We start from the raw sequence: 53,215 nt of genomic DNA on the forward strand, positions 1-53,215 counted from the left end.
CCACGGCCACCGCTACGGCGACTTCGACTCCGACACGGAGAAGTCCGTGCGGAAATTCCAGAGTTGGGCGGCGGTGGCGGACCAGGTCGCGGCCGACACTCCAGGAACGTACGGTCCAGCCACCAGGGAAGCGCTGGATCGCTGGACCTCTTGAAAGGCCGCGGACGAACGGCGAAGACATTCCAGCCTTCCACCCGCTCGGGCTCCGTGTAAGACAGAGAAAGTGGACCGCGAGCGACAGAAGTTGATGCGCCCGGGATTTGGAAGAATCCTTGGTCGAAATTTCGGCAAAGTCATCGGATCCATTTGACAGATCCGAAACGGAGTGACGATGATCCGACCAAGATCAGACGGTAACTACTCAGGTGCTTGATTGCGCGTGAGTGGGTGGCAGCCCAGGGGCGTTGCAAAGTCGCGCGATCTTGATAGGTGAGCTGGTCAGGCGATGCCCAGGAGGTCGAGTGGGCGGGTGAAGGGCTCGTAGGAGGCGTGGCGGCGTTGTCAACTTGGCTGAAGGCGGTCTGATTGGCATGATCGTCGGGTTGGTCGTCGCCGTCGGAAGGGCCGCTCATGGAGACCTCGTACAGGGGTTTCCGGTATCCGCCGGAGGTCATCGCGCACTGTGTGTGGCTGTACCACCGCTTCCCGCTCAGTTTCCGTGAGGTGGAGGAGATGATGCTGGAGCGTGGCATCGTCGTCACCTATGAGACGGTCCGTCAGTGGGCGCGGAAGTTCGGCCGCGCCTACGCGGCCACCCTGCGCCGACGTCGGCCGCGGCCGGGCGGCAAGTGGCATCTGGACGAGGTGTTCCTCAAGATCAACGGTGAGCTGAAGTACCTGTGGCGAGCTGTCGACGCCGACGGCAACGTCCTGGACATCCTCGTGACCCACCGCCGGGATACCGCTGCGGCCAGGCGTTTCTTCAGACAACTGATGAAGGGGACCGGGTCGATGCCCCGGGTGGTGGTCACCGGCAAGCTCCGCAGTTACAGGGCCGCGCTGCGGGAGGTGCTGCCGTCGGTCGAGCACCGCGCGTACAAGGGATTGAACAGCCGGGCGGAAAACTCGCACCAGCCCACCCGGCAACGCGAACGCGCCATGAAGGGCTTCCGCTCCGTCGGATCAGCCCAGCGTTTCCTGGCCGCCTTCAGCCGGATCTCCCCATACTTCAGACCCCATCGACATCTCCTCACCGCCCCCGACCACCGCCGTGAGATGACCACCCGCTTCACCACCTGGAGGCAGGCCACCACCAGCACCGGCCTGCCCGCGGTCGCCTGAATCAGGCCCCGACCCGGGGCAGACACGTCCCCATCCAGACCACACCACCGCAGGCTCCAACAAGTTGACAACGCCCTCGGCCGGGTCCGAACAACCACTCCAGAAGGGAAAGCCCACACATCATGCACACCCGCCCCCCTGTCTCCCGTCGTGCCGCACTCGCCACGCTGGCTGGGATCGCGGCCCTGCCGCTCTCCGGATGCACCGCCACCCCGGATGCCGCCTCCCCGACTACATCCGGTCCCACCCCAACCGCCTCCAAGACCTCCCCATCGGCGCCTGCCGATCCCCGCACGGAGCGGGCGTTCGGCGAACTGGAGCGGAAGTTCGACGCCAGGCTGGGGATCTACGCGCTCGACACCAGCAGCGGCCGGACCGTCACCCACCGGCCCGACGAACGCTTCGCCTACGCCTCCACCTGCAAGGCACTGCTCGCCGCCGCCGTGCTGGACAAGAACTCCCTCCGGCAGATCGACCGGCTCGTGCGCTACAGCCGCGACGATCTCATCAGCAACTCGCCTATCGCCGAGCGGCACGTCGCCACTGGACTGACCTTGCGTGAACTGTGCGACGCCGCCGTCCGCTACAGCGACAACGCCGCGGCCAACCTCCTTTTCCGCGAACTCGGCGGCCCCCGGGGCCTGCAGGACGCCCTGCGCGCGCTTGGTGACAACGTCACCCGCTGTGACCGCTACGAAGTCGCGCTCAGTGACGCGGTCCCCGGTGACCTCCGCGACACCAGCACACCCCGCGCCCTCGCCACCGATCTGCGCGCGTACGTGCTCGGCAGCACGCTCCCCGCGGACAAGCGCGCCGTGCTGACCGACTGGCTCAAGCGCAACACCACCGGCGACCACACCATCCGCGCCGGCGCCCCGGACGGCTGGCAGGTCGGAGACAAGACCGGCACGGGCGGCTATGGCACCCGCAACGACATCGCCATCGTCTGGCCACCCGGCGCCGCGCCCATTGCCCTCGCCATCCTCTCCCGCCGCGACACCAAGGACGCCGAACGCGACGACGCCCTCATCGCCCGCGCCGCCGAAATCACCCTCGACGCAGTTGCCTAGTACTGCAACCGTGTTTGGCGTGACGGTGGTTCAGGTCAGGGGTTGTGGCCTCGTCGTTTGTAGTGGCTGATGCGTGCCCGGTGTTGTCCTTGTTTGGTGGGAGGCTGAGATATGACTCCGTGTCTGTCAGGCCGCGCTGCCACCCGCGCTCTGCGAACTAAGTTCGATCAGATCCTGCCGCACTTCGATGAGCGTCGCCGCCGGTTGTACCTGGCCAGTGAGGCGACGGCCCTCGGCCATGGCGGGATCGTCCGGGTCGCAACCGCCTCTGGCACCAGCACTGCCACCATCGCGCGAGGTATTGCCGAAAGCCCGCGCTCGACCCCGACCAGGCCCGCGAGCTGTGTGAGCGGGCCGCCGCCGGCGAGCGCAAGTCCGCACTGGCCGCGGAGTTCGGCATCAGCCGCGAAACCGTGTACAGCTACCTGCGGGCCGCGGGCGCCGCGGGCTGAGCCGGCCGCTGTGGTGGCGCCAAGGAAAATGACCATGGGATCCAAGATCCCCGGCAGAGTCGCTCAGTCAGTGTCGGGTGTCGAGCTGGTCGATGGGCTGGCGTACGGCCCGGTCCGTCAGCAGCCGTCGGTAGGCGTCGACGACGGCCGAGTCCTCGGACCAGACCGGCCACATGCGCAGGTAGGTGCTCTGGTTCGTGCCGAGTTGCGTCTGTCGGCCGTCGATGTCGTGCAGGCAGTAGCTGTCCGACGCCGGGTCGCGGACCAGCAGGCCTCGCGGGCGCTGTTCGTACTCCACTTCCCAGACCAGGTTGCGGCACATCGGACCGGCGACCGGATCGTCGAACCAGCGCTCGCGCCACTGGGGCAACGTCATCGAAGCCCAATCCTTCCACAGGTACAGGAGCTCGGCGCGCTCTTCGTCGATCCAGGCACCGAGGTCCGCGCGATGACGGTGGAGCGCGGCGTAGCGCTCCGGTTGACGTGTGCGGACCGCCTGCTCGATCTCTGCCCGGTCCCGTGGGGCACAGCCGTCGGCGTCACGGAACTCCACTGCGGCCTGTCCGTGCGGCAGCACCGTGAATACGGCGGTGAACTCAGCGTCCGACACGGGGGCAAGGCCGCCGGACCGGCTGGCTCGGATCGCCGCGAGGGCACTGCGGGCGAAACCCAGGACCCGCTGCCGGTCCTGCTCCTGGCAGGGGGCAGGGGATCGGGGCGGGAGGGTGCCGTCGCCGGCGGCGAGGGCCGAGAGCGCGGCGTAGGCGGCCCGGACCAGATCGGGCTCGGCGGCGAGGGACCCGAGGTCCGACGTCCCGTTCGACGCGAGAGAGGGCAGGGCGCCGCCGAGTCGGCGGACGATGGCGCCCAGCAGCCGGATCGGCCGGGGCTCGCCCGCTATGCAGGCCATCCACGCCGCGCCCATCGCGATGCGGGCACCGGTGTCGTCCAGCGGGGCTGGTCCCGGGCACCAGTAGCCCCTGGTAGTGGCGTCCACAGGCGGGGCCAGCAGGGCGTTGAGCACCTTGTCCACGGCGTAGATCGGGCGGATCAGCTTGGCCGCGCGCCGTAACCACTGAGCCGACGGACGCACGTTCCCGACGGCCGCGCAGTGTTCGATCAGGTCCACCACGCCGTCGCCGAACATGCCCAGGGACAGCATGGCGCGGGCGTAGCGCGCGTAGGGCAGCAGCGGGGAGAGCAACCGGTCCGCCGTGGCCACCTGGCGCGGACCGTCCGCACCGGCCAGCAAGACCGCGGCCTGCCCGACGAGGGCCGCGTCGTACCCCGTTCGCTCGGTCGCCGCGCTCAGGGCCCAGCACAGCTTGCTGTGCAGGGACCGCACCCCGTCCGCGGTCAGCTCGCGGGCGGCTGCCAGGGGCAGACGAAGGGGGGCCCAGTGCTCCCCCGCATCGGGTACATCCGCGCACAGGGCACGGGAGAAGAGACGGTCGACGTCCTCGGGCTCCCACGCGCACGCGTGGATGAACAAGGGCTCCCACAGCAGTCGCTCAACGGGTCCGAGTCCTGGCGCGCAATGCAGGATGCGCGCGAGCGCGCGCCGCTCGGCCGGGGCGAGTTCCGCAACCAGCTGCGCGCACCGGCTGGCGTCCCGGTCGAACGGTTCCGCGCCCTCCTGGTCCTGGCGGAGCGCGGCGCGCACCCGGGCCTCGGTCTCAGGTGCGAGCGGGGGCGCAAAGTAGGTGTCTCCGTCGAGCCAGGACGGTCTTTCGCCGCTGTGCTGAGCGTCACTCGTCATGCGTCCCCCGGACCTCGTCGACGTCGATCCCCGCTGCTGCGCACCCACACCCTCAACCACGCACGCGCGGCCCCAGCGGTTCTCGGTTCTGCCGCCCGGTGGCGTCCTTGAACGCGGACCTGTTCGAAGGGCGGCGGGACTTCCTCACCACCGCGCGCGTCTTGGCCCCGGCCGCTTACCCGCAGGACGCACGCAGTCCACCGATTGGCCCGCTAGCCGATCTTGCCCATGTAACGACCGGTAGATGAGCAAGATCGGTGAAGGGGCGCGGCCCCGGTGCCCGGGACGGGTCCCGCCCCGCCAGACGCGTACGTGAGCGATGAACGGGCGGCCCCCTACCGAGCCTTTGTGACTGAGCGGCCGATCTGGCCCTTTAGCGCTTGAATTGGCCCGGCTGAGCGTGGTGGTTGGCCCGTGCGAGCTCAGTCCTGACTGGGGCGCGGCAGCGTCGCTGTCATCGAGGAGCGTGCTGCCGGAGCAACTGTAGGAATCGGTCGTCAATCGCAGGCTCAACGAGGCGGCTGCAACCGCTGGCTTCGGCAGCTTGTCCTCATAGTCATGACAGCCAACCGAAGGCCGCAGTCCGCCCCGAATGATCGCGAGTTACGGCTGTGGAAGGTCGGCCGGGTGCTGGCCCTGGCTTTCGCTGCCGCAGTCCTGGTCGCGGGCGGCATCTTCTACGGGCTGGTAGTGCTGCTGGACTTCGAGGAGGTCGACAGCACCGCCAAGCTCGACGCCGACACGCTCTTCGACCTGGTGAAGCTCTCCTTCGGGGTGGTCGCCGGGGCCGGTGCGCTCGTCGCCTTGGTCGTCGCCTTGGTCGTCGCCTACCGCCGCCAGCGCGTCGATGAGGCCGGCGCCCATCGCGAAGCCACCCGCCTGCACGCCGAGCGTTTCTCCCAAGCCGTCGACAAACTCGGATCCGACTCACCCGCAGTCCGGCTCGGTGGCGTCCACGCCCTGGCCGGCCTTGCAGACGACGCACCCACACAAGACCTGCGCCAGACTTGCATCGACGTCCTGTGCGCCTATCTCCGATTGCCCTTCGCTCCCGACCCCGGCGACATGCCCGACGGCACTTCACCCACCGACGAACGCCGCGAAGCCCACCAGGACAAGAAGGACCGGTACCGCGCACTGCGCGAGATCCAGCACACGATCTTGCGCCTTGTCGGAGACCACTACCGCATCGCCGAGGGCCTTCACCGCTCCTGGCAAGGCTGCAACCTCGATCTCACCGGGGTCATCATCGACGCTGATATGGACTTTTGCGGCGCGAGGTTCTCCGGCGGCACGGTGGACTTCCGCGGCGCGACGTTCACCGGCGGCGAGGTGGACTTCGGCGGCGCGAGCCTCTCCGGCGGCACGGTGGACTTCCGCGGCGCGACGTTCACCGGCGGCACGGTGTACTTCGGCGACGCGAGGTTTTCCGGCGGCACGGTGGACTTCCGCGACGCTTGGTTCACCGGCGGCACGGTGGACTTCCGCGACGCGACGTTCACCGGCGGCACGGTGGCCTTCGACCGCGCAAAGTTCTCCGGCGGCACGGTGGACTTCCGCGACGCTTGGTTCTCCGGCGGCACCGTGGACTTCGACCGCGCGAGGTTCTCCGGCGGCACGGTGTACTTCGGCGACGCGAGGTTCTCCGGCGGCACGATGTACTTCGGCGACGCGACGTTCACCGGCGGCACAGTGGACTTCCGCGCGACCGCGGGTCCACCCCCTCAGGGGCTTCTTGCCGCCATCGGCGCTCCCCCTGCCGCGACGGTCCTCCTTCCTGCAGCTTGGCTGACCTGGGACAGCCAAGTCTGACGCTTTGCCACTGACACCCTGCGGGCCAACCACCACGCTCAGCCGGGCCAACTCAAGCGCTAAAGGGCCAGATCGGCCGCTCAGTCACACCCCGCCGCCGCACCATCACGATGACGCCATCTATCGTCGAAGATTTCGCGCCATCAAGCCATGAAAGTCACACCCGCAAGGCCGCCGACGGCGACCTGGGCGAGCTGCCTGCCCTGACCCGGCCCGCACGGCCTTCCGACGGCCCGCAGGCGACGGTCACGCTCCTGTCCGACTGGAGACTGTCTCATCTTCCGCCCGACGACCGGCCACTGCCATCGGTGGCCCAATACGACCAGCTCCTGCACCGCAACAGCCGACCCGCCGAAAGTGAGAAAGAGGGATCATGAGCCCACGCAAGCGCGGACTGACCGAAGAAGCCGCCACCGCCTCGATCGACCAGGCATGCCGCATGCTCAGGCTGCCGTCCATCCGTCAGCAGTTTCCCGAACTCTCGGACGGCGCCGCCCGAGACCAGATGTCCTATCGGGCCTTCCTCGCCGAACTGCTGATGACCGAATGCGACGACCGGGCCCGTCGCCGCTCCGAACGTCGGATCAAGGCTGCCGCTTTCCCCCGGGAAAAGAGCCTTCGTGCTTTCGATTTCGAGGCCAATCCGAACGTTGACCCAGCCACCGTCAACACGCTCGCCACCTGCGACTGGGTCAAGAAGAGCGAGCCACTCTGCCTGATCGGCGACTCCGGCACCGGCAAATCGCATCTGCTGATCGCGCTGGGCACCGAGGCCGCGATGAACGGCTTCCGGGTCCGCTATGTGCTGGCCACCAAACTCGTGAACGAGCTGGTCGAAGCAGCGGACGAGAAGCAGCTGTCGAAGACGATCGCCCGCTACGGCCGTGTCGATCTTTTATGCATCGATGAGCTCGGCTACATGGAACTCGACCGGCGTGCAGCCGAGTTGCTCTTCCAGGTTCTGACCGAACGTGAGGAGAAGAACAGCGTGGCCATCGCCTCCAACGAGTCGTTTTCGGGCTGGACGAAGACGTTCACGGATCCACGGCTCTGCGCGGCCATCGTCGACCGGCTGACCTTCAACGGCGCGATTATCGAGACCGGCACCGAGTCTTACCGCCTCGCCCACACCAAAGCCCAGGCCGAACGAGCTGCCGCCGGCTGAACGCGGTTGGAACGGCCGCTTACGCGGTCGTTCCAACCGCCCATCCGTATCTCAGGCCCCGGCGACTCCGTCGATGCGCTCTCGGATCAGGTCGGCATGGCCATTGTGACGTGCGTACTCCTCGATCATGTGAACGATGATCCAGCGCAGCGAGACCCCTCCATCACCTACCTGGCTGGCTTCCTGCTCGGACAGATGACCGGAGTCGTGCAGTGATGCGGCTGCGATGAGCTCACGCCCCCGAGCGACCTCCGCCTGCCAGACCGCCATGGCCTCGTCGAGTCCTCGGTCCTCCTCAAGTGCAAAGCCGTCGACGTTGCTTTCCTCGAAGACTGCGGGCGTGTCCTGGCCTGCGAACACGCGCTGGAACCAGTTGCGCTCTACTACGGCCATGTGCTGGACGAGGCCCAGCAGCGTCATCGACGACGGCGCAGCCGAGGCCAGCCGTAATTGATCATCTTTGAGGCCCGAGCACTTCATGACGAGAGTGGCACGGTGAAAGTCGAGCCACGCTTCCAGCATGGCGCGCTCATCAGCATGCGCGGGTGGGATAGGGCGTCCATCCGGTGTCGTAGTCATGACCGCACCCTGGCACACACCGCCATGGCCTACGCGGGCCTTCGCTGGCGACGAACACGCGCGATCCCAAAGCGGCTCAGTGACATCAAAACTCACTGACATCGATCTTGCCGATCAACGCGAAGTGACTCCCGGAAGCGCATCGAAACGACATCCATAGAAAGTGACACAGCCAGCCCCAGGGGGCGTCGAGGGAGTTGTAGGTGCGGGCGAGCTGCAGGCTCTGTCCCACTCCGGCCACGTCGAAGTCGGTGCCGGCCAGCATCAGGTTGCCGGTGGAGTAGTCGACGCGGGCGACCAGGGAGTCGGTGATGCGGAAGTCGCCGATCTGGTGCCAGGGGACGTCGCCCTGGCCCTCGGGGACGTAGGCGGCCAGCGCCTGTGCGTCGGCGGCGATGCCGGCCGAACGGGCGGCGGTCGGTGTCGGCTCGGTGGCGCGCTTCTTCTGCGCGGCCCGCCACTTCGCCCGCTTCTCCGGCAGCTTCCCCTCGGCGACCGGTGCCGCGGGCTCGGTCTGACCGACCTTCACCTCCGGCATCTTCGCCGCACCGCCCTTGCCCCACGCGGAGACCGGCTTCGGCTCGGCAAGGTCGGCGATAGGAGCCGGATCGGCGAAGGCCGGCACCGCGGTCGCGGTCAGGGACAGCACCGCAAGAGCGGCCACCAGACCGTATCTCGCACGGAAACGGGCATGACTGTACGCACGCGAACGCGTCATTCCCCCCCCAGGGAAAAGTAGACCTGGTAGCCCTACTGGAGGCCGGAAGCACGCAGCCTTCACCACCAAAGAATCGAACGCACGGCCGTACCCCCAAAAAGATTAGATATGCCTAAGGAAAGTGCACGAAAATAAGCCGAGTTCACAGCCCTGCAGGAGCCCCAGAAGTACAGCGGCTCGGATGCGTTGCCGCAGCTAAGCCCGGCACAAGATCCCTCCCCCGCCCCTCCGGAACAACCTGAATCAAGCCAACACGTGTCCGTCTACCGCCCCTGCCCTGTGGTCGGCAGGTCAGTCCATGCGAAGCGCGAGAAGCGCGATTCCTGCGGCGGCGGCGCGGTGTTGGTAGGCGCGGAGGCCGGGGGCGCCGGGGGGTGCGGGCTGGCGGGCGTTGCGGTGCCAGTGTCCGGTGAGGGCGGCGAGGAACGCGGTGGAGGCCAGGGGGTCTGTCGCGGTGGCGGGGTGGTCGTCCAGCAGGCGCGTGATGTCCTTGGGGGTGTGTCCGGCGAGGACGAGCTGGGGGCGAGGGAGACGGCGTCGACGCAGGCGGGTCCAGTGGTGGCGTGGGCCCAGTCCACGAAGGTCACCCCGCGGTCCTGATCGCGGACCATGTTGTCGGCGCGCAGGTCGCCGTGGACGATCCGGTCACCGTGAGCGAGACCGGGCCATGCACAAGGAGATCCGCCGCCCGGAGAACCCCGCCCCCGGCAAGGGCGGGCACCTCGTACTCGTCACCGGCGCCAAGGCGACACGGTCCACTTCCGCAACCCGTCCGGCCACACCGAGCAGGCCCGTACGACGAGCCTGCCGGTGGCCGAGTTCGCCGAGTTCTTCGGCGGCCGCGGCGTGTCCCTGACCTGACACTGCCGGCCCCGCCGACCCAAGCCCTGGGCCGGGGACAGGATGTGACGGACCCGGCCCGGTTCCAGACCGCGCCCGGCAGGCCGGGGCCGGACCTGGTCACCGCGCCTTCGGCAACCTGCCGATCCCGTGACGGTGCTCGCCCACTCCCCTGCCGGCGATGCGCCACCCCGGCCCGGTCGCACCGTGCGTCATCAGCTGGGCGAGGGTCGTGGTCGCCACGGTGATCCGGTAGCCGACGCTTGCCGAGGACAGGCCGCGGGCCCTTTCGTGAAAGGCGGCCTCCCGGGTGGCCGGCGGCGCGGGGCCGGGGCGAAGCCCATCTCGCCCTCGATGCCGCCGTCGACACCGCCGTGGCCCGCATGGGCGGCGTCATCTCAGCACGCGGCACCAGCACCCTTGACGACCTGAGGCAGAAACTCGGACGCCGCCGCGGCGTACCCGTCGTCGCCGACTTCCTCAACTACACCGCCGACTAACGGCGCATGCAGCCGTTGGGCCGCCGGACTACGTGGCGGCGGGGATGGCTTCTGTGAGGCGGTCCAGCCGCGGGTAGAGGGCCCGTACGAGGCGGGCCCGGTTCTGGGCGCAGCGGGCCGTTCCCTCCAGCGGTGCAGCGAGGCGGCCGTCGGCTTCGCGGAGGACGACTTCGGCCAGGGCGCCGCGGCCGTCGTTCTTGGGCAGGGCTGCGGCGTGGCGCCGAACGTCGGCGGCGACCGCGCGGGCGTGCCCGGTCAGCTGGAGGGTGATCTGCTCAAAGTCATGGGTCGTCAGCGCGGGTTCAGGGCGCGCCTGGCCGCGTTGATGACGTTGTGGGCGTCGGCCCCGTACACGGCGGATTCCCGGAGTGTCTTCCAGGTCCGCAGGTAGAGGGCGAGGGGTGTCGGCGTCGTCGAGCCAGAGTTCCGCGTGCCAGGTCTCGGTGACGACCTGGCGGTCGTCGTAGATCCAGAAGCCCAGGCCGGGCGGGACCTTCAGGGACGCGGTGAGGGGCACGATGCCGAGTTCGACGGTGTCCATGCCGATGATGCCGGTCAGGCGGTCGAGCTGGGCGGCGAGCACCGAGGGCGGGCAGAGAAGGGACCGTAGGACTGGTTCCCACAAGATGACGTGGTAGCGCCTGCCCCCGCTGTACAGCAGTTCCTGGCGGCGTATGCGGGCTCGGACTGCTTCCTCGATGTCGCGTGGGGAGTTGTGGAGTTCGGCGGAGCGGGTGAGTACGGCGCGTGCGTAGTCGGGGGTCTGCAGGATGCCCACGACCCACGAGGACTCCCAGGCCCGCAGCACCTTGGAGTGGGCCTGTGCCTGGTTGTGGGCGTCCTGCACGGGCTTGTGGCCGCCGACGAGTTGTCTGCGCCAGGAGCGGATGTGCGGCTCAAAGCCCGCCAGGCGGGCCCGCAGTTCCTCGTAGGCATCGGGCCGGCCGCACGCCGCGGCCCACTGGTGCAGGTCCTCGGGGGTGGCCGTCTGCCTGCCGAGCTCCAGCTTCGAGACCTTGGAGTTGGGCCAGTCGAGCTGGCGGGACAGGGCGGTACCGGTGAGCCGGCCTTCCGGGGCGGAGAGCCGAAGTTCCCGCAGCCGCGCCCCGAGTGCTTCGCGGGCCTGCTGATAGTCCGTGCTCACCGGTACACCCCTGTTTTACGCCTCCTTCGCGGCCATGCCCGCCGCGAACTTCTGGTACGGGACGGCGTAGTGCCGGGCGACGTCCCGCAGTCGGTTGTACTGGTTGACGGCCGCCGGCCCCGTGATCAGTTCGGCGCCCGTGAGGTCGTCATCATCGTCGAAGAGGCACACGGCGACGATGTGCGAGTCGAAGATCCAGAAGTCTTCGCCCGGGAGGTTGACCCGCGCGGCGTCCGCGCGCCACATATTGCGGACGTCCTCGCCCAGGGCGGCGTTCTTCTCGCCGTGCGCGAGCAGGTACCGCTGTCCCTCGGTCGGCGGGTCGTCCACGACGCGGACCCGGGCCACGTAGGCGCCGCCCGTGGTCTTCTCGCGGATGCCCCTGCTCCAGAGAGTCTCCAGGTCCCAGAGCGGCTTCTCGCCACGGGCGAACTGGGCGTAGGTACCGCGCTCCAGGCCGACTCAACCGGCCGACCGCACCTGCCAACCCCTGGGAGGTCAGAGGATGATGGAAACGTCGTACGTGCGCAGCCAATCGTCGAGCTGAAGTGTCGTCTCGAGTGCTGCCCGGCTCATCCCCTTCTCCAATGCGCTGGGTCCATGGCGGCGGATTTCCGTAGTGAGAGTTGGAGACAGGTAGTCCGAGAGGGGGCTCGAACCGGTATTGATGACGGTTGTCAGGCGCTCGCGAAGCGTCTGGTTATACGCATCTGCGCGGATGGACGGGTAGGGAGTCTTGACCCGCTGGGCGATTGCCTCCGGCAGGAGGTCCTTCATGGCTGCACGGAGCAAGCTCTTCTCTCGTCCGTCGAAGCTCTTCATGGCCCACGGGATGTTGAAGGTGTACTCCACCAGGCGGTGGTCAGCAAAGGGCACTCTGACTTCGAGGCCGCAAGCCATGCTCATGCGGTCCTTGCGGTCGAAGAGGACCTGGGCGTGGCGGGTGAGTGCGAGGTAGGTGACTTCCCTGTAGCGGGCTTCGGCGGGGTCGTCAAGGTGCTTGTCGGCGGATATCTCGGCAACTGCGGCACTGTGACAGTCGCGTTCGTAGGCGTCGAGGTCGAGTTTGGCAAGGAGGTCCGGGGTGAAGACAACGTCATTGCCCTGGTAGTTGTGGCGCCCTTCGTGCACCCAGGGAAAGGTGGTGGAGAACACCGCGTCGGGGTCGCGCTGCCACCGGTACCCACCGAACACTTCGTCGCCGCATTCTCCCGAGAGGGCAACGGTGGAGTGTCCGCGGACGATGTCGAACAGCATGTGCAGGGAAGCGTGCTCGTCGCCCTTGGCAATGGGGAGATCGTAGGCACGGAGAACGGAAGCTCTCAGGTCCTGGGCGAGCAGGTCGGGTGCGCGGAGGGGCAGTTCGCTGTGGAGGGAGTCGACATGCTCGGCGAGCAGACGGGCGTAGATGTGGTCCTCGTTCGCCTCTGCTCCGGCCGAGCCGTCGATGTCCGGGTCACTGACTGAGCAGGAACGTATCTGCCCGAGTCCCCTGGTGCGCGTGATTTGGGCTGCGAGTGCTGTCAGGGAGCTGGAGTCGAGGCCGCCGGAGAGCAGCGTGCACAGTGGCACATCAGACACCATCTGCTGTTCGACGACTGATTCGAGCAGCTCGCGCACGGTGTGGATGGTCCGGTCGAGCGAGTCGGTGTGGTCAGCGACCTCCAACTGCCAGTAGCGCTCCTCGGTGAGACCCGTCCGATTCACGCGCACGGTGCAGCCGGCCGGAACCTCTCGCATGCCGCGGAAGATCGCGTGCCCGGGCACCTTGGCCACCGACAGGATGTCCCGCAGTCCGTCGGCATCCACCTCGGCCTTGAATTCGGGATGGGCCAGGATTGCTTTCGGCTCGGAACCGAAGAGCACTCCCGTCGGTGTTCGTGCGTAGTACAGGGGTTTTACGCCCATGCGGTCGCGGACGAGTATGAGTTCCTGCCGTCTTGTGTCCCAGATCGCGAAGGCGTATATGCCTTCAAGTCGGTTGGCGAGAGCGGGCCCCCATTGGAGGTAGGCACGAAGAACAACTTCCGTGTCGCTGCGCGTCTTGAAGTGGTGTCCGAGGGAGACCAGTTGGGTACGGAGTTCGCGAAAGTTGTAGGTCTCTCCGCTGTAGGTCAGTGCGGCCCGGGGGGCTGCGGTCTCGTCGGCCACCATGGGCTGGCAGCCGCCCTCCAGGTCGATGACGGAGAGGCGCCGGTGGCCGAGGGCGGCGTGGCCGTCGATCCACAGCCCTGCCGCGTCGGGACCGCGTCGGGACATCGTGTCCGTCATGGTCTGCGCGAGACCCCTGTCCACGGGGTGTGCGAAGTCGATCCACCCTGCTATACCGCACATGACATTGCTCCTGAGAATGAGAGGTGTGGTGCTTTGAGCCGAGAGGGAACGCGGCTTCGGGGTTACAGGCGGACGATGTGCGGCTGGGGGCGGGCGGTGCCTCGGGTGTCGAGGAGCAGGGGGGCGCGGTTCTCGATCTCGTCCATGTCGAATGCCTTGTGCCGTTGCAGGAGGATCGCCAGATCTGTGCTGTCCAGGGCGCTCGTCAAGTCCGGCACCGCGGGCACGGGGGCGCCGTCGACTTCCCAGGCGGGCACGTGCGGGTCGTGGTAGGAGACTTCGGCGCCCAGGGTACGGAGCCTCCTGGCGACGTCGCGTGCGGAGGTTTCGCGCTGGTCTGCGATGTCTGCCTTGTAGGTGACGCCGAGAAGCAGGACTCGCGCTCCGCTGAGGGTGGTGCCGCTGCTGTCGAGGAGGTTCTGTGCTCGCTCGACCACGTAGCGAGGCATTCGGGTGTTGATCTCTTGGGCCAGTTCGACCATCCGGAAGGGGTAGCCGAGCGTGCGGACCTTGTGCGCGAGGTAGTTGGGGTCGATCGGGATGCAGTGACCGCCCACACCGGGCCCTGGGCGGAATGCCTGGTAGCCGAAAGGCTTGGTCGCGGCGCAGGAGATGGAATCCCACAGATCGATGCCTAGTTCGTGGGAGAAGATCGCCATCTCGTTGACCAGGGCGATGTTCACGTGTCGATAGGTGTTCTCGATGAGCTTGGACATCTCGGCCTCACGGGTGCCGGCGGCTTGGACGACGTTGTCGACGATCTTTCCGTAGAAAGCCGCCGCGGCAGTGGTGCAGGTGGGCGAGTAACCGCCGATGACCTTAGGCGTGTTGCGGATCCCGTAATGCTTGTTGCCCGGGTCGACACGCTCCGGTGAGAACGCCAGATAGAAGTCCGTGCCGCAGGTGAGACCCGACTGCTCAAGGATGGGCAGGACCACCTCATCGGTGGTACCGGGGTAGGTGGTCGATTCGAGCACGACCAGTGTCCCGGGCTGCAGCTGCCTGCTGATCATGGCGCACGCGCTTTCGACCATGGTCAGGTCTGGTCCGCCATGAGGGGACAACGGCGTGGGAACGCAGATGACCACTGTGTCCGCTTCGGCGATGACGCGTTCGTCGGTGGTGGCGGTGAAGCCCTGAGAGCGCAGAGTGGCCACGGCGGCATCGTCGATATCGTCCACGTGCGAGATGCCGTCGTTGAGTCGCGCCACGGTTTCGGCGGCGCGATCAAGGCCGATGACGCTCAGGCCGGAACGGCCAGCTTCGACAGCGAGGGGCAGACCTACGTAACCGAGGCCTATGACAACCAGGTCGCTGCGCACAGCGTCCCCCTTCTGAGGGTGAGGTGTTGCAGTGGTGGAGGGGTAGCCCGGTCCGGTAGGAGGGCCGTGTCAGTTGCTGCGAGCGCGGACAGCTAGGAGGGCAACAAGAGCGGTCGGTACGAGAAGGAGAGTGAAGGCCGTCGCGTATCCGTCGAGGCCACTCGCTCCGATGGCGAGACAGGCGTTGAGGACTGCGGTGGCGAGCGCCAGGACCACGACCTGCCCGAGGTTCATGTTGGTCTGCATCGCGCTGGTGGTATGTCCTTGCCGGTGCCGGGCGCTGTGCTGGAGGGACAGGACGGTAACGCAGGGGTCGAGCAGTCCCATGCCGACAGCGGCGAGCGGCATGGCCACGGCCGCGGTGACCGGCGGCAGGCTGGAGAAGCTTCCCGCCACTGCGAAGGCGACGGACGCGGTCATGATCAGGGCGCCGACGGTAACGAGGCGGTGGCGGGCCACGTGCTGAAGCAGCTTGCCCTGCACCCAGGAGGCACCTGCCCAGAGCACCGCGGACGCGGTGAATGCCACGCCGACCACCACCGCGGCGACTTCCCGCTCAGTGATCAGCATCAATGGCACCAGTGCCTCGACGGTGAAGTAGGTGCCGGAGGTCAGACCTCGCAGCAGTACTGCGGTCGGCAGGCCCCGGGCGCTGCGCCAAGTCCCCCGGGGTAGCAGCCTAGGCGCGAAGACGACCAGGAGCGCGATGCCGACGGCGACGAACACCAGGTGGTAAAGATCCCATTTCGATACGCCGTACTGGCCGAGTGCCGCCCCCAGACTGAGGAGCGCGGCAACCAGCAGCGGCGGACGGGCGGCTCGTTCCTCCGCTGGCGGGACATCCGCCGGCATCGCGTCCCGATCCTTCGCAGTGCTGCCTCGCAGGACGACCACCAGGGCGAGCGCGGGCAGGACGGTCAGCGCTGCGAGGCCGTAGAAGACCACCCGCCAGGACCAGAGCTCCGCAACCACACCGGCCAGTGGTGGGCCGACCAGGGAGGGGATGACCCAGCTCGCGCTCATCATGGCGAGCATCCGGGGGCGCAGGTACTCCGGGTACGACTGACCGATCGCCGTGGTCACTGACACCGCGACCATTCCCGCTGCCAACCCGTCCACAAAGCGGCCGACTGCGAGTTGCCAGATGGACACGCTGGAGGCCGACACCAGCAGCGTGAACACCGCGAGGATCATGCCCAGCGCCAGCGGCCGTCGGGCTCCGGAGCGGTCCGCCCAATGCCCTCCCAGTACACCGCCGAGGAGGCTGGCTGCGACGAAGCAGCCGGCCACCATCGGGAACAATGACACTCCGCCCAGGTCCTGTGCGGCGGTCGGCAGGATGGGCACCACGGCCAACGCCGCGAACCCGGTGAGGAACATGACGACGGCGAAGGTCGTGGTCGCGGCGGCGTACTGCCGGGAGAAGATCCCCGGCTCGGTAGACATGCCTTCTTTGAGGTCCTGCTGCTGCTGGCCAGTTCGTTGTTCGTCAGGCATTGGCACTCCGGCGCGGTGCGTCCGGCCCGGGGTCGTGAATGTCGCAGGCGAGCCATTGGGCCTGTGCCCGTGCTCCGCTGTGCAGCGGAGCCGTCGCCTGCCAGCCGGTCTCGGCGGTGATCAGGGCGGTAGACATGGAGGGGGGGAACGGTGCTCCGTCGGCGGGCTCCTGTTCCCACGGGGTGCGTCGCGCCGTCTCTGCAGCGAGTTGGGCGAGTTCACTCTCTTCGTAGAGCGCGGAGGCAATGTTGTAGATGGGCGACCGTGCCGGGCCTTCGAGAATGGCGGCAAGCGCGCCCGCTATGTCTCTATGGTCAACCAGTTGGTGCCGACGCCCCTCGACCAGGACCATGGGACGGCGTGTCCAGGCTTGCAGCATCCAGGTGGCCAGCACGCCGTGCGAGGGAGCGTGCGGTCCCACCTGCTCGGCGAGCCGCACGATCTGCACGGGGGTATCTGTCTCGTTGCCCCAGAGCAGGCACACCTGCTCTGCGTCCCACCATGCGCGGGCTTCCACGTCGCGCGGCCCCGTCGTCGGCAGGGATGCCTCCGTGCACGCGTCGGCGTCCGCGCCCCGATAGACGTCCGCCGAGCTGAGGTGTATGACGCGTTCCACTGCAAGCTTCTCCGCGTGGGCGAGCACATCCGCTACTCCGGGGCCGCTGCCGTGTCGATCGCCGAGGTGTATCAGTGCGCGTACCTCTTGGCCCTGCAGCGAGTCGAGCCGCTCGGAAAAGTTCGCACCGCAGCCCGCGTCGGTCAGTAGCCGGGCCAGTTGCGCACCGAACTCGCCGCTGCCGCCGGTGACGACGACGGGCGCGGACGACGTACCGGTGACGCCTGTGAGTGACACGGCCCGATGTCCTGCGGCGCGGCGGGCCATGATGCCGGATTCGAGGGCTTCCAGGGCGAGTTCTCGGATCTTCGGAATCATGGGAAGGAGTTCCATACCGGTGTACTCCTCGCAGAGTCCCCCGGGCCCGAGGGAGTCCATCACGGCCCTGGCCACTGCAGGGTCCGGAGACTGCGACGTCAAATCGGCGACCGCCACGCCGGTCGCGAAGGCGGTGAGCCACGCCTGCCGGCACACCACGGTCGGCAGTCCCCTCTGACCGATCCCGGCGAAACCCGCGTCACAGGAATCGGAAAGACCGATGCGTCGCAGGTACCTGTCGGTGTCCAGGTACTCCCAACGGGCGCCGTAACGCACAGCGCACTTGGATTCGCCGTACTGATAGAACGGCACCACCGAGAAAGAGGAGCACTCAGACGTAGGGGCTTCGCCCGCACTGTCGGAGAAATACGTCGCCCGCCGCCATCCGTGCTTGCTGTTTCCCGCCAGGCTGGGTACGTCGTCGTGGTCCACGGTGCTCGGAACCGCGAGCCTGACGGGTACGCCCAGCGTCTTGAGACATCGCTGCACCACGACGTCGTAGGGCCAGCCGCCGCCGTGCTGAGCGGCGAACTGCGCGTAGCTCCGAGCAACTTCCGCGGGGAGCATCAAGGCGAGCGAGGGCACGTGTTCATCAATGGCATACGCCCAGTGCGCCCCGGTAAGTGCGCCCAGACGCACCACGCCGCTGTTCCGCCCCTCCCAACCTTCGTAGAAGGCGACAGCCTCACCGGGTGCGGCTGCGGCAATCTTCTCCGCGTAGGGAAAGAAGCCGTCTGCCAGGACCACGTCGTCTTGGAAGACGATGTGATGGGTCGCCGCGTCACCGACGCAGCTCCACGACGGATTGGCGGTACGCAGCGCGGTGGGGGGGCCGGAAGGATCCGGATCCGTGACGACACGTATGCGCCCTTGGACGTCCTTTGCTGCGATTTCTTCGGCTGCGGCAAGCCTTCTGGGATGGGTCATCACAGCGCCTGTCAGTGCGACTGTATTCACGGATCGCCTCTCCGGCCTTCCAGGGCCGGGCTGGCCAACGCGCCGGCCCGGCAGTGTGGGGAAAAATCTGCGTGTGGGGGCTCTAGGTTCCGCAGCCTGCGCGCTCAGTCCTTGGCGCCCGAGTTGCGGACCTGCCTCACGTTCTCGTTGAGACCGTGGTCCGCGCCCCGCTCCCGCTCAAGCTGGATCATGGCGGCAGGACGGTAGTTGAGAATGTATGCCCGACGTGTGCTGTCAGTGGTGTTGCCTCGCGAGTAGTGCAGCGTGGACCCGGAGTGCGCCACCGCCCCTCCTGCGGCCACTGGCACGGGGGTGGCACCCGGCTCTTCCTCGGAGCAGTCGCACTCGATGTTCTTGCCGTCGCTCGTCGGGCGGTGGGGCCGAATCGGTTGCTGGTGGGAGCCCTGGACGTACCACATGCAACCGTTGTCGAGACCGGCGTCGTCCAGCGCCACCCAGATGGACACAGCGCGACGATCGGGCATGTCGACCCAGTAGGCCGCATCCTGGTGCCACGGCGTAGCAACCGAGGCGTGCGGGGCTTTGTGGATCATCATGTCGAAGTCGAGCTCCGCGTCCGCCCCGATGAGCTCACGGGCGACTGACAGGGCCTTCTCATGGAGAGGGAGATCACGCAGCGGCGGATAGAGCGCCGACGGCCACATGATCTGAGTGATGTTTTCTTGAACACCCTCCTTCAACGGAACGTGCGACCCGAGATCAGACCGCTTGTCCCCGGCCTTGATGTCTCCGCTCAGGAGGCGATCATAGATCGATCGGTAGACCTCCAGATCGCCGGCAGAGACAACCTCTCCCACATTGGCGAATCCATCGTTCGCGAACCGCTGAGCCACTTCGGAAACCACTTGCGTGGTCAAACTAAACAACCCCTTCGTTGCCTATTAGTGTCGACGCAGCGCGGAGTGGAAATGCGCCGCATAGCATGAACGGAGCAGCCGACTGTGAGAATTCTTCGAAGCCACTACAGGCTGGTCTATACCTGCTGGCCGTTCGAACCCTAGGTGGATCTTCATCAGCAAGTCAAGGTCATTTGGGCAACGCGGCAAGCCAAGTCCTGTGGGAATGCAGGACAGTTGGGAGACCGTCATTTTGCATACCATGCCTGCTCAGCGAGCAGACCACCACACACGCCGAGGCCTCGCGCCACGTTGGGGCGTTGCCAAGATCGCAACATCCGGGCATGATCTTCCGGGGCGATCAAGCAGGTGACAACTGGTCCGCGAATTTGCAAGTTGCCCCGAGAATGCAGCGTTCGGCGTTATGGGGGCACCGTCGCGACGAGAAGTCCACGTCAATCGAGACCTGGTCCGCGACCAACACGGCCAGTAGCTCGCGGGCCGTCAAGGCGCTCCAGTAACTTTCCGCCTACATGGATTGGCTTCACAGCTGCCGGCGGTTGAGGGGGATAGCGCTTACCGTTGCCAGCCCGTCGACAGTTCCGCCCTGGAAGCTATAAACCGGACAAGCGGCCTATTATGCTGCACAAAGGTACGGCATCAGAGAGTGGAGAGCGATATGTCTGAAGTCCTTCAGGTACAGGCTGCGGTTCGACGAAATCCTTATGAATACATGCTGAACGACACCGAACTCACCGTGCTGCTGCGGGACCTGGGCCGTCGGCGCGCCCAGAACATTCTCCGGAATTTCACCGCTGCTCCGGGAGAGGCGCCGCGCGGCCCGTACCCCAGGCCCGCCATGGGCTTCGTCATCCTCGACCCGACGGTTGATGCTCGGGTTGGTCACGCCGACGCTGTCCTGGGCGCGATCACCATCGGGCGCCAGGCCCGTCAGTTCCTTCCAAAAGCAGCGGCCAAGGCGGCGGCCCATCGGCGCCTCGGTCACAACAACGGAGTGTCCGTTCACACCGATCCGCACCTGCTCGGCAGCGGCGCGTTCCGCTACGGCCATTCGGCCGAAGTCCGTGGACTTGTCGTCGCTGCCAGCTCCCAGGCCACCGACCAGGACCTGTTCGAGGCATCCAGACTGGCCACCGAACTGGTTGAGGAACTCACCACACAGCACATTGCTTATGAGTGGCAGCACGGCGAGAGGGACTGGCTCTCGCCCGACGACCGCCCACTCGCTCTGTACAACGAGATGATCACTTGGTTCCCGGACAGCGAGGGTGACTCACAGGGCGAGTCGTAGCCCCCCGAATACCGTATTCGTTGGCTCCACAACGAAAGCTTCCGGCCTCCGCCTTTCGGCTACCAGGCCTTGCTGTGGACCGGGCGTCGGCTGCCACAGCTTCCCCATCGACCCCAACTACCTGGACCACAAGGTCCGCACCCTCGGCTATCCGTTCCGGATGGTAGAGCTCGTCCAGGAGATCAACGCACGGATGCCCCGGTGTCGTCGAGCGAGCCCAACGCCTCCTCGACAGAACCGGGAAAACTATCAGCGGGGCGCACGTGCTGCTGCTCTTCGTCACCTACAAGGCCGAAATCGCCGACCGGCGCGAGACGTCCGCCCGTGACGTGGTGAAGCAGCTGCGCGCCCTCTGCGCCCACGTGTTGTTCCTCGACCCCCACGTGCCGGCCTTGGGGGGGCCGATGGCACCCCTGTGTCCGGGGCTGCGGCGGCTGAGCTGCCCCAGGCCCGGGAGCAGGCAAACCTGGCAATCCTGCTCCAGCATCACCGGGACTACGACATCGACGTGATCGAGCGGCACGCCCTGCGGCTCCTCGACACCCGAGGTTCCGCCCGCCCGCAGTCCCAAGTTGAGTGCCTGCAGAGCTGGCCACCGGACGGAGAGAAACGATATGACACCACCGGTAGTGCAGGCCGCCTCCTACGGGCTGGGGAGCATCTTCCCCGTCGTCGTGCTCGACACCCGCTCGCGTTGGCGCCGCCCGGCGGCCGGCGAGCTGCCGGAGACCGCCTCGAATCCCGAAGGACTGCTAGTGGTGCGCTGGACGGGCCACGACCCCGACATCGGGGCGGCTTCTAGTCTGCTGGAGTGCGCTGCCCGGCAGGCGCCGGACGACTTCACGCCCGACCGGCTCACCCGGTTCAGGGACGGCCTGCCCTCCTCCCTGACCATGACCACTCTGCCCGCCGCCGCGCTGCTCGGCCCATGGGGGCTCCCTCCGGCATTGTCAACTTGGCCAGCCGATGATGATTTTCACAGGAAAACACCCGTCGGGATGGGCTTTTCAAGCACTGTATCTCCGCATGAGGGCTGTTCCGAGGGGTGGGAAACCGATGATTTCCCTGCCATAACCACCCCATTTTCACCAAGTAACGTCAACCACACCCCTGCTGACCAGCCTGGAGACCTGCATGCCCACGCGCCCCGTCGTTTCCCTCGTCACCGCCACCCGTATGCAGCCCGAGCGACGCCGCTACCTGACCGAGCTTTACGCGAGCCTGTCCCGACAGACCCTGACCACCTGGCAGTGGATCCTTGTGATCGATTGCAGTAGCGAACCCGTGCCGACCGCGATCATTGCGGATCCCCGGGTCACCACCCTCCGCCTGTTCGAGCCGGTCGGGGCCGGCCTGGCCCGAAATCTAGGCCTCGCTCTGGCCGAAGCCGACCTGGTCACCGCCGTTGATGATGACGACATGCTTCCCCCGGACTCCCTCGAGGTGCGGGTTCGCGCGCTGCGCGCTCTCGGTGTTGAATGGGTCGCTGGCCGCTCCGCCGACCTGTTCGAAGACCGCGTCGTGACGTGGGAGTGCCCGACCCCGACCGGACACCACGCGGCCGGCGAGGTCATGCGCTTCTGGCCTGACCCGGCGGCTTCTATCCCCCTCAGCCATGTGACGGTGCTGACTACTCGTCAGCTCGCGATAGCGGCCGGTGGTTATGGCCCGCTCCCCAGTGGCGAGGACTTCATCTATGTTCACCGCATCACCACCGAGGCCGCCGGCTACATGCTCCCGAACGTCGTGTATCACTACCGTCAGCACCTCCAGCAGGGAACCGAAACCCCCGGGCACCACCAGATCCGCAACCTGGTACGCCAACTGACCTGGGAACAAGGTCACGCTCTCGCCAGTCGCCGCGCCACCCACTCGAACCTGGTCTGAACCGCCCCGGGTTCGGTAGAGATCTCAGATTGTGGTGGTGACCTGGGGTTTCGTGGATTCCTTGCAGTGGTTGGCCTCGTACTCGGCGGGTGGGATGTGCCCTATCTCACCGTGCAGGCGGCGGTGGACGTACCAGTCGGTCCACTCGGCGGTGGCGAGTTCGACCTGGGAGAGGTTCTTCCAGGGCCGCTGCGGTTTGATCAACTCGGTTTTGTACAAGCCGACCGTCGATTCCATCAGGGCGTTGAGCATTTCGTCTTGCCGTCGGCGGCGCGGCGGGTGACGTAGTCGATCGTCGGTTGGTGGAATCGCATGCGGACGATGACGGTCCGGTAGATCGCGGCGTTGAGCTGGCGGTGGCCGCCGTGGTTGATGCGGTGCCTGCCACTGGTCATGCCGGAGCCGGTGGGCACAGGAGCGATGCCCGCGAGCTTGGCGAGTGCGGCTTCGGACTTGATGCGTTGAGCTCCGGTGTGTCAGCGGCGGAGGAAGCCGAAGATGCCGTTCTCCTTGCGCCACGCCTCCGCTTCCGCCTTCGCCTGCGCCTCTTCAGCCGCCCGTTCCTCGGCCTTCTGGCGCTCGCGCTCCTTGGCGGAGGTGCACACGGTGCAGTCGCTGCCCGGCGGTACGGATTGCCAGCCGTCGCTCGGGTAGACGTCACGGCCGCAGGTCGGACACGCCCAAGCGGCGGCCTTCCGTCGCCGCTTGGTCTCTTCCCGCTCGCGCTGCTCGCGCTCCTCCTGGGCGCGGCGCTCGGTACGGCGTTCCTCTTCCCGGGTGTGGAAGGCGCGGTGGTCGTCCGGGTTGTCCAGAGCCGCTTCGAGGGTCTCCCACGAGGAATGCCCGTAGCGCCACCAGATGGGTCCGTGTGGGCCGTGCTGGTGCAGGCGGGCGAGGGTGGTGACGATCACGGGGACGGTGCCGTCGTAGTCGCGGTAGCCGTCGTTGACATCGGACCCGTAGCGGCTGCCGCTGTGCCAGTGGCCTTTCCAGCATTCCGTGGAAAGGACGCGAACGGCCTTCATGCGGTTCATCATCGCGTCCGGTCCGACCTGCTTGGTGAACACGAACGCCACCGGCGGGTAGCCGACGCGGTCGTGGTCACGTCCATGGTCGCTGTAGAGGGTGCGCCACATCGGGATGTCGCGGCCGTTGGTGTCCTTGACCGTACGGCGGAAGAACCTGCGGTACTTGTGAATCTTGCCCGCGACGATCTGCCGGTCTTCGGTGCCGTTGTCGACTTCCACGAAGAGCACCGGCACACCGGCCTCCGGAGCGGCCAGAACAGCGTCCGCGCGAGGGCTGCCCTTGACCGGTGTCGTGAACGTTCCGCTCACCGGCAGCACGACCTCGGTCTCCCAGCCGGCCAGCGTGCCCAGCCCCGCAGGCCGGGCCGGCTCCACGGCGGTCGTCTGTGCCGGGACAGGCCGGGGCGGTTGGTTCTTGCGGACGACCGGGCGGGTCGGCTCCGGGACCGGCTGGAGGAACGCGGTGATCGTGTCGGTGACCTTCCGCGCGTGCGGAGCACCCGAAGGCACGGATGCCTTCGCCGTGCCGCCCATCTCCTTCACCTCGCGGTCCAGGACCACGCTCGCGGCCTCAAGGCCGGCCGGGGTCAGGTTCCACAGCTTCTCGGACGCCCGGTTGCCCTTCGCGTTGATCCGGGTGGCCGCCCCGAGCGAGACGACCAGCCCCTCCGCCCCGAGGTCCTTCGCAGCGTTGCGGACCGTCTGCGCGTCGGCAGTGCCCGGACACGTCAACTGCTCCGCCGTGGCCCTGGACAGGCCGGTAGGACAGTGGTTGAGCAACCTGCGGCGCGCGGGTGCGCTGGCTGAACACCCGGAGTGGAAGACCGCGCTGGAGGCCGTGGACAAGTACTGGGACCCGGCGTGGCCGACGGAGTGGCAGAGGCACTACGCCGCGCTGCGCGAGCTGCTGACCGACGAAGAGGACCACTCCGACGTCCTGCCCGGGTTCACCGTCCACGGCATGGACGTCGGGAAGTGGCTGATGAGGCAGAGTCAGCACGCGGTCTGGGCCGGCCTGATGGACGGGCAGCGCGAGCTCCTGGAGGCGGTCCGCGTCGTGCTGCTGCCCCCGGAGCAGACGGAGCCCGCCAAGACTCCCAAGGCGGCTGGGAGCGCCTTCGAGCAGGGCGTGGCGGCCCTGCCGCGAGGGCTCTGTGACCGTCCCCAGGGCCCACGTAGAGCGCCTTGAGGACGGGAGCGAGGTGAAGCTCGGGGTATTCCTCAGCAACAGCAAGAGCCGCCGGGCCAAACTCACCACCGACAAACTCGCCACCCTCGCCAACCTCGGACTCAGCTGGGCGGCATGACTGTCGCGTTCGACGCTGCCGCACGGGGACGTGCGGTGGTCAGTCAATCTACGATCCAACTCTTATTGCTACGAGGGAGGTTCGTTGACGGCAGCACCCAGCGGGTCCGTGCTGCGGCCCGGGATCCGGCAAGGGGTTGGTGGCAGTCTTGTGTTCCTCCTGAGGGCCCGTGCTGATGGTGCAGGCGCGCATGCTTCCGGCGTTGGTGATCGCACTGTCGCCTGGGTGTCGTCGGTGCGTTCGGGATGAAGCCTCTGGTCGCCCCCGGCCGCAGGGCCGTTTCGGCTCCGGCCGTGGCGGGCGGCGGCGTGTACGTCAGTAGAGAGTCCGACGTCTACGCCCTGGACGCGGTCACCGGGCAGCAGCGGTGGAGGTTCTCCACTGGACGTGTGTGGGACGAGGAGTCGGCGACGGCGGTGGCCGACGGGAGCGTCTATGTCGGCAGCGGGAGCAGCCTGTATGCGGTGAACGCCCACAGCAGAGATGGGCTTTCCTCACCGGCCACCATGTGACCGCGTCCCCGGTGATCGTGAACGGCACTGTCTACTGCGGGCGGGACCTTCTTGACGGGCCGACCGACACGTCCCTCGGGCGTGGACTGCTGAACGTTGTCGCCGATCCCGCGTTTCACGAAGGCATGAGGCGTGAGGTCCTCAACGTCCTCCGCGCGGCCGAACCCGGCGGCTACACCGCGCTGCTGCGCACGTACGCCGAGGACACCGCACTCGGATGGGACACGCGGGCCATCGTGGTCCGGGAACTGGCGCGGGTGGGTGATCCGCGAGTCCCGGAACTTCTGTTGGCCCTCGCGAGTCCTGGCGGCGAAACTGCCGTAAGCCCGTCCGGGTCATCACAGCCCCCAGACGGCGAGGCCATCGCCGATGAACTTGCGTTCCGCCTGATCGGTTGCCCAGAAGATGACGCCCAGCGGCGACCAGGCGCCGGCGTGCTTCGGCTGCCTCGGTGGCCGCGCGGTGGCGGCCGGTGACGTCCACCACCGCCAGGGCGATACCGATCACCCGCCCGCCGGGATCCTCCAGCCGGTAGTACGAGCCCGACCATGCATGATCCCGGTACGGGTCGGCGGGGGTACGCCCGATGGCGAACTGGTCCAGCAGCGGTACGCCGGTCTCCAGAACCTGGCGCATGGAGGCTTCGATCACCTCGGTGTCCAGGAACGGCAGCGCCTCGCGGACGGTGTGGCCCAGGTGCTTCTCGGCCGGCAGGCCGTTGATCCGTTCCAGCGTCGGGTTGACCAGGACGTAGCGCAGATCGGTGTCCAGCACCGCCAGCCCGAGCGGGGACTGCGCCACCAGCCGCACCGACAGCGCCAGGTCCCGCTCCACACCGCGCAGAACGGCCTCGTCGCAGGCGATCCCCAGGGCGTACACGCCGCCGTGCTCGTCCAGCAGCCGCATGTTGCGAAACTCCACCAGCCTCGTGGAGCCGTCCTTGTGCCGCACGGGGAACACCCCGGCCCAGGCACCGCCCCCCGCCATGACCTTGGCGAACAGCTCAAGGACCAGGTCGACGTACTCGTCGGCGACCAGCAGCTTGGCCGCGTACCGGCCCAGCGCCTCCGGGGCGGAACAGCCGAACAGATCCTGGGCCTGAGGGCTCCACAACGTGATCCGTCCCTCGGCGTCCAGGACCACCGCGGCCACGCTCAGCACATCGAGCAGACCGCCGGGCTCGGAGGGAACCACTCCCACGGGGCCGGGCCCTGCCCGGAACCCCTCGGACGCGACCATGACCGGACCTCCTTCACCCACTGCGGCGGCCTCGGGTCCGACCATCCGGTCCTGCGCCCGCCCTTGCCGACCGTCCTCTCATCTTCCTCCGGCCCCGCCCGGGCGGCAGCCTCCGCCAGCGGCCGCCGGGCGGACAGGCCCCCGGGCGGAGACGCGCGGAGGCCGCCGCCCGGGGGAGGTGGCGCGTCAAGAGCGGCCCGGCCCACGAAGCCCGCCCGGTCTGCTCCGCCGCGAACCCGAATCTCCGCCTCAGCCTCCACGTCGGCAGCGGCGGGACACACCCCCTGTCCGAATGCCCGCGAACACGGCGTAGGGGTGTTCTCGTGGTGCGAGCAGGACGGTCCGTGTAGCGTCAGCGTCAGCTGTCATGGTTCCGAAGTACCGGTCGCCCGTGAGCGCAACATTCATGGGCGATTTCGCTGTTCACAGTCTCTGAGGACCAGGGCGATCACCTCCGGCTCCCGCACGGTGCGGGACCGATTTCGAGTCCCCTTGGAGGACACATGGCCACCGGAACCGTGAAGTGGTTCAACGCGGAAAAGGGCTTCGGTTTCATCGAGCAGGACGGCGGCGGTCCGGACGTGTTCGCCCACTACTCGAACATCGCCAGCTCCGGCTTCCGCGAGCTTCAGGAAGGCCAGAAGGTGAACTTCGACGTCACTCAGGGCCAGAAGGGCCCGCAGGCGGAGAACATCACCCCCGCCTGAGCCTTCGCCTCCTTCACGGAGGCCGCTGTATTTGCGGCGTTCGCCGTGTGAAAGCCCGGCCGGGTCGTAACTTCCGGCCGGGCTCTTTAAAGACCCCCGACGCGCCCCACCCCGCAGGAGCCCTCGCGTCGGCGGCGCCCGCGCCCGGGCTGCCGGAGCGGCATCCCGTGGTTGGGTCCGCGCCGTACGGGCAGCCGCGAAAGGCCGGTCAGTCCTCCCGGCCCTCCAGGAGCCGCTTGCGCAGGTACAACAGCGCCGCGGTGTCCGCGGCCTCGGCCAGCTCCGTCAGCAGGCCCGGATCCGGCGGTCATCACCCGCGTCGACCGCTTCAACGATCCGTTCGACCGTCTGCCTGGCCTGCGGAGCACCGCCCGCCGAATCGCCCCACTCGTGCGTCATCCGCTCCCCCTTTACCCCCGCCACAGGTCACCGCCCCAGCAGAGCACAACCCAGCATCCCGGGCCGAAACCGGCGCCTGCCGACATCAAGCCGTTCCCAGGCCGTCGGGCGGATACAAGACGGCCCCCTGACGCCGGGCGCGGAATCAGGGGGCCGCCCGCGCCGCCTGCCCGTGGGGTGTGGGCCGTCGGCGCGTGTTGTCGGGTTCAACGACACGGGCGGCGGCCGGTCACGCCGGTCGGGCTGATCAGGTGTGCAGGCGGCTGTTGGGGCCTTCCTGGTCACCGGCGCTCTCGTCGTTGAACCAGTAGTCGCCGGCGGCCAGATACCGGAAGGAGTGCGTGCTCTTGCTCGCCAGCGCGACCGTGACGGCCCGTCTGCCATCCTTGCGCGGAAGCAGGGTGTGGACGCCGGGCTGCCAGTCGTTGAAGTCGCCCACGACGCTGACCGGGCCGGGCGGGCGCTCCGCAGGGAGGATGAACGTGACCTCGGTGTGGTCCTTGTGCAGTTTGCGCTCCAGCATGGCGGTGCACTCCTGATGGCAGGCGGATAGGGATCACGCCCATCGTCGGCGCCCGGCAGCGGGCCCGCATTCCGACGCGGCCCCCCCCCGGCCGCCGACAGCACCCTTGCGCCGCATCCTGTAGTCGAAATGATGCGGACCGTGACTGTCTGTGTGAGCGTGCGGAGGAGGAATCCTTCCCCCGCATCACGAGGAGTCGCGTCATGGGCGGTACGCAGGACAAGCGCCAGGAGCCGGGCAAGGGCCGCGGGGAGCAGGAACACCCGCGGCGCCCCGGCCAGGACCCCGTCCACCCCGAGCCCGGCACCCCGCCCCGCGGGAAGAGCCCCGAGGAGCTCAAGCGTCGCCGCGAGGACGACCCGCTCCGCGAAAAGCGCGACCTGCGCGAGGGCGACGACGACTTCTGACCAGAGCGCCACTCCACGCACGCAGAGCCCGGCCGGGGCCCACCATCACCCGGCCGGGCTCTGTCGCATCCCGCCGTCAGCCAGTCGGCCAGGCGTCTGACAAGCACCTTCCACAGATCTTGAGCCGAGGGTTGTCAACTTTGCCACTGCGAGCTATATAGGGAGGTGTGTCCGACATGTACATCCCGCCTTCGGGAGAGGAGTGAGTGACGATGCTCATGCGAACCGACCCCTTCCGCGAAATGGACCGGCTCACCGAACAGGTACTTGGCACCGCCGCGAGGCCGGCGGCCATGCCGATGGACGCCTTCCGCGACGGTGACAGCTTCGTCGTCGAGCTGGACCTGCCGGGCGTGGACCCCGAGTCCATCGACCTGGACGTCGAACGCAACATGCTGACCGTCAGGGCCGAACGCCGCCCGAGCGCCGGGCAGGACAGCGAGGTCGTGATCGCGGAGCGGCCTGCCTGGTCCTTCAGCCGTCAGCTGTTCCTCGGCGAGACCCTGGACACCGACCGCATCGACGCCGCCTACGAGGCCGGTGTGCTGCGCCTTACGACCTCACCCACGATTGGCAGCGGCGTCGCGGCGCCTGGGACCTCCGCCTCCGGCGTTGTCGTCAGTCGCGATGGCTCCGCCATCACTCCCTCCTCCGCCTTGGATTCGAAGGCCCCAGACGCCGCTCCTTCTCCCACTGCCAATCGCGGGTGAGGTCGTTAGGATCCCGGTCGCCGAGCAGGCCAAGCCCCGCAAGATCGCCATCAGCGGCGGCGACTCGCGCAAGCAGATCAGCGGCTGAACCCGGCAGCGAGGGGCGGGAGCCCGGGCACGCGGGGCTCCCGCCCCCCTTCGCTGCTGCGGCCGACTCGGCAGGACATCATGCGTATGCCCTGGGACACCTTCCTGTCCACGGTCCAGGAACGCGGCGAATACCCCACGCGGGAAGAGGCGGAAAGAGCCTCCCGCGTCACCCTCGCCCTGCTGGGCGCGCATCTGGTGGGCCAGGTACGCAACGAGCTGGCCGCCCGGCTCCCCGAAACGCTGGCCCTGGTCCTGCTCAACCCCCTCCAGTCACACGAACCTCTCCCGCCCGAGCGGTTCATCCGGGCGACAGCGGCCTGGATCGAAGGCGCCACCGAGAAGACCGCGACCTGGGACGTCAGCGCCGCGCTCAGCGTCGTGGCCGACACCGCGGGCGAAGACCTGACGAGGCGGATCCTGCTCCAGCTCCCCGTGGGCTACGACCTGCTCTTCGGCCGCCCGCAGCCGCTGTGACCGACGAGCTTCTCCAACGAGAGAGTCAGCGCAGCGTGCGGTGATGCCGCCCGGAGCGCCGGATGTGCAGGACCAGGTACACCAGGGCGGCGACGAACACCACGATGCCGATGACCAGTAGATAGAACAGCCCTTCGGCGACAGCGCCGATGATGCCCAGCACCATCGCCACAATGACCAGGATCAGGAAGAGCGTCATGGCTCAAGGCACCTCCTTGACGGTCCGGTCAGCGGCGGGCGAGCTGCCGCTCACCGTTCGCGCCGGGTTGGTAGGGCAGGCCGTAGTGCGCGAAGACCGCGGCCTCGTCCTCGGCGGGCAGGACGTCGTCCGTGCCGATCGGCGGGGACTTCTTCACCAGCGACCGGTCGTAGTCGACCTTGAGGTAGCCGGGCCCGACGATCGCACCGTTCAGCGGGACAAAGACCAGGTGACGCCGGGTGGGCAGCCCAACCTGGACGGTGGCCATGGCCGGCTCATCGGTGCTGGTGTCCACGTAGACGGCCTCCAGCGTGCCGATCCTGTGGCCGCCGGCGTCGACGACGTCGTGGGTCCGCCACTCACGGATATCAGCGATCTGGATCATCCCGGTTCCCTTCGCACTGCGGTGTGACCGAGCCGGTGCACTTCTCAGCCTGCCCCGCAATGCCCGACCACACCAGCCTGGACGCCCCTCCTGCGGCACCTTCGGGCGGTCGGTCATGAGGATTCTCCCCGGGGTGGGTGACGCGCGACCGGCAAGCGACACCCTTCTCCAGAGCGAGCTTGATCTCATCATCAGGTAGCAGTTACAGGGCGTGACAATCGAAGAGAGAGAAGACCGAGAGGACCCGCGCCGTGGGTCGGTGCGGGTCCTCAAGTACAGGACCGCAGGGGGCGGGCGCAGTGCTTCAGGGTGGACAGCGGACAGGAATGAACGACTCACATAAGGGAGATCGGCCGGGCGGTCAAGCTCAAGAGCACCTCGTCCGTGGCACATCAGCTGATGGCTCTCCAGGCCAAGGGCGCGCTGTACCGCGGTGCACGCCGGCCCGGACGCATGGACCACCTCATCTACCTCGACGCCTCCACCATGCGGCTGGCCACAGCGTGGGAACTTCAGCGTCACCGGCGCTGGCCCGACAGCTCCAACCCCCACCTCTTCGTCTCCCGCAACACCGCGCTCGACGACTCCGGTCCCCCCCCCCATCAGCACCGGCGTGATCCAGCTGCTCTTCCGGCGAGTTGGCCTGCCGGCCGGAGTCCTGCGAGTAGACCGAATCGTCGACGAGGCCCGCCACAGTGCCGACCCCGTCCGGTTGATGGAGCTCTTCGGCCTCTCTAACCTCTCCGCCACCCGCTACGTCCTGTCGGCGCACCCGGACAGGAAGCCGGGGCCCATCGCCCCGTAGAGCTCCGGATGTGCGTTGTTGCGGTACAGGAAGCAGGCCCGAGATCGAGCACGGCCAATACCGCAGCGAGGGCCGCCCAGGGGCTGGAATCCCTGGGTGCTCCGGCCGCGGTCGACGTCGATGCCGACGGCCGACGCGGTCGCGGCGACCCACGTCTGGCGGGCTTGATCGGTCAGTGGCCGGTGTGTCCGTCGTTGTGGGGCGGGAGCGGGGAGGCGGGCTTGGGCTGGGTGGAGGTGTCCTGCGCTGGGGTGGCGGCTGCGGAGGGGGTGGCGGCGGGCGCGTGATCGTCCGGGGCGAGTTCTTCGGCGGCGCCGTGGCCGTGGCCGCCGCCGGGCGTGGTTGCCATGGAGGCCGCGACTTCGCGCAGGCCGAAGAAGGCGAGGGCCGCCACTGTCAGGACGGTCAGGCCCAGGAGACTGAAGATGCGACGGGTGGGGGTGTCGGCGTCCTTGATGACGTAGGCGATAAAGGAGACGACGATGCCCGCGGGGACCAGGACGGCGCCGCGTGCGGGGAAGTCGTCGAAGTGCTGGAGGCCGCCGCTGAGCATGCCGATGCCGAACGAGAGAAGCAGCGAGGAGCCGATCACGATGAGCATGCGCGGGAGGCCGGGCCGCTCGCGGGTGAGGAGGAACTCGTTGAGGACGGTCGCGGCGAGGAAGACAAGCGCGCCGTAGGCGGCGATGCGGGTGTAACGGTCGGGGTCGAGGGGGTGGTGGACGACGGCGCCGCTGATGAGTCCGGCGCCGACGAAGTATCCGACGTATCCGAGGTAGCGGGCGGCCAGTGACCGCTTGCGGGAGGACTGGGCCTTGCGCCGGGCGGCCCGCCCGGCAACGGGAGCCTGCGACTGGGTTTGCTGGGTTTGCGGGGTGTGGGTGCCGAGGAGCTGGGCGGAGGTCATGTGCGGGTTCCTTGGGTGCGTGCGTGGCTCATCACCCGGCCGGCGCGGTGGCGGCGGTACGGGTATGCGATGAGAGTCAGGGCAGATCGGGGCAAAGAGCCCGGGTCTACACCTGTTGCACCACGGAACCGAGGGAATGGTGCGACGGAGGAAGGCCGCAGGGCCGGATCTGGGTCCACTGCTGCGGCGTCATCGCGGCGAAGGCAGGGGTCCGCACGGCGACGGCGGCCAGGTGCGGGCCGGGCAGGTCACTGCCCTGCTGCGGGTGGCCGGATGCGCACGCCTCCGCGGGATGCGAGTGCCCGCCGCCGCCGTCACCGGCGTTGTCGTGGCGCTCGGGCCGCTGACCGTCGTGGTGGGGGACCTCGCCGGTGTCGGCGGGCGCCAGGTGGGGGACCTCGACGGCGCCGCCGGTGACGTGCGCGGTGGCGCTGTCGGCTCCGGCGGCGTGGGTGTAGAGGAACGCGAGCAGCAGCGCGGCCAGCCACAGCAGCCGCAGCGGGCCCGCCGGGTGGCGGGTCCGCGTGGTGCTGAAGACAGGGCGGGCCGTGATCACCCCGTGACCCTATCGGGCGGCCGCAAGGAGCCGCCCGGTGGCCCTGTTGTTGATCACACGAAGCGGTGGTCGGGGCGGGTTCAGGGAACCGGGCGCAGGCCGTCGAGGGTCACGGCGACCAGGCGGGCCACGGCGGGTTGGTCGGTGAGGGCGGCCGCGGCGGTCAGGGCGTGGAGGCAGTACCGGGCGAGCTCGGCCGGCGGGACATCGAGGCGCAGGTCACCGGCTTCGGCGGCTTCCGCCAGGAGGTGCTGGAGCATGCCGTGCAGGTGTCGCTCGGCGTGGGTGACGTGCTCGCTCTGGTGTAGGAGGGCGGCGAGTTCGCCGCCGTGCCGTTGCCGGGCGATGCCCGCGTACGCCTCCAGTACCGCTTTCAGGCGCTCGACGGCCGTGCCGTCCTGGTCGTGGATGCCCGCGAGTTGCTGGAGGTGGGCGGTGACCTGGCGCTCATGCCAGGCCAGCAGCACCGCTTCGACGTCGGAGAAGTACTTGTAGAGCGTCGCGCGGCCGATGCCGGTCTGCTCGGCGATCTGGGACATGGTCACCGACCGCAGGCCGCCTTGGGCCACCAGCTTCGCGGTGGTGTCCAGGATCGCTTTGCGTACGGCGGCGCGGTGCGCGTCGATCGTCTCGTTCCACAGCTTCGGCACCCATCCAGGATACGGACGTCCACAGGGCATACACTCGGTTTCACCTAGAGACAGTGTGTCTCGAAAAATGTGGAGGGCGTCATGGCAGGAACACCGGACCGTCACGATGACGACGGCGAGGGGGCGCCGCGCTGGGTGAAGGTCTCCGCCGCGGTCGCCGTCGTGCTGGTCGTGGTGTTCGTGATCGTGCACCTGGCCGGCGGCGGCATGGCCGGGCATACGCCGTGATCCCGTTCCCGCCCCGGCTGCGCAAGCTGACCCTCACCCTCCACGTGACCTCCTCGGTCGGCTGGCTGGGCGCGGTCGCGGCGTTCCTCGCCCTCGCCGTCGTCGGCCTGACCAGCGGCTCACCCCAGACGGTGCGGGGCGCCTACCTGGCCATGGACGTAGTGGGCTGGTACGTGATCGTCCCCTTCAGCGTGGCCTGCCTGCTGACCGGCCTGGTGCAGTCGTTCGGCACGGGGTGGGGGCTGCTGCGCCACTACTGGGTGATCGTGAAACTCCTGATCACCGTGGTCGCGACTGTGCTGCTGCTGGTCCACATGCAGCCCGTCGGACACCTCGCGGACGCGGCCGCCAGGGCTGCGCTCGCGGGCGGCGAGCTGGAGGGCGTGCGTATCCAGCTGATCGCGGACACGGCCGCCGCCCTGCTGGTACTGCTCACGGCGGCCGCTCTGTCGGTGTTCAAGCCGCGCGGGGTGACCCGCTACGGCCGCCGCCGCCAACGCGGGCAGGTCCCGCAGCCGCGCTGAGCCCGCCCCGCCCGTGGCCCCGTCAGCCGAGGGCTCCGAGGAGTTCGTTGCACGCGTGCTCGCAGGAGCGGCAGGCTTCGGCGCAGATGCGGCAGTGCTCGTGCATGTCCGCGTGCCGTCCGCATTCGTCGCCGCACGCCTTGCACACCATGGCGCACGTCTTCAGGATCGCGGCAGTGATGTTGGCGTCGTAGCCGGTGTGACGGGACAGAACCGCGGCGGTGGCGGTGCAGATGTCGGCGCAGTCCATGTCGGTGCGGATGCACTTGGCCAGGTCGCCGACCATGCCCTCGGACAGGCAGGCGTCCGCACACGCCGTACACGCCTGCGCGCAGGTGATGCACTCCTCGATGCAGGAGGTGAGCTTGGCCTGGTCGATGTCGCCGAGGTCGGCCGGGTAGGTGGCGAGCATGTCCTTGACGGTGCTGGACATCAGGGTGCCTCCGTTCCCCGCGAGGCCGGCGGATCCGGGGCGGCCGCCATCGAAGCCCCCGGTACCTCCAGCCAACACCCCCAGACGCGCACGCGCCCGGCCGCACCGTAGGGGTGCGGCCGGGCGCGGTGCCGTACGGGCCGGATCAGTGGTAGGCGTGGACGACTGCGTAGCCCATGCCGCGGCCGATCATCCACTTGTTGACCGGCGTGGTGATCACGAAGGCCACCGCGAAGCCGCCCAGCAGCGCCGTCCAGAACAGCGCGTCCGACAGGTGCGCGTCCATCGCCCCGGGCGTCAGGGCGATGATGCCGTTGTCGACGAGCTCCATTACCGCGATCGACACGGTGTCGGCGGCCAGCGCCACCTTAACCGCGCTCTTCCAGTCCAGGCCCGCCTTGCGGACCGCGAACAGCGTGAACGAGTAGCCGAAGACGAACGCCAGCGTGATTGCCAGGATCATCGTCTGGACGTTGCCCCACATCAGGGCCGTCCCGATGACCATGCCGAGGATCTCGCCGATCGCACATCCGGTCAGGCAGTGCAGCGTCGCCTTCGCGGCGGCCCCCCAGGTCACCCCGCCGCCCATCTGATGCCCGGCGTGACCCGCGCGCGTAGGGTGCGCGCTGTGGTCGTGCGCGGTGCTGGTGTGGTGTGCGCTGTGGTCCATGACCGTCATCCCCATTCCCGTCCAGGGTGACCCCGCTCCCGCGGACCCACATCACAAACATATACCCCTGGGGGGTATCTGCCGAGAGGGGTAAGCCCTGCAAAAAGCGGGGGGCGTGGCGGCCGTCAAGGCCCGCCCCCGCCGGGGTGGGTCAGCTCTTGCCGAGCAGGGCGTTCATCCGCGCGATCTCGGCGGTCTGCGAGGTGATGATGGCGTCCGCCATCGTCTTGGCCTCAGGGTCGCGCTGCGCGGGCACAGCGGCGGGCGGCTGGCCCTGCTTCCACGGGCGTCGTTGCGCCGGCCGAGAACCCAGACGACACCGGGGTACCGCAGGAGATCCCGTTCGTGATCCCGAACCACCGCGAACTGCCCCCTGCCGCCGCCGACGCCCGGGACCGGATCCTGTTCGCCCTCGCCACCGAACCTGGCTGGAGCACGACGGTGAACACCCCATCGTCGAGGGCACCTTGGTCCGCCTCAAGGTCGAGCACCTCTCCAAGGAGCGGGAGGCGCCGCCGGTGTGGTTGTGGTCCTCGAAGACCGGCGCAGCCCCGGCGGACGTGGACCGCTGGTGGCAGGGGTTTCTGAGACCAGCGGCCACACCTCCGCCTTCCACACCTCGACAGCCCCCTCGACCCGCTCCAGCGCCCGGCGGACGGGTACCTATGCGCTCCAGCCGTGACGGCGCATCAGCTTCCACACCCCCTGGACCGTGTACCCCACGTGGAACAGACGGCCGATCAGCAACTTGATCCGCTTCAGCGTCCAGCCCTGGCTCTCGTCCTTGAAGCCGTGCGCCGGCGGACCCCGCTTCAACTCCCGCTCCAGCCGCTCCCATTGAGCAGGGTTCAGTCTCTCCACGGCCATCGGACCCCTGGACCGCAAGGCCTCGGGCCCGCTCGTGCGCCACGCATGGCGCCAGCGCCGCACCGACCGTGCGGTGACCCGGTAGTCCCGCGCCATGTCCTCGGTACGGTCCCCGCGCGCGAACCGCTCGGCCACCTTCAGCCGCAGCAGTTCCCGCTTCGCCTGCTCGCCGGGCGTCAGCCCGCCCCCTTGCGCATACCTCATGATCCCGGCGTACCGCAGGGATCAAGGAACGTCACTCCCCTTCGGACACCGCCAGTTCAACCTGAGTAGCTCTGGCCCTTGAGCAGAGCGAAGTCATCCATGCCCAGCACCCGGGGCACGGCGGCCAGCGGATCGGGCAGTGCCATGACGCAGCGCAGCAGGGTGCTCCAGCTGAGCAATTGGTGAAGGTGTACCAGGAGACGGGCCCCGGCGCTGCCGGCCAGGGCGACCGCAATGGCCTCGACCACCCGCTGCAGGGCCGGGGTCCGCCGCTGGTACCGCACCGTCAGTCCATCGACCTGTTCGACGAACGTCGTCCTGGAGCACGCGGTGTTCTCGCAGTACAGGCGGCGCACCGACAAGTCGATCCGCACCGCCCGGCCCCCGACGGCCTCATCGCCGACGTGGCGCACGTAGCGGCTGTGCTCCCACAACGACCCCTGCCCGCACCCCGGACACCCCACCGGCCCACGGGCGCGTGCGATCACCACGACCACGTCCGTCACGACCTCCACCGACTCGATCACAACCGCGTCTAGTGCCGCGCCAGGCAACGTTTGCCCCGTCGCGGCGGCCGGCACATACTCTCGCCGCACCGGCCGCCGCTCCTTGACGGGCAAACGTCACCTGCCGCGGCACTAGCTGCGGTAAAAGCATCGTCAGCATCTCGTCACACAGTCGCAGCATCCCGCCGTAGGGAACCGATGTCACGCCGCGTCAGCGATCCCGATCAACGCCTACGAAAATCTTGTATGAGCCCAAAACTCACCTACAAAGCCACCAGGTCCCGCTCCCACAGCGAGTACTCGCTCTGCAGGGCTGTGATGGGGTGCACGGCGTGGGCGCGGCGCAAGGTGTCCGCGTTGACCTCGGACAGTCCCAGGTGGCGGACCTTGCCGGCCTCGACGAGTTCGGCCATGGCGCCGACGGTTTCCTCGATCGGAGTGTCGCCGCCGCGGCGGTGCAGGTAGTAGAGATCGATGCAGTCCACGCCCAGGCGGGCGTGCGACGCGTCGCACGCCCGCCTGGCGTACTCGGGGCTGGAGTCGATCACGGCGCCGCCGGACGTACCCCCGGGGCCCACCCTGCGGATACCGAACTTGGTGGCCACGACCGCCTCGTCGCGGCGGCCCCTCAGGGCGCGGCCGAGCAGTTCTTCGTTGCGGCCGTTGGCGTAGGCGTCCGCGGTGTCGAAGAAGGTCACGCCGATGTCGAGGGCACGCCGGATGGTGGCGATCGAGGCTGCTTCATCGCTCGTTCCGTAGAACGCCGACATGCCCATGCAGCCGAGGCCGATCGCGGAGACCTGAAGGCCGGAGGCGCCGAGGGTGCGCTGGTACATGAGATTCCACTCCCTTGTCAGGGTTGTACGGCTTGATCGGCCAGGGCTTCGAGACGTCGGGTCCAGACGTCATGACGCGCGTCCTGTCAGGCGCTCTTCACCGTGCGGCTGCTGCCGCGGCCGGAGAGCACCAGGGTGAGCAGGGCGCAGGCGGTCAGGACGGCGGCGACGCCGGTCACCGCGCGCGGTCCGGCGGCCGAGTCCACGAGCAGTCCGCCGACCAGGGAGCCCACGGCGATGGCGCCGTTGAAGGCGGCCACGTAGAGGGACGACGCGGCGTCGGACTCTTCCTTGGCCAGTTGCAGCACCCAGGTCTGCAGGCCCACCGGCAGGGCCGCGAACGCCAGGCCCCACAGGACGAGCAGGGTGATCGCCGCCGCCTGGGAGTCACCGAAGACCCACAGCAGCGCGAGCGAGCCCGTCATCAGGATGAGCGCGCCCAGGAGGGTGCCGCGCACGGAGCGGCCGACCACGGCGCCCGCGACGAAGTTGCCGATGAACCCGGCCGCACCGAAGACCAGGAGCAGCACGCCGACCATGCCGCCGCTGATGCCGGTGATCTCCTGGAGGTAGGGGGCGATGTAGGTGAAGGCGAGGAAGTGGCCGATCATGACCAGCGCGGTGACCGCGACGGCGGTGCGCAGCCGGCCGTTGCGCAGCACGCGCGGCAGAGCGCCCAGGCTTCCGCTGCCCTGGGCGGGCAGGCTCGGCAGCAGGAACAGGACGGCGACCAGGACGACGAAGCCGATTGCGGCGACGGCGGCGAACGCGGTGTGCCAGCCGGAGTTCTGGCCGATCATCGTGCCCAGCGGGACGCCGAGCACCGAGGCCAGGGAGATGCCGCCGAGGACGAGGGCGGTGGCCCGTACGGCGTGCCGCTCGGGGACCAGACGTACCGCGATGGCCGCGGCGATAGACCAGAAGACTCCGTGGGCGAGCGCCACCAGGATGCGGGCGCCGAGCAGCGTGGCGTAGCTCGACGCGATGGTCGCCAGCAGGTTGCCCGCCACGTAGATGACGAGGAGTGCGGCCAGCAGCCACTTGCGGTCGATGCGCCCGCACAGTGTGGTCAGCGGTGCGGCGGTGATCGCGGCGACCGCGGCGAAGCCGGTGACCAGGAAGCCCGCGGTGCCGACAGAGACGTCCACGCCGGCGCCGATGGACGGCAGCAGGCCGATGGGCAGCGTCTCCGTGGTGACGAAGGAGAAGGTTCCCAGCGCGAGGGCGATCACGGCCAGCCAGGCGCGCAGCGGTGAGGTGCTGGGCGCCGAGGCGGGGGGACCGGCGGCCGGACCGCCCCTGGCGGCAGCGGAGGTTCGCGCTCCGTCCCGGGCGGGCGGAGCGGGCGTCTGTGGTTCTGTCTGTGTCTGTGTCATGGCTAGCGGTCTCCCAGGGGCGAGGAATCAGTTACGGGGGCGGCGTCGGGGCTCGGGCCCCAGCCGTGCGGACAAGGTGCGGTGTCCGGGGCGTCCAGCCCCATCGACCAGCAGGCGACCGCGCATCCGGGCACCGTGCAGAGCGCGTCGGAGCCGGGCGCCAGAGCGGGTGCGGGTGCGGGTGCCTGGCGCAGCGGGAAGTGGGGGTACACGGGACGAGTCATCGCGGTCATCGCGGTCATCGCGAGGGTCGCGGCCGTCGCGGAGCTCGCAGCAGTCGCAGTCGCGGCCGTCGCCGTGGTCGTGGCTGTCCCGGTCTTGAGTCCGTTCATCAGGCCACGCTCCCGGCGAGCTCCGGTGCGTGCAGCCGCGGCAGGTGCTTGGGCGTCTCGGCATCCCAGCGGAGCACTGCCGTACCGACCGCCATCCCGCCGCCGAAGCCGGCCAGCAGCACCAGCTCGCCGTCCGCCAGCGCGCCGGACCGGTGGGCCTGGTCGAGAGCGAGCGGGATCGACGCGGCGCCGGTGTTGGCGTGCCGGTCCACGGGCAGATAGGCGTGGGCGTTGGGCAGTCCGAGCCGCGGGATGACCTCGCCAACCATCACGCCATTTGCCTGGTGCGGAATGAAGTGCTTGACGTCGGCCGGATCGATGTCGTGGGCGTCCAGGACACCCTGGACGGCCAACGGCAAGCGCTCGTTGACGAAGTCGCGGACCTCCCGCCCTCGCATCCGGAAGAAGTGCTGACCGTCGGCCAGCGTGCCGGTCGAGGCGGGGTACCGGCTGCCGCCCGCCTGCACACCGATCAGCCCGTGCAGGCTGCCGTCGGTGCTGGTGCCGGTGCCGACGATGCCGAACCCGGGGCGGGCCGGGCCGAGTACCACGGCTCCGGCGCCGTCCCCGAAGAGCACCGCGGTCTTACGGTCGGTGTGGTCGAGGATGCGCGAGTAGAGGTCCGCGCCGATCACCAGCGCGTACTTGGCCTCGGTCTGCTCGCCGACGCCGGCCAGCAGTTGCGCCGCGGTCTGCAGGGCGAAGACGAAGCCCGCGCAGACGGCGTTGATGTCGAAGGCGGCAGCCTGCGTGGCACCGATCCGGTCCTGCACCAGACAGGCGGTGGCGGGCTGCGGGTGGTCGGGGGTGGAGGTCGCCACGATCACCCAGGCGATGTCGTGCTCGGAGATTCCGGCATCGTCCATCGCGGCCCGCGCGGCGGCGGTGGCCAGGTCGGACGTCGCTTCGTGCGGAGCGGCGCGGCGCCTTTCGAGAATGCCGGTCTTCCGGACGATCCATTCCTCGGTCACACCAGCCCGCTCGGCGACAACGGAGTTGGGCACGATGTCACTGGGGAGATACGAGCCGGATCCGATGATTCCGATGGCGGTGGTGGCGGGTGAGTACACGGTCATCGCTGGGGCTCCAGGAGAGTGTCGGGACGTCGGGCACCGGGATGGGCCTCGAGGCGCGCATCGAGGCACGCACGGAGCGCGGGGTCCTCGCCGACCGCGACCGGGTGGCCGACGCAGTCGAGCATTGGCAGGTCGGACGGGTGGTCGCCGTACGCGTAGCAGTCCTGCGGGTCGATCTGCGGCCGGGCGGCGAGGAATTGCTGGACCGCGGTCGCCTTGTTCGCACCGATCATCGGGGTCTCGATCCGGCCCGTGTAACCGCCCTCTTCGACGAGCGGGCGGGTGCACAGCAGGTGACCGGCGCCGACCGAGCGGGCGATGGGGTCGAGACAGGCCGAGAACGAGCCGGAGACCAGGATCAGTTCGGCGCCGGCCTCGCGGTGGGCGCGCAGTGCTTCCCTGGTCTCCTCGATGAACAGGCCCCCCGGCTCCCGGTCCGAGAACCAGCGCTCACCCCATTCGGCGATGGAGGCCGCGGACTCGCCCTCGTAAGCGGCGTAGTAGGCACGGTTGATCGTCTCGCGGGGCGTGCCCGCGTCGGCGGCCTGCTGGAAACCGGCACGGAGGCGGTCGTACTCGGAGGTCCCGGTGGCGCCGTGCCGGGCGGTGAGTTGGTACCGCAAGAAGTCGAACATGCTCTTGCAGTTGATCAGGGTCTCGTCCACGTCGGCGAAGACGAGGTAGGGACGAGAGGGCATGACGGTTCGCTCCTTCCGTGGCTGGGATGAGTGCTGCGGGGCGATGGGGAGGTGCGACGGCGAGTGGCGGCCGTCAGCGCGCCCGGAAGACCTCGCGCGCGGCGTTGAGACCGTTCACCGCGGCCGGGACACCCGCGTACACGATCATCTGCATGATCGTCTCGACGGCTTCCTGCTCGGTGCCTCCGACATTGAGCAGCCCGTTCACATGGACCTTGAGCTGCGGCCGCGCGGTGCCCAGAGCCGTGCAGGCGGCCACTGTGACGATCTCGCGGGTGCGCAAATCGATGCCGCCTCGCGAGGAGATGTCGCCGAAGGCGAATTCGATGAGGTAGCGGGCGAGGTCCGGGGCGATGCCCTGGAGGGACTCGATCACCTGCTCGTCGGCGTCACCGTCCACCGCCTTCAGCACCCGCAGACCGCGCTCGCGCCGGTCATCGGGCACCACGGCCTCGGTGGGCCCTGTGATCCCCCCGGGCTCCGGCTCCGCCTCGAAGACCGTCTTGACGACGGTCAACGCGTTGATCGTCGCGGGGAATCCGGCGTAGAGGCACACATGCGTGACCGTCTCGACGATCTCCTGCCGGGTGCACCCGACGTTGCGTGCTCCCCGTACATGGAATTCGAGCTGCGGAGCGGCGTTCCCCAGCGCGGTGAGCGCCGCGACGGTGACGAGCTGGCGGGTGGGCAGGTCCAGGCCCGGCCGGGAGCAGATGTCGCCGAAGGCGAAGGCGACGACCAGTTCACCGAGGTCGGGGGCCACATCGCTGAACCCGTCGAGGATGCCGGGCCGTTCCGTGCGCTCGATACGGCACAGCGTGTCCAGCCCGCGCCGCATGCGGTCGTTTCCGGTGTACGGGGAGTCTGAGATCATGTCTGGAACGCTTCCTGTTCAGTGCTGGGGTCAGGAGCCGGCCGACCGGCTGAGCCGCGCGTACTCGGGGTTCGAACCGAGTACGCCGCCCTCGGCCCAGCGGTTCTGCGGGACTTCCTGGATGTAGACCGTGATCTTGTCGAGCGGCGCGCCGGTGACCCGGTGCACGGTCGCCGTCAGCTCCTCGACGAGCTCGCGGCACTGTTCGTCGTTCTTGCTGGGCCAGGTCGTCACGGAGACGATGGGCATGGTGGTTCCTCTCACTGTTGACCGGTGGTGCTGAATTCCCCGAAGCTCGGTCCCTGCAACTTCAGTTGGGCGTGGATGTCCCCGCCGAGGCCGAACCAGCCGATCGCTCCCCCGTAGTTCTGCTGGTAACTCATCCAGAGCACGACGACGTTCACGATGCGGTTGCCATCCGTGCCGGGCGCCGGGAAGGGGTCCGGCAGCACGGCCCGGTACCTGCCCTTGCCGTCCTGGTCGGTGACGAAAGCGTTGGGCACTCCCAGCGGCCCGGGACGGGTCGGGCCCGCCGGATCCAGGTCGTGCTCCCGCAGGGACATCACCGTGTACAGGCTGTTCGGGAGCATCCCGGAGAATTCGAAGCCGAATTCTCCGTTCCTCCCGTCATCCGACAGCCGTACTTCCAGCTCGCCGCGGGCCTGCCCCCACTTGCCCAGGGTGACCGGCTCGGTCACCTTCGGCCCGTCCTGCGCACGCAGGTCCGGCACGGCGACCCGGTGGAACGGATAGCTGGGGCGCGTGACCACCTGCGGCTCCGCGCACTGCTCCGGGGCGAACACCATCGGGTAGTTGCTGCACGGCAGCGGGAGCGGGAGCGTGTGCAGCACAATCCCGTTGTCCGCCGGGCTGAACTGGGCTGGATGGTCCGGCAGTTCGCGGACGATGCGGTACGGCTCGCTCCCGCCGAACTCCGGCAGCGGACTGTCGGCGGAGACGATCGCCGATCCCCAGCCGTGCGAGATTCCGCCCGCCCCGTCATCGCGGTTGATTCGGCCGATCACGACGAAGTCGCCGTTGTCGTCCATCACTTCACTGGGCGGGTAGGCGGGCCCCTGTGTGGTGAGACTCAGTTGGTAGGTGCGCGACTGCCCCATTTGCTGCTCCTCCTTACGAGACGCGTGCGTAGATCTCGGTGTAGAGACCGCGCTCGCCGCCCGCGATGTAGCGGTCGCCGGCCTGGCGGACGATCTCCTGGTAGCGCGGGGAGGTGAATACCGCGTTGTAGTCGGCCGGGTCGCAGCTGAATCCGGAGACGAACATGACGCCGGGCTCGGTGCTCAGCACGGAGTGGTAGGCAAGGAAGACATCGACCTCGTCGGAGCTGCGGACCACGTCGTAGATGGTCTCCTCACGCCAGTCGCGGTACGCCCCGTACACCGCCGGCGGCACCTCGATGTGGCGCATCTGCACGTAGGGCGTCTGCGGCAGCGGGGTGTCGGCGGGCTTGGGCGCGTCGATGAAGCCCAGCACCTGGCGACGGAAGTCGCCCTCCGCCATCGGGGCGAGCGTGTCCCAGAGCTGCGACCAGTCGGCGCGCAGCGCCTCGAGCTGGTCCCAGCCGGCCACCGGGGCCAGCTCCAGCAAGGTGGAGCCCGCCAGGCTGCGGAACAGCGCACGACCCTCGAATCCCGATGCGGTGTGGTGGGCCTGCCAGGCCTCGGCGGCCGCGCCGACCTGGTCGGGCTTGACCGACAGCTCGACGGTGGTGATCAACGATGCGGACATAGGTGTACTCCTCAATGTGCACGAAAAGGGAGGCGTGTGACGGGCGCGGCGGGGTCGGTCAGACGCCGGCGAGGGCGGCCGCCGGGGTCCGGAGTGTGTGCTCCAGCGCCTGACGGGCGCGGCGGTCCTCCTTGGCCTCGATCAGCTCGGTGTCGAAGGCGGTGAAGGCCAGCTGCGTGAGAGAGGACCGCCGGCCGGCCTGGTGGATGCCGACGTCCGCCTTGAAGGACAGTCGCGAAGGATCCTGCGTCCGGGCCTCGGTGATGCGGTACTCGATGCTGGAGCACAGCGGGAACAGGAAATTCTCGAAGGCCGTGTTCATGAACTCGATGACGAAGTAGTACTTGCGCTGCGGCCACTGGGCCGCGAAGAAGCGCTCGGTCACGGCCAGGAACATCTGCCGCGACGCCTCGACCGCGACCATGCCCTGCACATGCTGGCCGGTCTGGTGATCGAGCAGCAGTTCATTGTCGTTGTGCACGCGCAGTCCGGCTCCGTAGAGCACATCGCTCACCTGATAGAGGTCAGCGATCAACGCATTGACCACCAGGCGTTTGTGCACCTCGCCCGCACCGCTCAGGGTGGATGGCTGGAGCCTTATCTGTATACGCTCGTCCAGTCCGAGATGCCGCAACTCCTCGACGATGAGGAAGACATCGGCTTCGGACACCCCCTGCGCGCTTTCGATAAGGACCGGATCGCCCTCCGACGCGTATGCGCCGTGCTGCAGGTCCTCCACCAACTGCGAGACGGTGAATACGTTCTCCTGTACAGCGAAACCGACAAACCGGTCCCCCACCAGGACAATGCTTTGGATCGACTGATTCATGACGAACTCCTCGGTAGCGCTGCCGTCAGGCATGGGTGTGCCGCGGCGGATAACTAGGGATAGAGGCATTCGAGAGAAGAGAGAAAGCAGCGGCTGCACCGGCCGCGATCCTGCGGCGCCCCCCAGCGCCTCGGTGCACTACGCCCCAGCGACCGCTTGGGCGGCCGACTGGGCTGATGTCCAAGACAGTAAGCGATCCGCGCAGCCAGTGCAACCATCCAGTTGGTTTTATCCAACCAACTGGATGGTTGCAGTAACTATCCAGTTGGTTGGACATGGTTTAGAGTGGGTTCATGAGCAAGGACGCAACCCGTGACACGCCCGCGCGCCTGCTGGACGCGGCCCGTGCAGAGTTCGCCCGGTACGGCATCTCAGGTGCCCGGGTGGACCGCATCGCCGAGCAGGCGGAAGCCAACAAGCAGCGCATCTACGCCTACTTCGGCAGCAAGGAGCGGCTCTTCTCCGCCGTGCTGGCGCAGGCCTACCAGGACCTGGGCGAGCAGGTGCCGGTGCCGACCACGAAAGAGGGCCTTGAGGAGTACGTCGGGCAGGTCTTCGACTACCACCGGCGCGACAACAGCCTCGTACGCCTTCTGGCATGGGAAGGCCTGCATTACGGAAACGCCGAGATTCCCGGCGAGGACGAGCGACAGGCGTACTACCGGCGCAAGAACGAAGTTCTGAGCAAAGCACTGGCCATCGACTCGCCCCAGGAGGCGGGGGGCCTGCTGATGACCCTTATCGGTATCGCTTCCTGGCCCTTTGTGGCGGAGCAGCAACGCCGGCTCATGGCCGGTCTCACACCTGAATCCGCGGAAGGCTGGGACCAGTTGCGCGAAAGCCTCACATTGCACGGCCGCGCAGTCATCAACGCGAAGGCACTCGCCCCTGAACCGGACCGGATTTCTTCGCCCTGAACTCGCGCGGGACGACACCGGCCGTCGGTGTGGCGCGGCCGGGTCTATCAGGAATTCGACTCTGACACGAAAATGCGATGCACCTGTGCAGGTCAGGTGGCCGCGATGGGGTCGAAGCGGACGGTCAGGCCGAGGCTGTTGGCTTCCTTGATCATGCGGCGCATGGCGCGAGCGGGCGCGCTCTCGTTGCGGGGTGGCTGGGAATTCTCCGCCCGGTTGTTCAGCCTCTTGTACGAGCGGTGCTCGACCGAGGGCATCACTTCCCGGAGCGCGGCCCCGTAGCTGCGGAGCATGTCGGTCACCACCACCCGCGGCACGGACCCGGTGCCCTTGAGGAGTTTGCGGAAGAATCGCCGGGCCGCGGCTTTGTCCCGACAGTGGGTGACCAGGATGTCCAGGACGTTGCCCTCGTGGTCGACGGCCCGCCACAGGTACTTCAACTCGCCGTTGATCTTGAGGAACACCTCGTCCAGGTACCATTTATCGCCCGGCCGTAGCTGGCGCCGGCGCAGGGCGGCCGCATAGGCGGGACCGAACTTCCGCGCGCACTGACGGACCGTCTCGTACGACACGACAACGCCGCGCTCCAGCATCAACTCCTCGACCTCACGGAAGCTGAGCGGGAAGTGGTGGTACAGCCACACGCAGTGCGCGATGATCTCCGGCGGATAGCGAAAACCCCGGTACGACGATTCCTGTACCAAGTCCACAACCTGCCCCTTCACCAGCGACGACCAACCCGATGATCATGACAGTCAGACCATCCACAGCCCAAGTTGACAACGCCTCCTCAGGCGGCGCCGGCCCGAGCACTACCCCCAGCCGCCCACACCGTGACCCGCACGGGAGGCATCGACCACGGCAAGGGGTCTGCCCCCGGCGCGATAGGGAAGTGCTTCCCGCGCTCCCCGTGCGGGCCTTGTCATCGGGCGCAGGATGGACGTATGGCAGCCATGAACGAGCCGGAGCTGGAACCAGCGCTGGAGCCGGCCAGCCGGGCCGATGCGCTCCGGCTGACCGAACAGCTGCGTGCGGCGATCGGCGAGGCACGGCGGGCCGCGGTCGTCCTGGCCGTGCGGGTGCGGGCGGCGCACCGGGCCCGGGTGTGGGTCGCGCTCGTGTACACCGTTTTCCCTGTTGGATCAGCGTGTTGAAGCTGATCCAAGTGACAGAAGGTGAGGCTTTGACGTCTCACTCGGTCTCGTCTCTTCGCAGGTCAGGGCGTGGCCCGGGAAAGATCGGATGGCGGTGCTGTCGGCGCGGCAGAGAGAATGGTGGTCCACGACCGGGAGGTGGTGTCGATGGCCGTGTGGCGGTTGCGTGACTTCCGTGAGGGCGATCTCGACCAGGCGCTCCGAATCTGGGATCAGAATCGGCAGGTCGACGACGCGACGCCGGTGTTTCCCGTCTCCGAGGTGATGGCGGCGGCCCGGGTCGGCCAGGGCGGCGTCGTCGCTGTGGTCGACGAGGAGCTCGTCGGCATCGCGGTGGCGCAGGCCCATGGGGAGCGTGCCTGGGTGCTCCTGGTGGCCCTGGCAGGACAGTGGCGCGAGCGCGGGATCGGCAGCGCTTTGCTCGCCGAGCTCGAGCGACGCCTGCGCGTGCAGGGGGTGCGCCGGATCAGCGCGCTGCTGCCCTCAGGCAGCACCGGTACCAAGGCCCTGGAGAATTCCGGATACCTCGCTCGTGGCGACCTCACCTACTACGAACGGCCCGAGCCGTCCGCAGTGGCCGACGCGGACCTGCTCGCGCTACTGGGGGGCCGGATGCTGCCGGTGGGCCTGTGGGACCAGATGGCCGGCATGGAGCCGGAGAAACACGTCGTCGAACAGCGGATCGTGCTGCCGCTGGCCGAACCCGCCCTGTCCGAGCGGTACAACGTCGCCCCACCCAAAGCCTTCATCCTGTTCGGTCCCCCCGGGACCGGCAAAACGAGCTTCGCCAAGGCAGTGGCTTCCCGACTGAACTGGCCGTTCGTGGAACTGTTCCCCTCCCGGCTCGCCGCCGACACCAGCGAGGGGCTGGCCGCGGCACTGCGGGAGGCGTTCGTGGACCTCGCCGAACTGGAGGCGGTGCTGCTCTTCATCGACGAGGTCGAGGAGATCGCCGGCGTGCGTTCCGGGCAAGCCGTCGATCCGGGGCACGGGGTCACCAATGAGCTGCTCAAGCTGATCCCCGGCTTCCGTGAGCACGATGACCGACTGCTGGCCTGCGCCACCAATTCGGTCCGCTCCCTCGACCCGGCTTTCATGCGGCCCGGCCGCTTCGACTACATCATCCCGATCGGCCCGCCGAACCCGGCCGCGCGAGCGGCGATCTGGTCCCGCTATCTCGGCTCCGCCGCCAAGTCGGTGGACGTGGCCGCGCTGGCCAAGGCGAGTGAGTTCTTCACCCCCGCCGACATCGAGTTCGCCGCACGCAAGGGCTCGCAGGCGGCCTTCGAGCGCGAGGTCAGCCAGCGACTGGGCATACCGGTCGGCACCGACGACTACCTCGACGCCATCGCCGACACGCGACCGACGCTCACCACGCAGGCCCTCGAGGAGTTCACCGAGGACATCGACACCTACAGCCGCCTCTGACCACGACGACCGTACGGCAGCAGGAACGGCAACGACCACGGCCGATCAAGGCAGTTCCACGCTGAGGACGTCATGGGCGACACCCCCGGTCACCTCGCTGTACCGGGCGCTCGCCAAAGTCGACGAGCACGACACCCAGCAGGCAACCCCAGCAAGATCACCGGACTCCACGAAACTCGGGGCAGTTCACCAGTAAAGGAACAGGCGCTTCCCGCAGTTCCGCTGAGACCTCGACCGCGCCATCCTCCACAGCACGCTCGACTGCACCGCCCACTGCTCCCGGCCCGTCCGGTACGTCCTCTCCTCAAGCCCAGAACATGAAAATCAAGCTATTCAAAACCGGCAAGACGCCCGACGGCGCCGTGATCATCAGCCTGAACAGCGCGGTCGGCCTGACCGGGTCGTCGCAACACCTCGATCTTGGAGGTCTTGATGGGCAGGCCAGCGGGTTGGATGTCGGAGTTGACCGGCAGGTCACCGATGAAGTCGCCGGGCAAGCCGTCGCTGCGACGCGACGTGGAGCGGTTGTTCTGGCGTGAGATCGGCAACGGGCTTACCAGTGAGGAGGCCGCGATCACGGTCGGCGCGTCGCAGGCAGCCGGCAGTCGTTGGTTCCGGGAACGTGGCGGCATGCCGACGTTCCTGCGTGTCCCGGTCTCGGGCCGCTACCTGTCATTTGAAGAGCGCGAAGAGATCGCCCTGCTGAGGGCTCAGGACACTGGGGTGAGAGAGATCGGCCGTCGGCTCGGCCGCCATCCCTCGACCATCTCCCGGGAGCTGCGCCGCAACGCGGCCACCCGCGGAGGCAGGGCTGATTCAAAGTCCTGGTGATCATGTGGTGGTGCAGGTCAGGCCACGCCCAGGAGATCGAGTGGGCGGGTGAAGGGGTGGTAGGAGACCTCGCGCAGGCCGGCGGCGACGTTGCGGTGTCCGGCCGTGCGGAGGGTGTTGATCGCCAGGTTCCGCAGCGTGGCCATGTTCTCCGGGCCGTGGCCGGTGTGGATCTTCGAGGCGTCCTCGGCGAAGGTGGTGTCGCGTACGAAGTGCAGCCGGTTCCCGATCACCCACTGCGACCGGGCCAGGCGCCCGATCCGAAGCGGTGACGCCTCACGCGCGGTGAGGTCGGTGAGCGCGTAGACGGTCTTTCGGGTCACCTTCCCGGTCTTCTGGTCGGTGCGGTGCCGCAGGATGCGGGCGGCCTGAACGGCGTGCGGGAAGTCCAGCCCCAGGCCGGTGACGGTCAGACACCTGGTGGCCCGGGTCTCCTTGCGGCCGTGGCCGGCCTCTCGGTCATAGCGCCGGGCGGTCACCTCCTTCCACGGCAGTGCCCGCAGTTGCGCGAACAGCGTCGGCTGGTTGGCCCTGACCACCAGCAGATAGTGCGCCTCCTTCTGCTCGACCAGGAAGCGGGCGTGCCCGCGCTGGGTGTGCAGGGCATCGGCGGTGACCACGACGCCGGTCAGGTCGAAGGGTGCCAGCAGTCGTGTGAACGCGGTGATTTCGTTCGTCTTGTCCGGTACCCGCAGCTGGCTGACGGTCTGCCCGCCGCCGGAGACAGCGGCCAGCAGGTGCGCGGCCGGGCCGGCGGCGGTGCGTGAGCCGCGGGCGGTCTTGCCGTCCACGGCCAGGCTCTCGACGGTGGCAGGGGCGGCGCCGAGCAGGTCGGCAAGTCCCCCGGGACACACGGCGAGCAGGACACGCCGGATGGTTGAGGTGCTGGGCGCACGGCGGACAGCGAGCGGGCCGGCTTCGCGGATGCCGAGCCGGGCGAGGGCGTCCTGGGGTGCGTTGCGGGCCCACTGGCCGATCGCGAAGTAGGAGCGGGCTCCGGCCAGGACCGCGCAGGCGCCGGTCAGCAGCACGACACCAGCGGGTGACGGCGTCCACGGCGCTTGCGCGGGTCGGGCAGCATCCGCAGCCGGCCGTCCAGCTGCGGGACCTCACGGTGTTGACGCGTGGGCGACTTGATCAGGCAGACGGTGGCAGACTGACGGCACATCGAAGCTCCGCATGTTCAGGGCGACTTGAGAGGTCACCCCGTCAACCGGAGCTTCGTTGTGTTCGTAGCGTCACCTCGACGGATCGTCACCCCGCTGTGACCAGCACTTCCACATGATCACCAGGACTTTGAATCAGCCCTGCCTCAAGGGCTTCCGTGCGGTCGCCACGAGATACGACAAGAGGGTCTACGTCTTCCACGGCACCGTCACCGTCGCAGCCATCCGCCTCTGGCTCAAGACCTGATTCGCCGGACACGCCCTAACCCGCTGTGCGGGCGGGGCCTCCCTTCCCTCGGTGTTACAGAGGATTTGCGTTGGCTGGATCAGAAGAGTGTCGGCGAGGGGACGCGCCGCAACGCACGCTTGAGCAGGTCGGGGGCTTCTTCCATGCGGCGTCGGACGGCCGCGAGGTCGGGGGCGGCGCCGTGGCGGACGGTGATCACGAAGTCGGGTCCCACGAAGACGTGCAGCTCGCCGAAGTCGACCTCTTCGGCGGCGTCGAGGTAGCGGGCGGCGCGGAGCACCACGAAGAGGGTGACGCCGTAGCGTTCCAGCTTGGGCCGCTGGTGGGCCTCCAGGGCGTCCTCGACGGCGAGGGGGTGCAGGTCGAACTCTTCCGCGACGGACAGCAGCTCGGCCTCGGTCGGCCGGTGCAGGCCGATCCGCGCCATGCCGCCTTCGGCCTCGCGGAGCGTGCCGAAGGTCTCGGCAAGCGAGTCATGGGTGTTGGTGCGGACACCGTCGTGGTAAATCGCGGCAGTGATCACGCTGTTCCCGCGAGGTGGCTGCTGCCCGGCCGACACGGGCGGCCCGGGCACCCGATGGCCTCCACCCGATGGACATCCACCCGGTGCACGATGTGCGCGACGGGTGGCCGGCGGGTGGAAGTGGCGCGCACCGGTCGGTGCGCACGGCCTGGAGTGGTGCGCCCCGCGAAGCGCACCTGGTGCGGTCCGTGCGCGCACCGCCGATGTGAAGGCGCGGATGGTGCGCGCACCACCGCGCGCGGTGCGGTCGGGCGCGGCGCGCGGTGGTGCGCCGACGAACCCGATCGGCGCCGAACTCCTCTATCACACGGCCCCTTGACCAACGTCTGGACCAACCCGGGAATGTGCGGCAGGTCGCACAAATTCGGGGTGCGCAGGCGCCAGAGCGCATTTGGGTCCGGCCGCGCGGGGCCGCACCGCCGGGCGCGCCGGGACGCGCACCTGGTGCGGTCGGTGCGCTTCCACACGGTTCGCCGGCGCACCTGGTGCGCACCGCCTGTCCAGCACCGCGCACCGGATGCGCGCCCGGTGGACGCCCGGCATCGTCATCGGCGATGCCAGGCACTGAGCGACTCCGTCGGGGATCTTGAAGTTCCGCCCCCAGACAGTTGATGCATCGTCACCACGGTTGATTTCCAGTGGGGTTCATCGCCCGAGGTGATCGCATGTCTGTTCGTCCAGGTCCTGGTGCCAAGGTCCCCGACGCGACCGTGCGGGCTGCACGGGCGAGCAATCCGAAAGGCACGGCAGCCATGTGGATCCGCGACCGGCTCGACGGGTTGTGGACGGACGAGGACTTCACTCCCTGGTACCCACGGGACGGCCGTCCAGGATGGTCGCCGGCCCAGCTGGCCACCGTCTGCGTGCTGCAGTTCGTCCACGGCTGGTCGGACCGTGCGGCCGCCGAGGCCGTGCGCTGCCGTATCGACGTGAAGTACGAGCTGGGCATGGACCTGGACGATCCCGGCTTCCACCAGAGCCTGCGTACGGGAGAACTGCATGCACGGTTTGAAGCGGCGGGGACTGGAAACGGAGCATCAGCCACCGCGCCAGTCCCCGACCCTACTCAGCTGAGGCCGTTTGAGGTTCCTTCGCCCGCAACGGACTGATCAACTCATCGAAACGGCCCATATCACATCAACGATCCCAACTCCCGGAAGCAACCCCTAAATTCGCGACGCCTCCTCTAAACGCCCTCTCAGAGTGCGGTACGTGATCTTCTGTCCAGCTTGTGATCACTCGATGGAAAAAACCGTAGATCAGCAGGTCGAGTGACCCGCGAGGATAAACGTCAAGCTCAGCCGGCGACCGGCCGGCCCGGAGTGGTGCCGCTCAGTCGGTCGGCTGCGAGGAACTGGGTGGCCGCCAGCTGACGGTAGAGGTCATCGCGGGTCAACAGGTCGGCGTGCGTTCCGACCGCGCGGACCTGTCCGTCGTCCATCACCACGATGCGGTCGGCGGTGGTGACGGTGGACAGCCGGTGGGCGACCACCAGTACGGTGGTGCTGCGGGCGGCCTCGGCGACGGTCTCCCGCAGCACGGCCTCGTTCGCCGCGTCGAGTTGCGAGGTGGCTTCGTCGAGCAGCAGCAGACGGGGACTGCGCAGCAGGGCACGGGCGATGGCCACTCGTTGCCGCTCGCCCCCGGAGAGGCTGCTACCACGGTGGCCGACAGCCGTGTCGAGGCCGTCCGGCATCCGGGCGACGACGGAGTCCAGCCGGGCCTGACGTAGCGTGCGGTGCAGCCGTTCCTCGGTGACGGCTGGCAGGCCGAAGAGCAGGTTTTCCCGGAGAGTCCCGGCGAGTACCGGGGCGTCCTGCTCCACGTAGCCGATGGAGGCGCGAAGTTCGGAAAGCGGCCACTCCCGCACGTCCCTGCCGTCGAGGAGAACGCGGCCGGCGTCCGGTTCGTGGAAGCGTTCGATGAGGGAGAAGATGGTGGTCTTGCCGGCTCCCGAGGGTCCGACGAAGGCGGTCATGCCCAGGGCCGGGACAGTGAAGCTGACCTCCCGGTGCACCGCAGGCAGCCCGGCGCGGTACGCGAAGCTCACCCTGTCGAACGTGACGGCCGCCGGAGAACGAAGGTCCGAGGGCGGTGAACGCCGGTTGGCGTGCGACGCCGGATCCGGCACGTCCGCGCAGTGCGGCTGCTCGGCCGGTGGTTTCGGCTCCGTGGTCCCCTCAGCTCCCTGCGTCCGTTCCGTCGGCAGGTCCTCGACGTCCTGAATGCGGGCGGCGGCGGTCATGCCGGTCTGAAACTGGGCCACGCAGTCCACGAGTTGGTGGACGCGGGGGGCCAGGGAGAACAGGTAGAGCAGAAAGGCGATCAGGGTGGAGACGCTCATGGCGCCCGAGGCCGCCCGTGTACCTCCTACGCCGAGTACCAGCAGGAACGCCGTTTGGACGGCTATCACACCGGACGAGTTGGAC

At 68.3% G+C, this 53,215-nt stretch carries 59 protein-coding genes and 15 pseudogenes (1 of these 74 cut by a window edge); 31 read left to right on the top strand and 43 right to left on the bottom strand.

The features are described from left to right. Positions 1-570: 570 nt before the first annotated feature. The 4 genes and pseudogenes from QMK30_RS31065 (at position 571) to QMK30_RS31080 (ending at position 2,803) form a co-directional block, all read left to right on the top strand. Positions 571-1,281 (top strand): IS6 family transposase, encoded by a 711-nt coding sequence (locus tag QMK30_RS31065; RefSeq protein ID WP_283521673.1) that lies wholly within the window; start codon positions 571-573, stop codon positions 1,279-1,281. Between the two features lie 122 nt (positions 1,282-1,403). Further along, complete coding sequence (bla, locus tag QMK30_RS31070) at positions 1,404-2,351, top strand: class A beta-lactamase (RefSeq protein ID WP_283521674.1); 948 nt, start codon at positions 1,404-1,406, stop codon at positions 2,349-2,351. A 111-nt stretch (positions 2,352-2,462) separates the two neighbouring features. Continuing rightward, positions 2,463-2,714, top strand: a pseudogene (locus QMK30_RS31075) (hypothetical protein); the annotation flags it as partial. Further along, a complete protein-coding gene (locus QMK30_RS31080; protein WP_502963261.1) occupies positions 2,693-2,803 on the top strand; it encodes a helix-turn-helix domain-containing protein in 111 nt (36 codons plus the stop codon). The pseudogene QMK30_RS31075 and the gene QMK30_RS31080, both read left to right, overlap by 22 nt. Before the next feature lie 67 nt (positions 2,804-2,870). Here the strand turns inward: QMK30_RS31080 and QMK30_RS31085 are convergent, their stop codons facing one another. Next, positions 2,871-4,562 (bottom strand): DUF4132 domain-containing protein, encoded by a 1,692-nt coding sequence (locus QMK30_RS31085; RefSeq protein ID WP_283521675.1) that lies wholly within the window; start codon positions 4,560-4,562, stop codon positions 2,871-2,873. Between the two features lie 558 nt (positions 4,563-5,120). On the opposite strand from QMK30_RS31085, the gene QMK30_RS31090 reads away from it, so the two are divergent. The 3 genes from QMK30_RS31090 (at position 5,121) to istB (ending at position 7,539) form a co-directional block, all read left to right on the top strand. Next, on the top strand, positions 5,121-6,374 hold the full coding sequence (locus QMK30_RS31090) for a pentapeptide repeat-containing protein (RefSeq protein ID WP_283521676.1): 1,254 nt from the start codon (positions 5,121-5,123) through the stop codon (positions 6,372-6,374). Between the two features lie 110 nt (positions 6,375-6,484). Further along, the gene (locus tag QMK30_RS31095) at positions 6,485-6,751 is read left to right on the top strand and encodes a hypothetical protein (protein ID WP_283521677.1); all 267 of its coding nucleotides are present in this window, start codon (positions 6,485-6,487) and stop codon (positions 6,749-6,751) included. Continuing rightward, the gene (istB, locus tag QMK30_RS31100) at positions 6,745-7,539 is read left to right on the top strand and encodes an IS21-like element helper ATPase IstB (RefSeq protein WP_283521732.1); all 795 of its coding nucleotides are present in this window, start codon (positions 6,745-6,747) and stop codon (positions 7,537-7,539) included. Before QMK30_RS31095 ends, istB begins: the two co-directional genes overlap by 7 nt. Positions 7,540-7,590: 51 nt before the next feature. Here istB and QMK30_RS31105 read toward each other — a convergent pair whose 3' ends face one another. The 3 genes from QMK30_RS31105 to QMK30_RS31115 all read right to left on the bottom strand — a co-directional run bounded on the left by QMK30_RS31105 (position 7,591) and on the right by QMK30_RS31115 (position 9,447). Further along, complete coding sequence (locus tag QMK30_RS31105) at positions 7,591-8,118, bottom strand: DinB family protein (RefSeq protein WP_283521678.1); 528 nt, start codon at positions 8,116-8,118, stop codon at positions 7,591-7,593. 85 nt (positions 8,119-8,203) lie between these two features. Next, the gene (locus tag QMK30_RS38550) at positions 8,204-8,782 is read right to left on the bottom strand and encodes a DUF6531 domain-containing protein (protein ID WP_349362125.1); all 579 of its coding nucleotides are present in this window, start codon (positions 8,780-8,782) and stop codon (positions 8,204-8,206) included. A gap of 317 nt (positions 8,783-9,099) precedes the next feature. Further along, positions 9,100-9,447, bottom strand: coding sequence for a hypothetical protein (locus tag QMK30_RS31115; RefSeq protein WP_283521679.1), 348 nt, complete (start codon positions 9,445-9,447; stop codon positions 9,100-9,102). Between the two features lie 53 nt (positions 9,448-9,500). Here QMK30_RS31115 and QMK30_RS31120 point away from each other — a divergent pair. Then, positions 9,501-9,697 (top strand): annotated as a pseudogene (locus QMK30_RS31120) (peptidase); the annotation flags it as partial. Between the two features lie 99 nt (positions 9,698-9,796). On the opposite strand, the gene QMK30_RS31125 reads toward QMK30_RS31120, so the two are convergent. The 8 genes and pseudogenes from QMK30_RS31125 to QMK30_RS31160 all read right to left on the bottom strand — a co-directional run bounded on the left by QMK30_RS31125 (position 9,797) and on the right by QMK30_RS31160 (position 19,242). Then, positions 9,797-9,919, bottom strand: coding sequence for a hypothetical protein (locus QMK30_RS31125; protein ID WP_283521680.1), 123 nt, complete (start codon positions 9,917-9,919; stop codon positions 9,797-9,799). Between the two features lie 548 nt (positions 9,920-10,467). Then, positions 10,468-11,320 (bottom strand): annotated as a pseudogene (locus tag QMK30_RS31130) (helix-turn-helix domain-containing protein). A gap of 15 nt (positions 11,321-11,335) precedes the next feature. Then, positions 11,336-11,776 (bottom strand): DUF6879 family protein, encoded by a 441-nt coding sequence (locus QMK30_RS31135; RefSeq protein WP_349362130.1) that lies wholly within the window; start codon positions 11,774-11,776, stop codon positions 11,336-11,338. Between the two features lie 42 nt (positions 11,777-11,818). Then, positions 11,819-13,654, bottom strand: a complete 1,836-nt coding sequence (asnB, locus tag QMK30_RS31140; protein ID WP_283521682.1) for an asparagine synthase (glutamine-hydrolyzing) — start codon at positions 13,652-13,654, stop codon at positions 11,819-11,821. A gap of 62 nt (positions 13,655-13,716) precedes the next feature. Further along, positions 13,717-14,976, bottom strand: coding sequence for a nucleotide sugar dehydrogenase (locus QMK30_RS31145; protein ID WP_283521683.1), 1,260 nt, complete (start codon positions 14,974-14,976; stop codon positions 13,717-13,719). A 69-nt stretch (positions 14,977-15,045) separates the two neighbouring features. Beyond that, on the bottom strand, positions 15,046-16,422 hold the full coding sequence (locus tag QMK30_RS31150) for an MFS transporter (RefSeq protein WP_283521733.1): 1,377 nt from the start codon (positions 16,420-16,422) through the stop codon (positions 15,046-15,048). A gap of 43 nt (positions 16,423-16,465) precedes the next feature. Beyond that, positions 16,466-18,334: an NAD-dependent epimerase/dehydratase family protein gene (locus QMK30_RS31155; RefSeq protein WP_283521684.1), complete on the bottom strand. Its 1,869-nt coding sequence runs from the start codon at positions 18,332-18,334 to the stop codon at positions 16,466-16,468. Between the two features lie 134 nt (positions 18,335-18,468). Further along, the gene (locus QMK30_RS31160; RefSeq protein WP_283521685.1) at positions 18,469-19,242 is read right to left on the bottom strand and encodes a phytanoyl-CoA dioxygenase family protein; all 774 of its coding nucleotides are present in this window, start codon (positions 19,240-19,242) and stop codon (positions 18,469-18,471) included. Between the two features lie 712 nt (positions 19,243-19,954). Between QMK30_RS31160 and QMK30_RS31165 the strand changes: the two genes are divergently transcribed. Both QMK30_RS31165 and QMK30_RS31170 read left to right on the top strand, forming a co-directional pair. Then, complete coding sequence (locus QMK30_RS31165) at positions 19,955-20,533, top strand: hypothetical protein (RefSeq protein WP_283521686.1); 579 nt, start codon at positions 19,955-19,957, stop codon at positions 20,531-20,533. Then, a pseudogene (locus QMK30_RS31170) lies at positions 20,511-20,669 on the top strand (hypothetical protein); the annotation flags it as partial. The gene QMK30_RS31165 and the pseudogene QMK30_RS31170, both read left to right, overlap by 23 nt. A 46-nt stretch (positions 20,670-20,715) precedes the next feature. Here the strand turns inward: QMK30_RS31170 and QMK30_RS31175 are convergent. Beyond that, on the bottom strand, positions 20,716-20,895 hold the full coding sequence (locus QMK30_RS31175) for a hypothetical protein (protein ID WP_283521737.1): 180 nt from the start codon (positions 20,893-20,895) through the stop codon (positions 20,716-20,718). A 772-nt stretch (positions 20,896-21,667) separates the two neighbouring features. Here QMK30_RS31175 and QMK30_RS31180 point away from each other — a divergent pair. Then, complete coding sequence (locus QMK30_RS31180) at positions 21,668-22,420, top strand: glycosyltransferase family 2 protein (protein ID WP_283521687.1); 753 nt, start codon at positions 21,668-21,670, stop codon at positions 22,418-22,420. Between the two features lie 24 nt (positions 22,421-22,444). Here QMK30_RS31180 and QMK30_RS31185 read toward each other — a convergent pair whose 3' ends face one another. From QMK30_RS31185 to QMK30_RS31195, 3 genes are read right to left on the bottom strand one after another with little or no spacing between them, the layout of a single operon-like run. Continuing rightward, positions 22,445-22,672 (bottom strand): integrase core domain-containing protein, encoded by a 228-nt coding sequence (locus QMK30_RS31185; protein ID WP_502963259.1) that lies wholly within the window; start codon positions 22,670-22,672, stop codon positions 22,445-22,447. Then, complete coding sequence (locus QMK30_RS31190) at positions 22,657-22,878, bottom strand: transposase (RefSeq protein ID WP_283521734.1); 222 nt, start codon at positions 22,876-22,878, stop codon at positions 22,657-22,659. The genes QMK30_RS31185 and QMK30_RS31190 overlap by 16 nt, the downstream gene beginning before the upstream one ends. An 18-nt stretch (positions 22,879-22,896) precedes the next feature. Beyond that, positions 22,897-24,180 (bottom strand): replication-relaxation family protein, encoded by a 1,284-nt coding sequence (locus QMK30_RS31195; RefSeq protein WP_283521688.1) that lies wholly within the window; start codon positions 24,178-24,180, stop codon positions 22,897-22,899. 40 nt (positions 24,181-24,220) lie between these two features. Here QMK30_RS31195 and QMK30_RS31200 point away from each other — a divergent pair, with 40 nt between their 5' ends. Both QMK30_RS31200 and QMK30_RS31205 read left to right on the top strand, forming a co-directional pair. Next, positions 24,221-24,637 carry a helicase associated domain-containing protein gene (locus tag QMK30_RS31200; protein WP_349362126.1) on the top strand — a complete coding sequence of 139 codons (417 nt, stop codon included), beginning with the start codon at positions 24,221-24,223 and terminating at the stop codon, positions 24,635-24,637. Positions 24,638-25,000: 363 nt separating this feature from the next. Further along, positions 25,001-25,267 (top strand): outer membrane protein assembly factor BamB family protein, encoded by a 267-nt coding sequence (locus QMK30_RS31205; RefSeq protein WP_283521689.1) that lies wholly within the window; start codon positions 25,001-25,003, stop codon positions 25,265-25,267. A gap of 423 nt (positions 25,268-25,690) precedes the next feature. On the opposite strand, the pseudogene QMK30_RS31210 reads toward QMK30_RS31205, so the two are convergent. Then, positions 25,691-26,506 (bottom strand): annotated as a pseudogene (locus QMK30_RS31210) (PAS domain-containing protein); the annotation flags it as partial. Positions 26,507-27,009: 503 nt separating this feature from the next. Between QMK30_RS31210 and QMK30_RS31215 the strand changes: the two are divergent. Then, positions 27,010-27,213, top strand: a complete 204-nt coding sequence (locus tag QMK30_RS31215) for a cold-shock protein (RefSeq protein ID WP_215030177.1) — start codon at positions 27,010-27,012, stop codon at positions 27,211-27,213. 646 nt (positions 27,214-27,859) lie between these two features. On the opposite strand, the gene QMK30_RS31220 is transcribed toward QMK30_RS31215, so the two are convergent. Beyond that, complete coding sequence (locus QMK30_RS31220) at positions 27,860-28,135, bottom strand: isoamylase early set domain-containing protein (RefSeq protein ID WP_283521690.1); 276 nt, start codon at positions 28,133-28,135, stop codon at positions 27,860-27,862. A 203-nt stretch (positions 28,136-28,338) separates the two neighbouring features. Here QMK30_RS31220 and QMK30_RS31225 point away from each other — a divergent pair, with 203 nt between their 5' ends. The 4 genes and pseudogenes from QMK30_RS31225 to QMK30_RS31240 all read left to right on the top strand — a co-directional run bounded on the left by QMK30_RS31225 (position 28,339) and on the right by QMK30_RS31240 (position 29,816). Continuing rightward, positions 28,339-28,542: a hypothetical protein gene (locus QMK30_RS31225; RefSeq protein WP_283521691.1), complete on the top strand. Its 204-nt coding sequence runs from the start codon at positions 28,339-28,341 to the stop codon at positions 28,540-28,542. Between the two features lie 212 nt (positions 28,543-28,754). Continuing rightward, positions 28,755-29,097: pseudogene (locus tag QMK30_RS31230) on the top strand (Hsp20/alpha crystallin family protein); the annotation flags it as partial. Between the two features lie 162 nt (positions 29,098-29,259). Then, positions 29,260-29,340: pseudogene (locus QMK30_RS31235) on the top strand (Hsp20/alpha crystallin family protein); the annotation flags it as partial. 80 nt (positions 29,341-29,420) lie between these two features. Beyond that, on the top strand, positions 29,421-29,816 hold the full coding sequence (locus QMK30_RS31240; protein ID WP_283521693.1) for a DUF2267 domain-containing protein: 396 nt from the start codon (positions 29,421-29,423) through the stop codon (positions 29,814-29,816). Positions 29,817-29,841: 25 nt separating this feature from the next. On the opposite strand, the gene QMK30_RS31245 is transcribed toward QMK30_RS31240, so the two are convergent. Together QMK30_RS31245 and QMK30_RS31250 are read right to left on the bottom strand one after the other, a co-directional pair. Continuing rightward, complete coding sequence (locus QMK30_RS31245; RefSeq protein WP_283521694.1) at positions 29,842-30,015, bottom strand: hypothetical protein; 174 nt, start codon at positions 30,013-30,015, stop codon at positions 29,842-29,844. Between the two features lie 28 nt (positions 30,016-30,043). After that, positions 30,044-30,400, bottom strand: coding sequence for a PRC-barrel domain-containing protein (locus QMK30_RS31250; RefSeq protein WP_283521695.1), 357 nt, complete (start codon positions 30,398-30,400; stop codon positions 30,044-30,046). 339 nt (positions 30,401-30,739) lie between these two features. Here QMK30_RS31250 and QMK30_RS31255 point away from each other — a divergent pair. Both QMK30_RS31255 and QMK30_RS31260 read left to right on the top strand, forming a co-directional pair. Further along, positions 30,740-30,847 (top strand): annotated as a pseudogene (locus QMK30_RS31255) (LexA family protein); the annotation flags it as partial. A 166-nt stretch (positions 30,848-31,013) separates the two neighbouring features. After that, positions 31,014-31,205, top strand: a complete 192-nt coding sequence (locus tag QMK30_RS31260) for a hypothetical protein (protein ID WP_283521696.1) — start codon at positions 31,014-31,016, stop codon at positions 31,203-31,205. A 172-nt stretch (positions 31,206-31,377) separates the two neighbouring features. Here QMK30_RS31260 and QMK30_RS31265 read toward each other — a convergent pair whose 3' ends face one another. The 3 genes from QMK30_RS31265 to QMK30_RS31275 form a co-directional block, all read right to left on the bottom strand. Continuing rightward, positions 31,378-32,112, bottom strand: a complete 735-nt coding sequence (locus QMK30_RS31265) for a hypothetical protein (protein ID WP_283521697.1) — start codon at positions 32,110-32,112, stop codon at positions 31,378-31,380. A 106-nt stretch (positions 32,113-32,218) separates the two neighbouring features. Beyond that, on the bottom strand, positions 32,219-32,668 hold the full coding sequence (locus QMK30_RS31270) for a hypothetical protein (protein WP_283521698.1): 450 nt from the start codon (positions 32,666-32,668) through the stop codon (positions 32,219-32,221). 80 nt (positions 32,669-32,748) lie between these two features. Next, on the bottom strand, positions 32,749-33,318 hold the full coding sequence (locus QMK30_RS31275) for a TetR/AcrR family transcriptional regulator (RefSeq protein WP_283521699.1): 570 nt from the start codon (positions 33,316-33,318) through the stop codon (positions 32,749-32,751). Between the two features lie 81 nt (positions 33,319-33,399). Here QMK30_RS31275 and QMK30_RS31280 point away from each other — a divergent pair, with 81 nt between their 5' ends. Both QMK30_RS31280 and QMK30_RS31285 read left to right on the top strand, forming a co-directional pair. Further along, positions 33,400-33,546, top strand: coding sequence for a hypothetical protein (locus QMK30_RS31280; RefSeq protein ID WP_283521700.1), 147 nt, complete (start codon positions 33,400-33,402; stop codon positions 33,544-33,546). Beyond that, positions 33,543-34,070: a hypothetical protein gene (locus QMK30_RS31285; RefSeq protein WP_283521701.1), complete on the top strand. Its 528-nt coding sequence runs from the start codon at positions 33,543-33,545 to the stop codon at positions 34,068-34,070. Before QMK30_RS31280 ends, QMK30_RS31285 begins: the two co-directional genes overlap by 4 nt. A gap of 22 nt (positions 34,071-34,092) precedes the next feature. On the opposite strand, the gene QMK30_RS31290 is transcribed toward QMK30_RS31285, so the two are convergent. From QMK30_RS31290 to QMK30_RS31300, 3 genes are all read right to left on the bottom strand, one after another. Beyond that, positions 34,093-34,503, bottom strand: a complete 411-nt coding sequence (locus QMK30_RS31290; protein WP_283521702.1) for a four-helix bundle copper-binding protein — start codon at positions 34,501-34,503, stop codon at positions 34,093-34,095. Between the two features lie 145 nt (positions 34,504-34,648). Then, entirely contained in the window at positions 34,649-35,173 is a 525-nt protein-coding gene (locus QMK30_RS31295) for a DUF4396 domain-containing protein (protein WP_283521703.1), read from the bottom strand. 151 nt (positions 35,174-35,324) lie between these two features. Continuing rightward, a complete protein-coding gene (locus QMK30_RS31300) occupies positions 35,325-35,429 on the bottom strand; it encodes a DUF305 domain-containing protein (RefSeq protein WP_283521738.1) in 105 nt (34 codons plus the stop codon). A 142-nt stretch (positions 35,430-35,571) separates the two neighbouring features. On the opposite strand from QMK30_RS31300, the pseudogene QMK30_RS31305 reads away from it, so the two are divergent. Then, positions 35,572-35,763 (top strand): annotated as a pseudogene (locus tag QMK30_RS31305) (NF041680 family putative transposase); the annotation flags it as partial. Here QMK30_RS31305 and QMK30_RS31310 read toward each other — a convergent pair. From QMK30_RS31310 to QMK30_RS31365, 12 genes and pseudogenes are all read right to left on the bottom strand, one after another. Next, positions 35,726-36,244 (bottom strand): annotated as a pseudogene (locus tag QMK30_RS31310) (winged helix-turn-helix domain-containing protein); the annotation flags it as partial. The pseudogenes QMK30_RS31305 and QMK30_RS31310 overlap by 38 nt on opposite strands. Before the next feature lie 56 nt (positions 36,245-36,300). Next, positions 36,301-36,759, bottom strand: coding sequence for a transposase family protein (locus QMK30_RS31315; RefSeq protein WP_283521705.1), 459 nt, complete (start codon positions 36,757-36,759; stop codon positions 36,301-36,303). Positions 36,760-37,019: 260 nt separating this feature from the next. Continuing rightward, a pseudogene (locus QMK30_RS31320) lies at positions 37,020-37,586 on the bottom strand (aldo/keto reductase); the annotation flags it as partial. Between the two features lie 86 nt (positions 37,587-37,672). Continuing rightward, a complete protein-coding gene (locus QMK30_RS31325) occupies positions 37,673-38,962 on the bottom strand; it encodes an MFS transporter (protein WP_283521706.1) in 1,290 nt (429 codons plus the stop codon). Between the two features lie 2 nt (positions 38,963-38,964). Further along, positions 38,965-39,294, bottom strand: coding sequence for a hypothetical protein (locus QMK30_RS31330; protein ID WP_283521707.1), 330 nt, complete (start codon positions 39,292-39,294; stop codon positions 38,965-38,967). Then, positions 39,294-40,370, bottom strand: a complete 1,077-nt coding sequence (locus QMK30_RS31335; RefSeq protein WP_283521708.1) for a 3-oxoacyl-ACP synthase III family protein — start codon at positions 40,368-40,370, stop codon at positions 39,294-39,296. Before QMK30_RS31335 ends, QMK30_RS31330 begins: the two co-directional genes overlap by 1 nt. Beyond that, positions 40,367-41,068, bottom strand: coding sequence for an HAD family hydrolase (locus QMK30_RS31340; protein WP_283521709.1), 702 nt, complete (start codon positions 41,066-41,068; stop codon positions 40,367-40,369). Before QMK30_RS31340 ends, QMK30_RS31335 begins: the two co-directional genes overlap by 4 nt. A 73-nt stretch (positions 41,069-41,141) precedes the next feature. Then, positions 41,142-41,942: a carboxymuconolactone decarboxylase family protein gene (locus tag QMK30_RS31345; RefSeq protein WP_283521710.1), complete on the bottom strand. Its 801-nt coding sequence runs from the start codon at positions 41,940-41,942 to the stop codon at positions 41,142-41,144. A gap of 30 nt (positions 41,943-41,972) precedes the next feature. Then, positions 41,973-42,191 carry a tautomerase family protein gene (locus QMK30_RS31350; protein ID WP_283521711.1) on the bottom strand — a complete coding sequence of 73 codons (219 nt, stop codon included), beginning with the start codon at positions 42,189-42,191 and terminating at the stop codon, positions 41,973-41,975. Positions 42,192-42,202: 11 nt separating this feature from the next. Beyond that, complete coding sequence (locus QMK30_RS31355) at positions 42,203-43,060, bottom strand: hypothetical protein (RefSeq protein ID WP_283521712.1); 858 nt, start codon at positions 43,058-43,060, stop codon at positions 42,203-42,205. 13 nt (positions 43,061-43,073) lie between these two features. Then, positions 43,074-43,691, bottom strand: coding sequence for a hypothetical protein (locus tag QMK30_RS31360; RefSeq protein WP_283521713.1), 618 nt, complete (start codon positions 43,689-43,691; stop codon positions 43,074-43,076). A gap of 58 nt (positions 43,692-43,749) precedes the next feature. Then, on the bottom strand, positions 43,750-44,520 hold the full coding sequence (locus QMK30_RS31365; RefSeq protein ID WP_283521714.1) for an AfsA-related hotdog domain-containing protein: 771 nt from the start codon (positions 44,518-44,520) through the stop codon (positions 43,750-43,752). Between the two features lie 293 nt (positions 44,521-44,813). Between QMK30_RS31365 and QMK30_RS31370 the strand changes: the two genes are divergently transcribed. Then, on the top strand, positions 44,814-45,437 hold the full coding sequence (locus QMK30_RS31370; RefSeq protein ID WP_283521715.1) for a TetR/AcrR family transcriptional regulator: 624 nt from the start codon (positions 44,814-44,816) through the stop codon (positions 45,435-45,437). A 113-nt stretch (positions 45,438-45,550) separates the two neighbouring features. Here the strand turns inward: QMK30_RS31370 and QMK30_RS31375 are convergent. Continuing rightward, a pseudogene (locus QMK30_RS31375) lies at positions 45,551-46,141 on the bottom strand (IS6 family transposase); the annotation flags it as partial. A gap of 240 nt (positions 46,142-46,381) precedes the next feature. Between QMK30_RS31375 and QMK30_RS31380 the strand changes: the two are divergent. The 4 genes and pseudogenes from QMK30_RS31380 to QMK30_RS31395 form a co-directional block, all read left to right on the top strand. Then, positions 46,382-46,591, top strand: coding sequence for a hypothetical protein (locus tag QMK30_RS31380; protein ID WP_283521716.1), 210 nt, complete (start codon positions 46,382-46,384; stop codon positions 46,589-46,591). A 117-nt stretch (positions 46,592-46,708) separates the two neighbouring features. Continuing rightward, positions 46,709-48,019, top strand: coding sequence for an ATP-binding protein (locus QMK30_RS31385; RefSeq protein WP_283521717.1), 1,311 nt, complete (start codon positions 46,709-46,711; stop codon positions 48,017-48,019). A 317-nt stretch (positions 48,020-48,336) separates the two neighbouring features. Next, positions 48,337-48,558 carry a hypothetical protein gene (locus QMK30_RS31390; protein ID WP_283521718.1) on the top strand — a complete coding sequence of 74 codons (222 nt, stop codon included), beginning with the start codon at positions 48,337-48,339 and terminating at the stop codon, positions 48,556-48,558. Next, positions 48,473-48,844: pseudogene (locus tag QMK30_RS31395) on the top strand (helix-turn-helix domain-containing protein); the annotation flags it as partial. The gene QMK30_RS31390 and the pseudogene QMK30_RS31395, both read left to right, overlap by 86 nt. A gap of 23 nt (positions 48,845-48,867) precedes the next feature. On the opposite strand, the gene QMK30_RS31400 reads toward QMK30_RS31395, so the two are convergent. After that, the gene (locus QMK30_RS31400; RefSeq protein ID WP_283521719.1) at positions 48,868-49,881 is read right to left on the bottom strand and encodes an ISAs1 family transposase; all 1,014 of its coding nucleotides are present in this window, start codon (positions 49,879-49,881) and stop codon (positions 48,868-48,870) included. Beyond that, positions 49,872-50,018 carry a hypothetical protein gene (locus QMK30_RS31405; protein ID WP_283521720.1) on the bottom strand — a complete coding sequence of 49 codons (147 nt, stop codon included), beginning with the start codon at positions 50,016-50,018 and terminating at the stop codon, positions 49,872-49,874. Before QMK30_RS31405 ends, QMK30_RS31400 begins: the two co-directional genes overlap by 10 nt. Positions 50,019-50,134: 116 nt before the next feature. On the opposite strand from QMK30_RS31405, the pseudogene QMK30_RS31410 reads away from it, so the two are divergent. Then, positions 50,135-50,263, top strand: a pseudogene (locus QMK30_RS31410) (IS5/IS1182 family transposase); the annotation flags it as partial. A gap of 118 nt (positions 50,264-50,381) precedes the next feature. Here the strand turns inward: QMK30_RS31410 and QMK30_RS31415 are convergent. Then, positions 50,382-50,837: pseudogene (locus QMK30_RS31415) on the bottom strand (CorA family divalent cation transporter); the annotation flags it as partial. A 52-nt stretch (positions 50,838-50,889) separates the two neighbouring features. On the opposite strand from QMK30_RS31415, the gene QMK30_RS31420 reads away from it, so the two are divergent. Then, positions 50,890-51,105, top strand: coding sequence for a hypothetical protein (locus QMK30_RS31420; protein WP_283521721.1), 216 nt, complete (start codon positions 50,890-50,892; stop codon positions 51,103-51,105). Positions 51,106-51,451: 346 nt separating this feature from the next. Further along, positions 51,452-51,895 carry a transposase gene (locus QMK30_RS31425; RefSeq protein ID WP_283521722.1) on the top strand — a complete coding sequence of 148 codons (444 nt, stop codon included), beginning with the start codon at positions 51,452-51,454 and terminating at the stop codon, positions 51,893-51,895. Between the two features lie 188 nt (positions 51,896-52,083). Here the strand turns inward: QMK30_RS31425 and QMK30_RS31430 are convergent, their stop codons facing one another. Then, on the bottom strand, positions 52,084-53,215 hold the 3' portion of the coding sequence (locus QMK30_RS31430; RefSeq protein WP_502963260.1) for an ABC transporter ATP-binding protein. It continues 863 nt past the right edge of the window; the window shows 1,132 of its 1,995 coding nt (coding positions 864-1,995); the start codon falls outside the window, past its right edge; it ends in the stop codon at positions 52,084-52,086.

Origin of the sequence: Streptomyces sp. H27-C3, from assembly GCF_030063415.1 — a bacterium.
GTDB lineage: Bacteria > Actinomycetota > Actinomycetes > Streptomycetales > Streptomycetaceae > Streptomyces.

What these genes read in the sequence shown, in the direction of transcription:
- QMK30_RS31065 (WP_283521673.1), top strand. Translation starts at nt 571, where the DNA reads ATGGAGACCTCGTACAGGGGTTTCCGGTATCCGCCGGAGGTCATCGCG.
- bla (WP_283521674.1), top strand. Translation starts at nt 1,404, where the DNA reads ATGCACACCCGCCCCCCTGTCTCCCGTCGTGCCGCACTCGCCACGCTG.
- QMK30_RS31085 (WP_283521675.1), bottom strand. Translation starts at nt 4,562, where the DNA reads ATGACGAGTGACGCTCAGCACAGCGGCGAAAGACCGTCCTGGCTCGAC.
- QMK30_RS31090 (WP_283521676.1), top strand. Translation starts at nt 5,121, where the DNA reads ATGACAGCCAACCGAAGGCCGCAGTCCGCCCCGAATGATCGCGAGTTA.
- QMK30_RS31095 (WP_283521677.1), top strand. Translation starts at nt 6,485, where the DNA reads ATGACGCCATCTATCGTCGAAGATTTCGCGCCATCAAGCCATGAAAGT.
- QMK30_RS31105 (WP_283521678.1), bottom strand. Translation starts at nt 8,118, where the DNA reads ATGACTACGACACCGGATGGACGCCCTATCCCACCCGCGCATGCTGAT.
- QMK30_RS31115 (WP_283521679.1), bottom strand. Translation starts at nt 9,447, where the DNA reads ATGGTCCGCGATCAGGACCGCGGGGTGACCTTCGTGGACTGGGCCCAC.
- asnB (WP_283521682.1), bottom strand. Translation starts at nt 13,654, where the DNA reads ATGTGCGGTATAGCAGGGTGGATCGACTTCGCACACCCCGTGGACAGG.
- QMK30_RS31150 (WP_283521733.1), bottom strand. Translation starts at nt 16,422, where the DNA reads ATGTCTACCGAGCCGGGGATCTTCTCCCGGCAGTACGCCGCCGCGACC.
- QMK30_RS31155 (WP_283521684.1), bottom strand. Translation starts at nt 18,334, where the DNA reads ATGACCCATCCCAGAAGGCTTGCCGCAGCCGAAGAAATCGCAGCAAAG.
- QMK30_RS31165 (WP_283521686.1), top strand. Translation starts at nt 19,955, where the DNA reads ATGCTGAACGACACCGAACTCACCGTGCTGCTGCGGGACCTGGGCCGT.
- QMK30_RS31180 (WP_283521687.1), top strand. Translation starts at nt 21,668, where the DNA reads ATGCCCACGCGCCCCGTCGTTTCCCTCGTCACCGCCACCCGTATGCAG.
- QMK30_RS31185 (WP_502963259.1), bottom strand. Translation starts at nt 22,672, where the DNA reads ATGCTCAACGCCCTGATGGAATCGACGGTCGGCTTGTACAAAACCGAG.
- QMK30_RS31205 (WP_283521689.1), top strand. Translation starts at nt 25,001, where the DNA reads ATGAAGCCTCTGGTCGCCCCCGGCCGCAGGGCCGTTTCGGCTCCGGCC.
- QMK30_RS31215 (WP_215030177.1), top strand. Translation starts at nt 27,010, where the DNA reads ATGGCCACCGGAACCGTGAAGTGGTTCAACGCGGAAAAGGGCTTCGGT.
- QMK30_RS31220 (WP_283521690.1), bottom strand. Translation starts at nt 28,135, where the DNA reads ATGCTGGAGCGCAAACTGCACAAGGACCACACCGAGGTCACGTTCATC.
- QMK30_RS31225 (WP_283521691.1), top strand. Translation starts at nt 28,339, where the DNA reads ATGGGCGGTACGCAGGACAAGCGCCAGGAGCCGGGCAAGGGCCGCGGG.
- QMK30_RS31240 (WP_283521693.1), top strand. Translation starts at nt 29,421, where the DNA reads ATGCGTATGCCCTGGGACACCTTCCTGTCCACGGTCCAGGAACGCGGC.
- QMK30_RS31245 (WP_283521694.1), bottom strand. Translation starts at nt 30,015, where the DNA reads ATGACGCTCTTCCTGATCCTGGTCATTGTGGCGATGGTGCTGGGCATC.
- QMK30_RS31250 (WP_283521695.1), bottom strand. Translation starts at nt 30,400, where the DNA reads ATGATCCAGATCGCTGATATCCGTGAGTGGCGGACCCACGACGTCGTC.
- QMK30_RS31265 (WP_283521697.1), bottom strand. Translation starts at nt 32,112, where the DNA reads ATGACCTCCGCCCAGCTCCTCGGCACCCACACCCCGCAAACCCAGCAA.
- QMK30_RS31280 (WP_283521700.1), top strand. Translation starts at nt 33,400, where the DNA reads ATGGCAGGAACACCGGACCGTCACGATGACGACGGCGAGGGGGCGCCG.
- QMK30_RS31290 (WP_283521702.1), bottom strand. Translation starts at nt 34,503, where the DNA reads ATGTCCAGCACCGTCAAGGACATGCTCGCCACCTACCCGGCCGACCTC.
- QMK30_RS31295 (WP_283521703.1), bottom strand. Translation starts at nt 35,173, where the DNA reads ATGGACCACAGCGCACACCACACCAGCACCGCGCACGACCACAGCGCG.
- QMK30_RS31325 (WP_283521706.1), bottom strand. Translation starts at nt 38,962, where the DNA reads ATGACACAGACACAGACAGAACCACAGACGCCCGCTCCGCCCGCCCGG.
- QMK30_RS31330 (WP_283521707.1), bottom strand. Translation starts at nt 39,294, where the DNA reads ATGAACGGACTCAAGACCGGGACAGCCACGACCACGGCGACGGCCGCG.
- QMK30_RS31335 (WP_283521708.1), bottom strand. Translation starts at nt 40,370, where the DNA reads ATGACCGTGTACTCACCCGCCACCACCGCCATCGGAATCATCGGATCC.
- QMK30_RS31340 (WP_283521709.1), bottom strand. Translation starts at nt 41,068, where the DNA reads ATGCCCTCTCGTCCCTACCTCGTCTTCGCCGACGTGGACGAGACCCTG.
- QMK30_RS31345 (WP_283521710.1), bottom strand. Translation starts at nt 41,942, where the DNA reads ATGATCTCAGACTCCCCGTACACCGGAAACGACCGCATGCGGCGCGGG.
- QMK30_RS31350 (WP_283521711.1), bottom strand. Translation starts at nt 42,191, where the DNA reads ATGCCCATCGTCTCCGTGACGACCTGGCCCAGCAAGAACGACGAACAG.
- QMK30_RS31355 (WP_283521712.1), bottom strand. Translation starts at nt 43,060, where the DNA reads ATGGGGCAGTCGCGCACCTACCAACTGAGTCTCACCACACAGGGGCCC.
- QMK30_RS31360 (WP_283521713.1), bottom strand. Translation starts at nt 43,691, where the DNA reads ATGTCCGCATCGTTGATCACCACCGTCGAGCTGTCGGTCAAGCCCGAC.
- QMK30_RS31365 (WP_283521714.1), bottom strand. Translation starts at nt 44,520, where the DNA reads ATGAATCAGTCGATCCAAAGCATTGTCCTGGTGGGGGACCGGTTTGTC.
- QMK30_RS31370 (WP_283521715.1), top strand. Translation starts at nt 44,814, where the DNA reads ATGAGCAAGGACGCAACCCGTGACACGCCCGCGCGCCTGCTGGACGCG.
- QMK30_RS31380 (WP_283521716.1), top strand. Translation starts at nt 46,382, where the DNA reads ATGGCAGCCATGAACGAGCCGGAGCTGGAACCAGCGCTGGAGCCGGCC.
- QMK30_RS31385 (WP_283521717.1), top strand. Translation starts at nt 46,709, where the DNA reads ATGGTGGTCCACGACCGGGAGGTGGTGTCGATGGCCGTGTGGCGGTTG.
- QMK30_RS31390 (WP_283521718.1), top strand. Translation starts at nt 48,337, where the DNA reads ATGAAAATCAAGCTATTCAAAACCGGCAAGACGCCCGACGGCGCCGTG.
- QMK30_RS31405 (WP_283521720.1), bottom strand. Translation starts at nt 50,018, where the DNA reads ATGTGCCGTCAGTCTGCCACCGTCTGCCTGATCAAGTCGCCCACGCGT.
- QMK30_RS31425 (WP_283521722.1), top strand. Translation starts at nt 51,452, where the DNA reads ATGTCTGTTCGTCCAGGTCCTGGTGCCAAGGTCCCCGACGCGACCGTG.